Annotated in this window: 40 protein-coding genes and 1 tRNA gene; 17 read left to right on the top strand and 24 right to left on the bottom strand. The window is 40.1% G+C overall.

Annotation, left to right across the window (positions count from 1 at the left end; genetic code table 11):
• The 7 genes from G3O08_RS16405 to yidD form a co-directional block, all read right to left on the bottom strand.
• On the bottom strand, positions 1 to 448 hold a 448-nt coding region (locus G3O08_RS16405; RefSeq protein ID WP_163286540.1), incomplete at its 3' end, for a hypothetical protein.
• Between the two features lie 75 nt (positions 449 to 523).
• Complete coding sequence (locus G3O08_RS16400) at positions 524 to 3,817, bottom strand: GEVED domain-containing protein (RefSeq protein ID WP_163286538.1); 3,294 nt, start codon at positions 3,815 to 3,817, stop codon at positions 524 to 526.
• Between the two features lie 514 nt (positions 3,818 to 4,331).
• Positions 4,332 to 8,207, bottom strand: a complete 3,876-nt coding sequence (locus G3O08_RS16395) for a T9SS type A sorting domain-containing protein (RefSeq protein WP_163286536.1) — start codon at positions 8,205 to 8,207, stop codon at positions 4,332 to 4,334.
• A 297-nt stretch (positions 8,208 to 8,504) separates the two neighbouring features.
• Positions 8,505 to 9,509: an amidohydrolase family protein gene (locus G3O08_RS16390; RefSeq protein WP_163286534.1), complete on the bottom strand. Its 1,005-nt coding sequence runs from the start codon at positions 9,507 to 9,509 to the stop codon at positions 8,505 to 8,507.
• Positions 9,510 to 9,514: 5 nt separating this feature from the next.
• A complete protein-coding gene (gene hemB / locus G3O08_RS16385; protein ID WP_163286532.1) occupies positions 9,515 to 10,483 on the bottom strand; it encodes a porphobilinogen synthase in 969 nt (322 codons plus the stop codon).
• Positions 10,473 to 10,964: a hypothetical protein gene (locus G3O08_RS16380; protein ID WP_163286530.1), complete on the bottom strand. Its 492-nt coding sequence runs from the start codon at positions 10,962 to 10,964 to the stop codon at positions 10,473 to 10,475. The genes hemB and G3O08_RS16380 overlap by 11 nt, the downstream gene beginning before the upstream one ends.
• Positions 10,945 to 11,196 (bottom strand): membrane protein insertion efficiency factor YidD, encoded by a 252-nt coding sequence (yidD, locus tag G3O08_RS16375; RefSeq protein WP_163286528.1) that lies wholly within the window; start codon positions 11,194 to 11,196, stop codon positions 10,945 to 10,947. The genes G3O08_RS16380 and yidD overlap by 20 nt, the downstream gene beginning before the upstream one ends.
• Positions 11,197 to 11,381: 185 nt before the next feature.
• Here yidD and G3O08_RS16370 point away from each other — a divergent pair, with 185 nt between their 5' ends.
• The 3 genes from G3O08_RS16370 to trxA all read left to right on the top strand — a co-directional run bounded on the left by G3O08_RS16370 (position 11,382) and on the right by trxA (position 17,054).
• Positions 11,382 to 12,041, top strand: a complete 660-nt coding sequence (locus G3O08_RS16370) for an HD domain-containing protein (protein WP_163286526.1) — start codon at positions 11,382 to 11,384, stop codon at positions 12,039 to 12,041.
• Positions 12,042 to 12,362: 321 nt separating this feature from the next.
• The gene (gene dnaE, locus G3O08_RS16365) at positions 12,363 to 16,640 is read left to right on the top strand and encodes a DNA polymerase III subunit alpha (protein ID WP_163286524.1); all 4,278 of its coding nucleotides are present in this window, start codon (positions 12,363 to 12,365) and stop codon (positions 16,638 to 16,640) included.
• 96 nt (positions 16,641 to 16,736) lie between these two features.
• On the top strand, positions 16,737 to 17,054 hold the full coding sequence (trxA, locus tag G3O08_RS16360; protein WP_163286522.1) for a thioredoxin: 318 nt from the start codon (positions 16,737 to 16,739) through the stop codon (positions 17,052 to 17,054).
• A 75-nt stretch (positions 17,055 to 17,129) separates the two neighbouring features.
• On the opposite strand, the gene G3O08_RS16355 is transcribed toward trxA, so the two are convergent.
• The 3 genes from G3O08_RS16355 to G3O08_RS16345 form a co-directional block, all read right to left on the bottom strand.
• The gene (locus tag G3O08_RS16355) at positions 17,130 to 17,471 is read right to left on the bottom strand and encodes a single-stranded DNA-binding protein (RefSeq protein ID WP_163286520.1); all 342 of its coding nucleotides are present in this window, start codon (positions 17,469 to 17,471) and stop codon (positions 17,130 to 17,132) included.
• A 103-nt stretch (positions 17,472 to 17,574) separates the two neighbouring features.
• Positions 17,575 to 17,913: a single-stranded DNA-binding protein gene (locus tag G3O08_RS16350; protein ID WP_163286518.1), complete on the bottom strand. Its 339-nt coding sequence runs from the start codon at positions 17,911 to 17,913 to the stop codon at positions 17,575 to 17,577.
• Positions 17,914 to 18,001: 88 nt separating this feature from the next.
• Positions 18,002 to 18,340 (bottom strand): single-stranded DNA-binding protein, encoded by a 339-nt coding sequence (locus tag G3O08_RS16345; RefSeq protein ID WP_163286516.1) that lies wholly within the window; start codon positions 18,338 to 18,340, stop codon positions 18,002 to 18,004.
• Positions 18,341 to 18,895: 555 nt separating this feature from the next.
• On the opposite strand from G3O08_RS16345, the gene G3O08_RS16340 reads away from it, so the two are divergent.
• The 5 genes from G3O08_RS16340 to G3O08_RS16320 all read left to right on the top strand — a co-directional run bounded on the left by G3O08_RS16340 (position 18,896) and on the right by G3O08_RS16320 (position 23,084).
• Entirely contained in the window at positions 18,896 to 19,342 is a 447-nt protein-coding gene (locus G3O08_RS16340; RefSeq protein WP_163286514.1) for a hypothetical protein, read from the top strand.
• A complete protein-coding gene (locus tag G3O08_RS16335) occupies positions 19,329 to 19,634 on the top strand; it encodes a T9SS type A sorting domain-containing protein (protein ID WP_163286512.1) in 306 nt (101 codons plus the stop codon). Before G3O08_RS16340 ends, G3O08_RS16335 begins: the two co-directional genes overlap by 14 nt.
• Entirely contained in the window at positions 19,631 to 21,019 is a 1,389-nt protein-coding gene (locus tag G3O08_RS16330; protein WP_163286510.1) for a T9SS type A sorting domain-containing protein, read from the top strand. The genes G3O08_RS16335 and G3O08_RS16330 overlap by 4 nt, the downstream gene beginning before the upstream one ends.
• The gene (locus G3O08_RS16325; RefSeq protein ID WP_163286508.1) at positions 21,016 to 22,383 is read left to right on the top strand and encodes a T9SS type A sorting domain-containing protein; all 1,368 of its coding nucleotides are present in this window, start codon (positions 21,016 to 21,018) and stop codon (positions 22,381 to 22,383) included. Before G3O08_RS16330 ends, G3O08_RS16325 begins: the two co-directional genes overlap by 4 nt.
• Before the next feature lie 92 nt (positions 22,384 to 22,475).
• Positions 22,476 to 23,084 (top strand): Tll0287-like domain-containing protein, encoded by a 609-nt coding sequence (locus tag G3O08_RS16320; protein WP_163286506.1) that lies wholly within the window; start codon positions 22,476 to 22,478, stop codon positions 23,082 to 23,084.
• 8 nt (positions 23,085 to 23,092) lie between these two features.
• On the opposite strand, the gene G3O08_RS16315 is transcribed toward G3O08_RS16320, so the two are convergent.
• Positions 23,093 to 24,949, bottom strand: a complete 1,857-nt coding sequence (locus G3O08_RS16315; protein ID WP_163286504.1) for a chloride channel protein — start codon at positions 24,947 to 24,949, stop codon at positions 23,093 to 23,095.
• A gap of 258 nt (positions 24,950 to 25,207) precedes the next feature.
• Between G3O08_RS16315 and G3O08_RS16310 the strand changes: the two genes are divergently transcribed.
• Positions 25,208 to 26,671, top strand: coding sequence for an arylsulfatase (locus G3O08_RS16310; protein ID WP_163286503.1), 1,464 nt, complete (start codon positions 25,208 to 25,210; stop codon positions 26,669 to 26,671).
• A gap of 90 nt (positions 26,672 to 26,761) precedes the next feature.
• Entirely contained in the window at positions 26,762 to 27,397 is a 636-nt protein-coding gene (gene trhA, locus G3O08_RS16305) for a PAQR family membrane homeostasis protein TrhA (RefSeq protein ID WP_163286501.1), read from the top strand.
• 29 nt (positions 27,398 to 27,426) lie between these two features.
• On the opposite strand, the gene G3O08_RS16300 is transcribed toward trhA, so the two are convergent.
• The 11 genes from G3O08_RS16300 to G3O08_RS16250 all read right to left on the bottom strand — a co-directional run bounded on the left by G3O08_RS16300 (position 27,427) and on the right by G3O08_RS16250 (position 39,004).
• A complete protein-coding gene (locus G3O08_RS16300; RefSeq protein ID WP_163286499.1) occupies positions 27,427 to 27,960 on the bottom strand; it encodes a hypothetical protein in 534 nt (177 codons plus the stop codon).
• Positions 27,961 to 28,093: 133 nt separating this feature from the next.
• Positions 28,094 to 28,822 (bottom strand): SDR family oxidoreductase, encoded by a 729-nt coding sequence (locus tag G3O08_RS16295; protein WP_163286497.1) that lies wholly within the window; start codon positions 28,820 to 28,822, stop codon positions 28,094 to 28,096.
• Between the two features lie 177 nt (positions 28,823 to 28,999).
• Complete coding sequence (locus G3O08_RS16290; RefSeq protein WP_163286495.1) at positions 29,000 to 32,035, bottom strand: AAA family ATPase; 3,036 nt, start codon at positions 32,033 to 32,035, stop codon at positions 29,000 to 29,002.
• Between the two features lie 4 nt (positions 32,036 to 32,039).
• Positions 32,040 to 33,242: an exonuclease subunit SbcD gene (gene sbcD / locus G3O08_RS16285; protein ID WP_163286493.1), complete on the bottom strand. Its 1,203-nt coding sequence runs from the start codon at positions 33,240 to 33,242 to the stop codon at positions 32,040 to 32,042.
• 378 nt (positions 33,243 to 33,620) lie between these two features.
• Entirely contained in the window at positions 33,621 to 33,980 is a 360-nt protein-coding gene (locus G3O08_RS16280; RefSeq protein ID WP_394352327.1) for a helix-turn-helix domain-containing protein, read from the bottom strand.
• A complete protein-coding gene (locus G3O08_RS16275) occupies positions 33,940 to 34,299 on the bottom strand; it encodes a type II toxin-antitoxin system RelE/ParE family toxin (RefSeq protein WP_163286491.1) in 360 nt (119 codons plus the stop codon). Before G3O08_RS16275 ends, G3O08_RS16280 begins: the two co-directional genes overlap by 41 nt.
• A 498-nt stretch (positions 34,300 to 34,797) precedes the next feature.
• Positions 34,798 to 35,439: a leucine-rich repeat domain-containing protein gene (locus G3O08_RS16270; RefSeq protein ID WP_163286489.1), complete on the bottom strand. Its 642-nt coding sequence runs from the start codon at positions 35,437 to 35,439 to the stop codon at positions 34,798 to 34,800.
• Positions 35,440 to 35,479: 40 nt separating this feature from the next.
• Positions 35,480 to 36,949, bottom strand: a complete 1,470-nt coding sequence (nhaB, locus tag G3O08_RS16265) for a sodium/proton antiporter NhaB (protein ID WP_163286488.1) — start codon at positions 36,947 to 36,949, stop codon at positions 35,480 to 35,482.
• Positions 36,950 to 37,024: 75 nt separating this feature from the next.
• Positions 37,025 to 37,927 carry a prohibitin family protein gene (locus G3O08_RS16260; protein ID WP_239541293.1) on the bottom strand — a complete coding sequence of 301 codons (903 nt, stop codon included), beginning with the start codon at positions 37,925 to 37,927 and terminating at the stop codon, positions 37,025 to 37,027.
• A 588-nt stretch (positions 37,928 to 38,515) separates the two neighbouring features.
• Complete coding sequence (locus G3O08_RS16255; RefSeq protein ID WP_163286486.1) at positions 38,516 to 38,866, bottom strand: GIY-YIG nuclease family protein; 351 nt, start codon at positions 38,864 to 38,866, stop codon at positions 38,516 to 38,518.
• A 64-nt stretch (positions 38,867 to 38,930) separates the two neighbouring features.
• Positions 38,931 to 39,004, bottom strand: a tRNA-Pro gene (locus G3O08_RS16250).
• 336 nt (positions 39,005 to 39,340) lie between these two features.
• Here G3O08_RS16250 and G3O08_RS16245 point away from each other — a divergent pair.
• From G3O08_RS16245 to G3O08_RS16215, 7 genes are all read left to right on the top strand, one after another.
• The gene (locus tag G3O08_RS16245; RefSeq protein WP_163286484.1) at positions 39,341 to 40,525 is read left to right on the top strand and encodes a lamin tail domain-containing protein; all 1,185 of its coding nucleotides are present in this window, start codon (positions 39,341 to 39,343) and stop codon (positions 40,523 to 40,525) included.
• Positions 40,526 to 40,602: 77 nt separating this feature from the next.
• Complete coding sequence (locus G3O08_RS16240; RefSeq protein WP_163286482.1) at positions 40,603 to 43,866, top strand: CotH kinase family protein; 3,264 nt, start codon at positions 40,603 to 40,605, stop codon at positions 43,864 to 43,866.
• Positions 43,867 to 43,955: 89 nt separating this feature from the next.
• Positions 43,956 to 44,342: a hypothetical protein gene (locus tag G3O08_RS16235; RefSeq protein WP_163286481.1), complete on the top strand. Its 387-nt coding sequence runs from the start codon at positions 43,956 to 43,958 to the stop codon at positions 44,340 to 44,342.
• Positions 44,339 to 44,920, top strand: a complete 582-nt coding sequence (locus G3O08_RS16230) for a hypothetical protein (protein WP_163286479.1) — start codon at positions 44,339 to 44,341, stop codon at positions 44,918 to 44,920. The genes G3O08_RS16235 and G3O08_RS16230 overlap by 4 nt, the downstream gene beginning before the upstream one ends.
• Positions 44,913 to 45,695, top strand: coding sequence for a polyphosphate polymerase domain-containing protein (locus tag G3O08_RS16225; protein WP_163286478.1), 783 nt, complete (start codon positions 44,913 to 44,915; stop codon positions 45,693 to 45,695). Before G3O08_RS16230 ends, G3O08_RS16225 begins: the two co-directional genes overlap by 8 nt.
• Positions 45,679 to 46,422, top strand: a complete 744-nt coding sequence (locus tag G3O08_RS16220; RefSeq protein WP_163286476.1) for a DUF4956 domain-containing protein — start codon at positions 45,679 to 45,681, stop codon at positions 46,420 to 46,422. The genes G3O08_RS16225 and G3O08_RS16220 overlap by 17 nt, the downstream gene beginning before the upstream one ends.
• Positions 46,406 to 47,122, top strand: coding sequence for a DUF2490 domain-containing protein (locus tag G3O08_RS16215; RefSeq protein WP_163286474.1), 717 nt, complete (start codon positions 46,406 to 46,408; stop codon positions 47,120 to 47,122). Before G3O08_RS16220 ends, G3O08_RS16215 begins: the two co-directional genes overlap by 17 nt.
• On the opposite strand, the gene G3O08_RS16210 is transcribed toward G3O08_RS16215, so the two are convergent.
• A complete protein-coding gene (locus G3O08_RS16210; protein WP_163286472.1) occupies positions 47,119 to 48,069 on the bottom strand; it encodes an L-threonylcarbamoyladenylate synthase in 951 nt (316 codons plus the stop codon). The genes G3O08_RS16215 and G3O08_RS16210 overlap by 4 nt on opposite strands.
• 633 nt (positions 48,070 to 48,702) lie before the next feature.
• On the bottom strand, positions 48,703 to 48,901 hold a 199-nt coding region (locus G3O08_RS20930; protein WP_204336909.1), incomplete at its 5' end, for a hypothetical protein.

The raw sequence follows: 48,901 nt of genomic DNA, 5'->3' as shown, positions 1-48,901 counted from the left end.
TCAACATATAATCGGTTTCTACATATCCGCCTGCCCCATCAGAGGGAGGAAGAATGAATCCACCAAGAATCGCCTGCGTAAAGCTTAGGTGACCTACGTCTTGTGAAATTACGTTATAAAAGCCGAATGGAAGCAAGCTTCCAATCAAATTGGTAACCTGTGTTCCGGGAACGACTAATTCGTCCTCGTCCCACAGTAGAGTTGCTGTAGCTCCATCACATGGGCCTATCAGCGTAAATCCTACTTTCAGTGTAAAGCTCTCTCCGGGCTCTATAGTGATTTCATTTGTTTTCACATCTCCTACCTTAAAGAAGTACTGCGATGGCATCGGATCAGGCACTTGGGCTTGAACTCCAACAACGCCAAGAGCAAGGAGCATACAAGCTGTAAGGAGAGTGTTTGTAATCTGACTAAAGTGTTTCTTCAGTCCATTTGTTAAATTGTTCATAAGCTTTCTATTTATTGGTTTTTAATTAGTAATTGATTTGGGTATTTAATTGTTATATAAGATGTTTAGATCAATTTATAAAGGGGCAGTTGCTCCAGATTGATTAAATGACGCATTCAAAATTGAGATATCAAAGATATTGATGTTGCCATCACAATTCAGGTCGGCCAGCGAGTTGTAGCTAGGATTACCTACAGATGTATTGAAAGCGGCGTTGATCAATGAAACGTCGAAGATGTTAACTGCTCCATCATTATTGATATTACCGTTTCTAATGGCACCTACTGCGAGGCTGTTATTACCTGCTGCAATCACTACATCCTCAATTCCTTTTGCAAGGTATCCTTGTACTTTTACGATTACATCGTACGTACCTATTGCAACATTAGGAATATTGAATGTGCCATCGGCAGCAATCGTGGTATTGTATGTTGCTATCAATGTAGCAGTACCCGGTGTGTAGAAACGAACAGTAGCATCGCGGTTACCGCAGTTGCTGTTCCAGTTTACGGTACCGTTAAGCACAGCGGGATTTGCAACATTGCAAGTAGGAGTGATTGTGAAAGTTCCAGTGCCAGAGGCAAATCCATATACATAAACGTAATAAGTAACTCCACTTTGCGAAGCTGCAATTGTATATTCAGATTGCAATCCACAAGAGTCATCATTTCCACCTACACATATCAGATCATCACATGTACCTGTATAAACTTGAACTTGGGTGTCGTAAGATGAACCACAAAGGCTCAGGTCAATATCAGCACCATTTCCTACAATTGTGTACCACACACCAGGGGCTCCTGAAAATGTACCACAAAAATCAGTAGGAGCACCAGTACTAGTTGCACCAAGTGTAGTTCCATTGACTGTAACGTCACATTCTAAAGGTATTGCATCACAGGGCTCGTCATTTGATATAGCCGGAAATCCAGAACATTCGCAATCAGCATTGTAAGAATCTCCTGTTGTAAGTGGATCTCCATCATCACAGGCTGTTCCGGGTAGAGCCGGGCCTCCGGCTACGCCATTACAATCAAGATCGCAGGCTGCCGTATTTTGAGCTATAGCAAAATTGAATGGGAAAAGTGGAACCACACCCGTACAGGATGAATCAGAAAGTGTGATAGTAGCACTTATCACTGTTCCCAATGGAATAATATCAGCTAGTGTAACAGAATCTCCAGCTGCGACAAATTCTACGCCACTGTTTCCGCCATCTATACTGTAGGTATAAATAAAGAATTCGCTGCTTCCCGGATCTTCCGGAGTATAGAAAGTAACTTGGTATCCAACAGTATCAACAGCGCAATATGCCACCGTGTTGGCCAAGGTGAAGCCTGCATCTGGAAATACTGGTGGTGAACAATTGCAAGCTTCCGCATCAATTTCGTCAATGGTTATGCCAGCAATGCCTGTTGCGCCAAAATAACCATCTACCTGTAGATAATATGTAACACCTTCTTCAATACATAACTCTATGCCAGATCTAAATAAGCCAAATTCACAAGCTGCGAAAAGTGGGGCTGGTCTGTCATCATTTGCACCAATAAGTGTATAAGTATCATAGTCATTACAATCATCAGCAGTATAAATAGCAAACTGGCTATCGAAAGAAGAACCTGGGTTACATCCATCAATTCGTACACGTCCGGAAGCTGGTCCTACAAAGGTGTACCAGATAGAATTGTTAACTACCGCGCCATCACACCATGACATTGTACCATTACAAGCACCATTAGGTGGAGCAACTTCGTTGGTATCGGCAGTCGCACCAATATTTGATCCTGTAATTAGAGTACCATCGGTTGGAATAGCAATAGCATTACAAGGTAAATCGTTTAAGGCAGCGCATACTTCAGGAGAAGCAGCAGAGCCGCTAGCACCACAAAGCGGAGCATCAGCACCGGTTGCTAGAACGTTTGCAGGAGAGCCAGTTGAAACAGGGCCTAAAATTGCTGACCCACCTGCCGGAATAGAAACAGGAGTTCCACCATTCACAGTTACGTCATAATTCGCATTTCCAGTACCATTACTTAGGCTGGCATTTACATAGTAATCTGCACCTGCTGCAAGGCAACCCTCAATTGGGTCTCCGTTAATGTCAACAACTGAAAGAGCTAAATCTGGTGAAGTGCAAGTAAGCTCTTCGCAAGTTACCGTAAGATTGTATTGGCCTTCTTCACCAGCGAAATACCCTGCGAGAAGAATGTAATAGGTTTCGTCGGCAAATGCAGTAAATGTGCCACCTGCCGAGAAAAATTGACCTGTTAAATTACAGAATGGCGTGCTGCCATCTGTATAACCACCAAAACCAAATCCATCAAAACAGGTTAATTCGCCACAAGTACCGGTAAATACGGTCAAATCAGTATCAAAAGTAGTTTGTGGATCACACGTAGCCAATGTTACAATGGTTTGAGCGGTAGGCGTATAAGTAAACCAAACTCCAGGGGCACCATTTCCGAAAGGAGCACATCCTACGGTGTCAACAGTAGCACCTATATTTGTGCCAAGATAAGAGCCATTGCAAGGTAGAGGAAGTGCATCAGCACATTCGTCATTGGTAACAGGACAAATAAGTTGAGCAAAGTTTGTAGTCAGGTTGCAAATTGGATTTTGGCCTTCAATAGAGGCGCTAACCGTTACTCCAAATGGTACATTGTTTAAAATATTAACCGTTTGACCCTCAAGAGCAACAATTAAAGTAACCGGACTAACGGGTACAGCATCAGACCGGGTAAGATAAACAGTAACAAATGTGTTTGAACCGAAATCTGTGAGAAATGCAGATACATCGTAGTTCTCCGCCTCACAATCGTTTGTTACCGTATAGGTGAAATCAGGAGCCGTACATGCACCTGGCACAACGTTTACTCCATAATCTTCAACCTCGCCATCAAAAGCCGTAATACAGGGTCCTGCTGCTGCAATATTGTAACTGAGAATTACACGCATACGTGTCGCGCCAAGCAACGCACCAGGAGGTACAGGGATCATTTGTGTTCGTGTACAAGGATCTGTACATACCGCAAATTGAGTTCGTTCATTAGGTGAAAAGACTTCATCTTGATTCCAATCAACCCAAACTTGAAGGTGTTCATTATCACCTGAAAAAGATTGAGTGTGAGATGCTGTAAAAGAGAAAGGTATTCCCGGGGATACAGTGCCCACCTGATCGGTAAAATCGGAATATCCTGAGCCTTCAGTGTCGTTATCGACGCCGCCGAAGGTTACGTTGGTGAGCCATTCAAAACCAGAATCGGTTGAAGAACTTGCGCAATATTGCGCTGACGCAATATTTGTCGAGATTAAGGTCAGAAAAACTAGCGAGCAGCATGCTCCGACCAAATTGGTAAACGGTTTTCTCATGAGTTAAAAGATTAGGTTAAAAATATTAAAGTTGCCGTAATCTAAGATGGTTTAAGTCTTAATGCTAATACGACCTGCCAATAGTACAAATAAAATTCGATTAATGCAATAATTTATGCGATGAATTGCGAATTATAAGGAACGTTGTCATCTTTTTTTCAAAATTCATATAAAACTACTTTTGTAAAAATGTTGGTACACTCTCAACTTAATGATAAATCTAATCTTCCCAAACCGGTCGTTGGCTAAATTGTTCATTTTGTACTCTCTTTTAGACGAAAATTTGTCGCCTACTATTAAGATCATGATAAGAATGCGATCACTGTATTATTTTGATGTAAATTTTAGGGGAATAGGTGAACACAATATATAAGCCCGTTAAGATTTTTATAATTGAATAAGTATTTTGAGAGGGGAATAGCCTGTAGGTGAAATCGAAAAATCCCGGCTACCTTTGGGTAACCGGGATTATTATGAGTTATAACGCTCAATTATTCATTGAGCATCGCCATTTTTATTTAGCAATCATAAATTTCTCAATGATTGTTTCATTATTTGTAGTCATTCTGTAAATGTAAACACCATTTGGTAGTGCTGCACCGTCAAAATCCAATCTGTATTCTTTGTTATTTTCTGCTTGGGCATTGAAAAGTGTAGCAATATTACGTCCGCTCATGTCATACACTTCTACAAGAGTACGACCTGTTTCGGCAGTTATAAATATAACCTGCGATTGACCGGCAGTTGGGTTTGGGAAAGATGATAGCTCACTTTCCGTTACTGTAACTAATCCTGGAGTTACTGGCTCTTCTTCACAATTGTGAAGTGCTACAACACCATCCACGTCAAAAGCATCGGGAGTAGTAGAAAGCGTGTCGTTGTTTACGACTCTCACAAAGTTCACATAGGCAAATGGTCCAGCATCACTGATGTCAACGAAACCGTTTGCACGACATACTGTTTTCGCGAAGAAGAAATTAATTCCATCCACAGATACATGTACGTCAGCGTACTCGGCGTAAGAGGCGCAGCTTGAATTCCCGTAAGTAGTTTCAACTACTTCGATATCATCGCCAGGACCATTCGGAATAGCACCATCAAAAGCTAATGTAATGCTACCTCCGTAACCAAGAGATACAAACACGAGTTGATCAACACGCTCTGGAGCATCAAGTGCCTTAGAAGCATCTGTTCTGTTCGCAGCAATCGCACCCCCATTGCTTTTCACACCTTGAATGTATTCCACAACTTCAGTAGCATAGCAGTCACCGTTTTCAATAGCGGGTTCTTCACTACAACCATTAATTGCTTCAACACCATCTAGATCGTAGCCATCAAGTGAACCTGTGCTAGCTGAGTTAGTGATACGAATTGCAGATACATAATCAAGACCAGTACCGGCAATATCAACTCCACCATCACGACAAATAGAACCAACAGATACGAAGTTGATACCATCTTGTGAAAGCGCTATATCAGCTTGCTCATCGTCACTACCACCACATGCGTCACCTGAAAAAGAAGTTTCCCAGATAAGAATGTCGTTTCCTGGAAGGTCATAAATAACACCACCGAAACCAATTGTGATAGAGCCACCAACACCAAGTGAAACAAATCCACCGGCAGCGTTGCTAGCATCTGGTTGTCCAAGAGCAGCAGTTGCATCAGAACGATCGGCTGGAACAGCAGAACCATTGGTTTGAAGTCCTTGATTAAAGCCTAGAATTTCTGAACCGTAACACTGTGTATTCAAACCACCGCTAAGGGTACATCCACCAGCAAGGTCACCATTGAATAGTGGCAATGCGATGTCGTAGGTAGCAACGACTTCCATAGACGCAAGATTAACTTCTTTGAGAAGCGATCCGCCATTTCCATCAGCAAGCAATACGTTTCCGTTGTCAAGAACAGCAGCACCGTTTATTTCATTCACCGGTACGGTAAAAGATGCGCCTGTAAGTACATTGGTAAATGTATTGTTGCTACGAGTAATCAACCAGATTTCTCCGTTTACTTCTATCAAGTCGCCACCATTTACATTTCTTGATGGTCCGTAAGGAGTAGCAATACCTGTAGATGGATCGATTGTGTAAACTTGATTTGCTCCGCTTCTACCTGCGTAAACTGTACCGTCACTTCCAACCACAGCAGCAGGGAAACCTGAAAGGTTAGTGCCGCTTGCAGTAGTAATGTTTAGTGTAGCAATAACAGTTGCAGAAGCTACATCAATGATTTTCAAGTCGCTTCCACCTACATTATATATAAGACTTCCATCAGGCGATAGACCAATGTGGCCACCCAGATTTGGTATTACAGTAGTGTAAGAAGCTGTACCATCACCATTAAGTGTTACCTCAAGAAGTGGCTGTGAGCCGCCGCTTGCTGCTTGGTGTATGTAATACAATTTGTAATCCAGACACTCACCTTCAACTGGTTGATCAAATGTATTACAACCCGACGCCATGTCACCATCGCGAAGTGTGTAAGGTTCGCCATCAAGAGTCAATACATAAGTAGTTCCGGGATTTGTACCGTCAAGGTTTCTTACTTCAAGGCTTGAATTTCCTTGATTAGAAACCAATAGCTGGTCAGAATCTGTAATAGCCAATCCTGTAACTTTTGTGGTTACGCTTCCAATTAAATTATCAGTAACTACATCAGCCGGATATACTTCGTATAGTCCATTACCACTGCGTGTTGCAAGGTAAAGCATTCCATCTGAGGCAAAAGCAAGGTCACCACCTGTAACTGGAGCATAAGTATCGTAAGGTGAGACTACATCAGTGATTACATTCACACTATAAATAGCGTTGTTGTTTTGGCTTCCAATAAGTAGTTTTCCATCAGCGTTAAAAACAGCTGCTGTAAGCTCGCCGTAATCTGCACCCAAAGCAATTGTAGGTCCGAATGTTGGCGCCACAACATGTGGGTTTAGCGTACGGTACGAGTTTTCATGCTTGCTTACGGCGTAGATCAAATTATCAACATGATTGTAAGCAATATGTATTTCGATGTCGCTAGTTGCAATGTATTCCATTGTGGCTACACCACCACTAAGTGTTACTGAATAAATATCAGAGATACCATCAGCAGCAGCGTGATCAGAAATGTAGTAAACAAAATCTTCACATGAAGGAGTGATTACCGGATTACCTTCACAACCACAACCTTCAACAATTACATCGTTTTCAGTAGCGTCGTTTCCATCGTTACATGCGTCGCCAAAGTTAGCTTCAAGATCAGGACAGTCGAACTCAACTACAATAGGAGTTCCTTCACATCCACAGCCTTCATCGATTACATCGTTTTCAGTCATTTCATCATTGTCATCACAAGTATCACCGAAGTTTGCTTCAAGCTGTGGACAATCAAATACGATAATTGGAGTACCTGCACAACCACAGTTAGCATCAATTACATCGTTTTCAGTATCCGCATTTTGATCATCACAAGCATCACCGATATTAGCTTCAAGCTGTGGACAGTCGAAGCTTACAGCACATGATACTTCCAATTGCCACCCGCCTTCATAAGTAGCAGATGATTGGCAGCTCACGCTTTGGTCAGATACTACAGTCAAAAGAATAGCATTACCAGTTGAATTAACATTAATAACAGAAAGGTCTTGGGGACCAGCGCCAGTAGCAACACCCAACGTAGAGTATAGTATTGAATCTTCTGATGAATCACCGTCATAAATAACGATGTCATCCCATCCACCCTCAATATTTCCTGAAAGGAAATTTAAGTTGAGGATTGTTCCCTCAGAAACTGAATATGTTCTTGTAAGCGACTCATTGTTCCCGTAGCAGAAAGATTGAGCCAATGGCTGGTCGCAGCTTATTTCAAAAACAGTAGGTGTGCCAGCACATTCACAATTTTCCATAATAATATCATCAACTGTCGTAGGATCATTGTCATCACAAGCATCGCCGAAGTTACCAATTGGACAATCTGTTTCGCATACAGCTTCTCCGAGTGCAAAATCAGAAGATGAAAAATCTTCTTCTGGTGCCGTAATGGTAAAGGGTCCGGCTACAACAACGGGCGCAAATAAAGTATCACTAGTCTCAATGATTAGCTCATTTCCGTTCCAGCCATCGCCCCAGCTGTCTTCCATATTGAGTGTGTAACAGGCATCAGAAAGGCATACTTCAAGTTGTTGTATAGCTCCACTGCCACTTGCAACAATTGCCCCTTCTGAGTCAAGAATTTCCCAAGAAGTTTCGCTGACATAGCTGCCTCCGCCTACACTGAGATTGTAGCATGTTTGTGCCCAGCTAGTGCCGGACATCATTACGAGCATCATAAGGAAGCAACTTGCCCCGATGTGCTTTTTAATTTCGCTGAAGAAATTTAGCGTTTGGTTTGTTGTAATCATCTTACTCATATTTACTGGTTTTAAATGTTTCAAAACAAAAATATTTTGCAAGGCAAAGCCCGGCAAGGTTATGAAACGGTGAATAAGAATTACAAAAGTTGGATTTCAATAGTTCAATCTCACTCGAACAGTTACAAATTTACGCCAATTTTCGACGAAGTCAATAGTTTCGTCGATAAATATTGAAAAAATCTTTATTAAATTATTTAAAGAACTCACAAATGTTTATCTAAATAAATGAATTACAGGGTTTTAGACTCTAATGGAGGAAATGTAAATTTATTTCAAAAAATACTGGTAGCAGATTTAAAACTGATTTTTATCCAGTTTAAGCCATTCTAAAGCGGCGCCATGAAGTAAATTACTTTTAATGTCAGTGTTGTATTTGCTTCCGCGAATGAGTTTCCCGGGCTCTAACTCGCCTAATGGGAACGGATAGTCAGATCCAAGAGCTACTTTACTAGATCCAAAAAGATCTATAACGTAGTCGAGCACTTTTTCGTCATGAACGAGTGAATCTATCCAGAATTTCCCTAGATATTCTTTTGGGTTTACATTATTATCAATTGCGCAAAGATCAGGTCGCACATTAAACCCATGCTCAATTCGGCTAAGCGTTGCCGGGAATGAACCGCCCCCATGGGCAAAGGCCACACGCAGTTTTGGAAGTCTTTCAAAAACACCACCAAAAATCATAGAGCAGATTGCCAGACTTGTTTCGGCCGGCATCCCTACCAGCCAGGGCAGCCAGTACCGTTCCATTTTTTCTTTTGACATCATATCCCATGGGTGTACAAATACGGCCATATCTAGATCCTGGCAAGCCTCAAAAATGGGGAAAAGATTAGGGTCGTTTAGATTCCAGTCGTTTACGTGCGATCCAATTTCAATCCCTGCAAGCCCAATATTCTTACATCGCTCGAGCTCTGCGATAGCAAGATCGGGCTCCTGCATAGGCACAGTACCTAGGCCTATAAAGCGTTTTGGATATCTTTGTACAATCTCTGCAATGTGATCGTTTAGAAATTTAGAAACTTCCAAACAATCAAGTGGTTTGGCCCAGTAGCTAAACATAACAGGAACGGTGCTCAGTACCTGTACATCTACATGAAAATGACCGCATTCGCGCATGCGCGCTTCTGCATCCCAGCAGTTATCTTCTATTTCACGAAAAAACTTATTGTCCATCATCATCCGTGCGCAACATGGTTTGTGATGATCTAAGTGAATAAAGCCACCGTATCCAAATCGCTCTCTGAAGTTTGGAATATTTTCAGGTAAAATATGCGTGTGGATATCGATTGTAAGCATTTGATTCAGGTTAAAAGTTTTGCGTAATCTTTTGCAAAGTAAGTAAGAATTATGTCAGCACCTGCTCTGGTTATACTTAGCAGCATTTCCTGCATGGCCGCCTCTTCATTAAGCCAGCCGTTTGCCGCAGCGGCTTTGAGCATAGCGTACTCGCCACTCACGTTGTAGGCAGCGATGGGTAATTTACTGTGATTTTTAAGTTGGCTAATAATATCGAGATAGCATAGAGCCGGCTTTACCATTAATATGTCGGCGCCCTCCTCTTCGTCGAGCATCATTTCGCGTAAAGCTTCCCTACTATTTGCCGGATCCATTTGATAACTCTTCTTGTCGCCGCCTTTGGGTGCAGATTCCAGAGCGTCTCTAAACGGGCCGTAAAATGCGCTTGCGTATTTGGCTGTATAGGCCATAATTCCTGTGTTGGGAAATCCTGCATGGTCAAGTTCTCTGCGGATATGCCCCACACGACCATCCATCATATCTGATGGGCCTATTATATCAAACCCCGCCTGGGCTTGAGCTACAGCCATTTTAGAAAGAATAGGTAGCGATTTATCATTGTCAATTTGCCCATTTTCCACAAGGCCGTCATGACCATCAGAGCTGTATGGATCCATTGCCACATCGCTCATTAAAACCGCTTCGGGAAACTTTTCCTTAATCTCTCGTGCCGCGTGCAAATAAAAATTGTCATCGGCATAACTGTATGAAGCGTAAGTGTCTTTTTTTTCTTCGGCAACAGCCGGAAACAGCACAAAACTTCTGAGGCCAAGCTCTAAAGATGTTTCAACTTCGCTAAGCAGTTCTTTTCTACCGAGTTGAAATTGCTCGGGAAGGGATTTTATGGCGTTTTTAGCGGAAGCATCCTGTGTAATAAATAAAGGGGCTATTAGTTGCTCAACGTTAAGTCTGGTTTCGCGAACCAAACCACGAATTCCTTCAGAATATCTATTTCTACGTGGTCTAATTCTCATCTTTGGTATACATATCCATTGTGGTAATCAGCTCTTTTATTTTCAATCCCACTTCATCAAGTCGTGTTTTGTAAGCTTTTTGCAGATCGAGTATTTCCTGATCGCTCATCCCTTTCATCGTTCTTTCCTTCTCAGGGTCGTGCTTATGCGGAGAGTCACTATTGTGTATGTGTTTAGATCCGGGAAAGTCTGCCACGCCCTCCATCCAGCTAGCAAGAAGGTTATAGCTGCGGTTAATACTCCGCATCATGCTTTCGTAAGCCACACGGTCAGGATCATTTGCCGAGAGTTTACCCAGTTTTTTTTCTACCCTTTGTTCCTGTTCCTGCAGCACGCTATAAATAGAGTCGTGTTTGTCAAGAATCTGTTCATGAATAGCAGATGCTTCTACCATTTTTCTGTTTTCGTTGCGTCCGCCGCACGCTGCCAATAAGAGAACAAGACCTAATAAGGATAAAATTTTAAAGTGTTTTTGTTTCATGTGATTTGTTTTTTTTTGGAACCGGATCCCATCCCTGATCTCCCCAGGGATGGCATTTTGAAATTCTTTTTATTCCGAGCCAGGTGCCTTTAAAAGGCCCCCATTCTTTAATTGCATCAATCGCGTAAGACGAGCAGGTGGGAGTAAACCGACAATTTGAACCAAAAAGCGGTGAAATAACGGCCTGATATACCTTTACAAAAAAGATGAATATGTAACTTAGAATTTTCAAGGGTGCAAATTTACACAAAGGTTTATAATCCTGACCCAAAACAGAGAGCTTGTTAAATGGCTTGCTGTTTCTGTGACTATATGTGACTATATACGTGATTTGAAGCCGCACCTCTGGAGGGTTTTGTTAGCAAAAACGCTAATTTGATCATTCTAAAAGCACAATAAATTGCGATATTCGCAGGTATGGATAAGTTAGCAATCGTTTCGAAAATTGAGATAGAGGTTAAATGCCTGTTTGAAGGTGAAGGTACGGGCCACGATTGGTATCATATTGATAGGGTACGCCACAATGCCTTAAAAATTGGCGAATTAGAGAATGCTGATTTATTTCTTGTAGAGCTTGGTGCTCTTTTGCATGATATTGCCGATCATAAATTTCATGGAAATGACTTAAGCGTTGGGCCTGCCCGTTCAAAAGAATTGATTTTAAAAAACGGAGGTGATGAAAATCTGGCTAATCGAGTTTCTAAAATAGTAAGTGAGATAAGTTATAAAGGGGCAGGAGTGGAGACTACTATATCCAGTTTGGAAGCTGCGGTGGTGCAAGATGCCGATAGATTAGATGCTATAGGTGCGATTGGTATAGCGCGGGCGTTTGCTTATGGCGGAAGTAAAAATCGTGAGATTTATAATCCTACAAAAAATCCGCATTTGCACGATACTTTTTTGGCTTACGCCGAAGATGATGGAGCAACGATCAACCATTTCTATGAAAAGTTATTGCTTCTAAAAGATAGAATGCAAACTGCGACCGGGAAAAAGATGTCTATAAAGAGACATTCTTTTATGGAAAAGTTTCTTGAGACCTTTTATGATGAATGGAATTTGGGAGAGTCAAGGTAGTTCGCTAATTTTTACGGTGAGAAGGTTTTTTTCTATTGACTCATTTGGAAAAATAGCCGATCCGAATACTCTTAAAAGCAATTTACCATGAATGCATTTTCTTGATAAATTTCAGAGCCACAGAATATAAAGCCACTAAGTCTTTGGAAGTAAATTTCTTGAGAATTTTGGGGCGTAAAAGTTCTTAACAGTTCCCCTTATTACGGTTTAGAATGGGTAGTTTTGTTGGTCAGCGACAGTGAAGATTACAAACGTAATATGCCTGTGCTTTCGAGTATTTTATATTCCTTTTTTTCATTACAAGCCCCATAGAAAGCATATATGTTCCTGATATTTGATACTGAAACTACCGGACTTCCAAAAGATTGGAATGCACCTTTAACAGATAGCGATAATTGGCCCAGACTGGTGCAGCTTGCCTGGCAGTTGCACGATGAACATGGAAGCTTGCTTTCTGCAAAAAATTACACCGTTAAGCCCGATGGTTTTACAATTCCATTTAATGCTGCAAAAATACATGGAATTACTACTGAACGCGCTCTTGAGGAGGGTACAGAGTTGGCAGAAGTACTTGCGCAATTTGAAGCAGATCGAGCAAAGGCGAAATATGCCGTTGGCCACAATATTGGTTTCGATATTAATATTGTAGGCGCAGAGAATCACCGCCTTGGTCAGGAATTTCTTGTAGCCAAAATGAAGGATTTGGATACCAAGGATTTATCCACCGAATTTTGCGCTCTTCCAGGCGGACGAGGTGGTAAGTTTAAGTGGCCTACTCTAACGGAGCTTCACCAAAAACTTTTCAGTAAACCATTTGCTGATGCACACGACGCGGCATACGATGTAGACGCCACAGCGCGTTGCTTTTTTGGTTTGCTCACACAGAGAGTATTTAAAGTAGAAGAGGCTAAAGATCTTGCAAAGCTTAAATACGAAGCACCACAACTTGCTGATGCCAATTTTGCAAAAGCAGACGATATAGCGCCTGAAACAACTACTGATCTTAAAAAGGTTTCTAAGAAGGATATTGGCGATTTAAAAGATTTGCCTTTTGCGCATTTGCATAATCATACCCAGTATTCCATTTTGCAATCTGCTTCTTCTGTGGCAGGATTGGTTAATAAAGCCAAAGAGCTGGGTATGCCCGCGGTTGCAATGAGCGATCACGGAAATATGATGGGAACATACCATTTTGTGCGCGACGCGCTCAAGGCGGATATTACACCGATCGTTGGATGTGAATTTAACGTCTGCGAAAATCATCTTGATAAATCAAAACAGGATAACGGTTTTCAAACCGTATTGCTCGCGAAAAACAAAAATGGCTATCACAACATTGCCAAGCTTTCTTCAACGGCATTTACAGATGGGTTTTACTACGTTCCACGGATTGATAAGAACCTTCTGACGCAATATAAGGAAGATGTAATTGCAACGACCGGTGGACTTTGGGGTGAAGTTCCATTTTTGATTTTGAACGTTGGCGAAACCCAGGCCGAGGAAGCATTTTTATGGTGGAAGCAAACCTACGGAGATGATTTTTATGTTGAGCTAAACCGTCATGGGATCCCCGAGGAAGATGTTGTAAACGAAACACTTCTGAAATTTGCTGAAAAGCATAATGTAAAATATTTTGCTGCCAACAATACCTATTATATTGATAAGGCCGACGCTAAAACGCACGATTTGTTGCTTTGTGTGCGCGATGCCGAATCAGTACACAAGCCAAAAAAATACATAGGCAAGCGCGGAAGAGAATATCGTTACGGTTTTCCGAATGATGAGTTTTATTTTAAGTCATCTGACGAGATGAAAAAGCTATTCGTTGATTTGCCTGAATCGATAGAAACGGTAGGTGAGATTATCGGAAAGATTGAGCGCTATGAGCTTGCACGTGAAGTGCTTCTTCCAAAATACGATATACCGGAAGAGTTTTTGGACGTGCAAGATGGCGAAGATGGCGGTAAACGTGGAGAAAATGCTTATTTGAGACATTTGACTTATGAAGGAGCCAAACTGCGATACCCAGAACTTACAGATGAGATCAGAGAAAGGCTTGATTTTGAGCTTCAGACCATAGCAAATTCCGGATATCCGGGTTACTTCCTCATCGTTCAGGATTTTTGTAATGTGGCACGTGAGCGAGGCGTTTCAGTAGGCCCCGGTCGTGGTTCTGCAGCTGGGTCGGCGGTGGCGTATTGCATTCGCATTACCAATGTTGACCCTATAAAGTATGATCTGCTTTTTGAGCGTTTCCTTAATCCGGATAGGGTATCGCTTCCCGATATTGATATTGATTTTGATGATGAAGGTCGACAAATTGTAATAGATTATGTAATAGATAAATACGGCTCTAATCAGGTTGCGCAGATCGTTACTTATGGCACTATGGCAGCCAAATCGTCTGTGCGTGATGCAGGAAGGGTTATGGATTTGCCATTGAGCGATACCGACCGCCTGGCGCGACTGGTACCCGCTACAAAGCTCAAAAAGCTTTTTGCCATGGACGATAAGACCATGAAGAGTAGTTTTCGCGATTCGGAGTATGCAGGAGCAGTAGAACTGAGAAAAATTGCGGAAGGAACCGGGCTCGAAGCCGAAGTAGTTAATCAGGCGCGAGCCATGGAAGGCTCTGTGCGCAATACCGGAATACACGCTTGTGGTGTCATTATTACTCCCGACGATATTACCAAATATGTGCCGGTTGCTACTGCTAAAGACAGCAACATGGTATGTACCCAGTTTGACAACTCGGTGGTAGAAGACGCAGGGCTGCTCAAAATGGACTTTCTGGGTTTGAAAACCCTTACTCTGATTAAAGATGCAGTGGCAATCGTTAAGGAGCGCTATGGAGTTGAAATAATTCCGGACGACATTGATCTCACCGACGAAAAGACTTATGCCCTTTTTCAGAGAGGTGAAACAACCGGTGTGTTTCAGTACGAATCTGCAGGAATGCAGGCTCACATGAAGGACTTGAAACCCACTACTTTTGATGACCTTATTGCCATGAATGCGCTCTACCGCCCAGGGCCAATGGAGTACATTCCCAGCTTTATCAAGCGAAAGCACGGGCATGAAGAGATAAGCTATGATCTGGATGCTTCTGAAGAATTTCTGAAAGAAACTTATGGAATAACCGTATATCAGGAGCAGGTAATGCTCTTGTCGCAAAAACTTGCCGGATTTACAAAAGGTGAAGCCGACGTTTTGCGTAAGGCAATGGGTAAAAAGATTTTGTCGTTGCTTGAAACACTGAAACCCAAGTTTCTGGATGGTTGCGAAGCCAACGGGCATGACCGTAAAATAGCCGAGAAAATCTGGAAAGACTGGGAAGCATTTGCATCCTACGCTTTCAATAAATCGCACAGTACCTGTTATGCGCTCGTGGCTTTCCATACCGCTTATTTAAAAGCCAATTACCCTGCTGCGTATATGGCCTCGGTATTGAGCAACAATATGAGCGATATTAAGCAGGTTACTTTCTTTATGGAAGAATGTCGCCGACTTGGTACACCGGTTTTGGGGCCTGATGTAAACGAGTCGAATTTGAAATTTACGGTCAATGATAAAGATGAAATACGGTTTGGACTTGGAGCGATAAAAGGAGTAGGAGAGAATGCAGTTAAATCTATTGTTGAAGAGCGAGAAGAAAATGGTTTTTATACCGATTTGTTTGATTTCGTAATCCGTACAGATAAGCGTCATGTGAATAAGCGCTGTCTTGAGGGGCTTGCTCTTGCCGGAGCTTTAGACAATTTTGAAGAAGTGCACAGGGCACAGTATTTTGCTACTATGCCAAACGGAAGTACATACGCTGAAACATTGGTGAAATTTGGAGGTGCTTTGCAAACGGCCAAAGATGCACCACCAGATCTTTTTGGGAATAGCGTGGCCGTAGAGGTTCAAAAACCCGAGCCACCCATTGTGCCAAAGTGGAGCAATATGGTGCAGCTCAATAAAGAAAAAGAAGTGGTTGGGATTTACATATCTGCACATCCACTCGACGATTTTAAAACTGAAATCGATCATTTTGCGAGAGGCGATATGCGCCACATGAAAAATCTGGAAGGAATTGCAAATGCCGATCTTTCACTGGCAGGTATGGTAACCAATGTGGAACACAGAATGACCAAGACCAATAAACCCTTTGGATCATTTGAATTTGAAGATTACTACGATGTGCACAAGTTCTTTATGTTTTCTGAAGATTACTTGAGAATGAAGCACTTTCTGGTTCAAGGGTCTTTCTTGTTCATTAAGGGAAAAGTTCAGGCGCGGCAGTGGAGCAAGACCGGCGAGCTTGAATTTAAGATTAATTCTATGGAATTGTTGTCTGATTTGCGCGAAAAACTAACTAAAAAAGTCATTCTCGAGCTTCGATTAGATGATTTAACGGAAGGTTTGCTTTCCAACTTAGAATCAGTAATCAGCAAAAAGCAAACTGGTGCAACCTATCCCATCGAGTTTAGAATTGTGGATCCCATTCGTAAATTATCCATCAAAATGCCGTCTCGATCTATGAAAATAGATTTGTCCAATGAAACCATAAAGGATTTAAATGCAATAAGAGATGTGAAATACAAGCTCAATGCGTAACTTTGCATTTCAATTTTGAATCGAATAACTTTCCCAGGTTAGAAATTCGGTAAAAAAGAAATGATAATTTAGCAAAACATTACAAAGCAAATAAAGATGGCATTAGAATTCACAGAAGCAAATTTCGACGAGTTGGCATTACAATCAGATAAGCCTGTATTAGTAGATTTTTGGGCAGAATGGTGTGGCCCATGTCGTATGGTAGGACCGATTGTAGAAGAGATTTCAAAAGATTATGAAGGCAAAGCAATAATCGGAAAAGTAAATGTTGATGAGAATCCCAGTATTTCTTCGAAATATGGAATTCGTAACATTCCCACAATTTTGTTCCTGAAAAATGGAGAAGTGGTGGATAAATCGGTAGGTGCGGTTCCCAAAAACATTCTTACAGATAAGCTTGACGCCCATATGTAATCTTAAAAAGATTTTATTAAAGTAAAAAAGGTGCCTTTTCGGGCACCTTTTTTTATGACTGGTTCATACCTACCACTACTCTTTCTCTTTTTTGTCGAGCATCAGAAATTGGTCTACTCTCACATCTGTCGAGTATCTCTTTACTCCGTCCTTATCCTCGTAACTGTTGTTAATCAGAGAGCCTTCTACCGCTACGTATCTTCCTTTTTTAAAGAGCGTTTCGGCGAGTTCGGCGGTTTTGTTCCAGACTACCAGATTGTGCCAATGTGTTTCTTCAACCTTTTTTCCGTCTTTGTCTTTGTAAGAGGCATCTGTAGCGATGCTTACTTTTACAAGTTTTCCGTTTTCGAAGTTTTTCACTTCAGGATCCATCCCCAGATGACCTATTAACTGTACTCTGTTTACTAAACTTTGCATGTCTTCTACTTTTAAATGCGATTGCTAATTTGATTATTCGCGTTCGCGGGTTTTTAATTTGATTTTTGGAGGCGTTTTATCAAAAACTGCCTGATTTTAATTCTTAATCTTCTTTCTTTCCAAGTAGGAGGAATTGATCGAGTTTTATTTCTGTCACGGTACGTTTTACGCCATCCTTATCTTCGTATGAGCGATTTACCAGTGTGCCTTCTACAGCCACCTGTTTGCCTTTCCTGAGCAGTTTTTCTCCGAGTTCGGCGGTTTTGTTCCAGGCTATCAGTGTGTGCCAATGCGTGTCTTCCACCTTTTTACCTTGCTTGTCTTTGTAAGATGCGTCGGTTGCGATTCTTGTGCGGAGCATTTTGCCGGTTTTGAAGTCTTTCACTTCAGGATCCATCCCCAGATGACCTATTAATTGAACTTTGTTTGCTAGTGTTTGCATGACTTCTACTTTTTTAGTGCGATTATGTGATTATTCGAATCACCTCGCGGTTTGAGATTTGGTTGATTTAAATTTGATTGGTTTGCGATTAATCGTCTTTTTTTCCGAGTAATAAAAAGTGTTCGAGTTTCACCTCAGTTGCGTATCGCTTTACACCTTCTTTGTCTTGATATGAGCGATTTACGAGCATTCCTTCTATGGCAACTTGCTTTCCTTTTTTGAAATATTGCTCACCGAGTTCTGCGATTTTATTCCAGCCTACGAGTGTATGCCAGTTTGTATCCTGCACTTTGTTTCCGTCTTTATCTTTGTAAGATGCGTCGGTAGCAATGCTTATGCGAAGCATTTTTCCATTTTCGAAGTTTTTTACTTCAGGATCCATTCCAAGGTATCCGATTAACTGTACTTTGTTTACGAGCGTTTGCATGTCTTCAACTTTTAAATGCGAGCGGCTTTTGTTTTGCTTTTCGCGGTTAGTGATTTATTGATTTTACTTTTTTGTTCCCGTCAGAACTTATTTGTTTCGATCGACAGGTCAAAGGTGCGGCACGAGTCTAATTTTATTCGGATGCCAAACGGTTACTTCCGTTTATATCCGGTTAGTTTCGTTTAGTTGCTTGAGTGACGGGAAATTTGTGAAAAATAAAATAGTGAAGTTTTTTTACTTTTCTTGAATGACCCAATATGTCGATCAACTTGAACTTAGATGTGCTGCTTTATTAGGCTGCGAATAGGACTGAGATAAACCAGTTAATTGAAACTCAGATGCCGTCAGGAAGCTTTCGCATAATTGCATAATACTTTTCATATTAAAAGTTTTTATTGGTTCAAAGAAGAGGTTTAACCTTGTTTGTAAACGAAGGTTAGGCGCGTTAAAGGTTGAGCTTATCGGGGATTTGAATCAATTGATCGGAATAAAGCTTTGTTTATCTGAATAAAACGTGTACTTTGTGAAATATTAACTATCAAAAACCCCTCAGCCATGAAAAATTTTTACAAACTTATTATTTCAATAATTTTTCTATTTGTATTTCCATCACTTTACGCACAAGATATCTACGAAGACTGGGTGAAATATGGTGGGACTCAAAATTATTTCCTAAGAAGCGCCACTAAAACAGATGCATCAGCTAACATCTATCAAGCGGGGGCAACGATCTCTGACAATGGGGACTATGACGTATTAATCACAAAATATGATCGTGGAGGAAATGAAATTTGGTCTGAAACTTATGATGCCAATGGCTATAATGATGTCGCAATTGATGTTTATATAGATCCAAGCAGCAACGTTTATATTGCGGGCACAACTTACAACCCCAATACAAGTGGTTATAGCTTGCTAATTTTAAAATATAATTCTACTGGAATTTTAATTTGGGATGAAGTATACAATTATTCAGGCTCCTTATATAATGTTGCTACATAGTGCTTTTTGTGAAGAAGAAACTTTATCTATTGAAGATATTGATAGTTCGGGTGAATCAAATTTATTTGATGGTTATCCAAACCCTTTCAACTCAACAGTTACCATAAGGGGTACTTTTGAAGGAATATTAACCTATTACATTTATGACATTTCCGGACGGCTTATTTTAACCAAAAATTTTAATTCAGATAAATCTTTTGATATTGATTTAAAATCAATTGAATCAGGAACATATATTCTTTTGATTGAAACCGATTTTGAAATCTCATCTTCTAAAATTATTAAACTATGATTTTGAGAATATTTTTATTAGTGAGCATATTTAATCTTTTCCCAATCATGGGCTTCAGCCAAGACCCGCATTGGGAACAAGTGGATTTTCCTTATCATTTGGAAAATTGGCGGCTAGGAGCATATAATGATAGCCTTACAGGTGATTATTACCTTTATGGAAAATACGAAAATCTGTCAGGAAGTAATTATTGCCGTTATAAGCTCACCAAATTCGATGGTGAAGTCTTTGATGAAATAGGGAACTTTAATGAAGTTATCAATGAAGTAGTTCGTTTTAATGAAAATATCTATGTGGGAGGAAGTTTTTCTTGCGTTGATAGTATGTGGAATATTCAGTATTTAGCCAAATATGAAAATGAAATCTGGCAACCGGTGGCCGAATTGAACGGAAGTGTTACGGCACTTATTACCGATGACACTTATTTGTATGTCGCTGGTTCTTTTACGGAAATTAATGGTTTACCTATTGCTAATATGGCACGATATGATGGCGAGAATTGGGAGCCGGTTGGCGGAAATGCACTAGGCGATAATACGTGGATATGGTCATTGTGTTTTTTTCAAGGAGAGCTATACGCAGCCGGAGACTTAGATTTAGACAATGCACCTGATACTGAAGGGTTGAGAGTGTTGCGAAATAATGAATGGGTATTAGTTGATGAGTTAAACTTAATAGGTCATGCGCGAGTGGTCGAAATGGTTGTTTGGCAAGAGAAATTATATTTAGCAGGAAGATTTTTCTTCTATAACAACCCGCTACATACGTCTTTAATTGTCTGGGATGGAATAGAGTTTTCCGCACCCTATCCAAAATTTTATGATATATATCACAATATAGGTTACGGGTCACAAGTTCGAAGACTCATAGCCACAAATGATTATTTATATGTTGCGGGAAGCTTGGAATACATAGGTGATCAGGAAGTAAATCAACTTGCCGCATATAATGGTGAAACATGGTGTGCAATGTTTACGGAGGGTTTAGAATATGCCATTCAGGCAATTTTTGAGATTGACAATGAACTTTATGCCTATCTTTATTTGAATCCATACTCCAATACAATTTACCCATCTGCAATGTTTAAATGGATAGGAGGAAATGATTACGAAAATTGTCAAACATATACCGGCGTAAATGAAGTAAGTACGAAAAATCTGAATATTTATCCAATTCCGGCTGTGAGCATAGTTACTGTAAGTGGTGACTTTATAGGAAAAATAGTCTATTCTCTCTTTAACTCCCAGGGGAAAATGGTAGATCAAAAGGAAATGCCTGTAGATGGCAGTTTCAAAATTGATTGTTCCAAGTTTTCTTCCGGAACCTATTTCTTACAAGTTCTCAACAGAGAACGATTTTACAAAACGAAGATCATTATCCTATGAGAAAGATCATACTATTAAGTCTGTTATTTTTTCCTGTTCTGGTTTTTTCTCAAACCAATCAGTGGTGGGAGCATACCAATATTCAGACATTTATTAATCTGTCGAATAATGTTTCTCTTTATAGTTTACCATCAGCTACTGATACTGTAAATGATGTACAATACGTTGTGGGAGTTAGTACTCCTAACTGGGGAGATGTGTTTTATGAGTTTAACGGAGAATTCTGGCTCGCTCGCGGGTTCTATTTTGGCGATATTTTTGATATGTGTTATTATAAGGGATATGTTTATGCGGCTAGCAGTGGCTTTAATTATTCAGACTCCGTTTATACATTCTCTTCCGGCACATTATCGCGATTTGATGGCGAGATTTGGGAAAATATTCCAAATGTAGACGGAGCAGTACGTGGATTAGAGGTAATAGATGACACCTTATATGTTGGCGGAGAATTTACAACTAACGGATTTTTTGACTCTCCGAACGTTGCTAAATTTGATGGAGAAAATTGGCATCCTGTAGCTAACAATCCTTTTGTTGATAGGCCAAACTACGCTTATATCAGCTGTTTTGCAAAGTACAATGGAGAAATTTATATGGGTGGGTTATCGCCGGATGTGAACGATCCTGAACTATTTGTCTATCGTGACAACGAGTGGCAGGAAGTAGGTGAAGGAATACCCGGATTACATACTAAAATTAACTTTCTTGAAGTCTATCAAGGAGAGCTTTATGCAGCTGGAGTAATATGGCAATCGGAAGGAAATGCCGCAAATGCCATTCAAAAATGGGATGGTGAATCGTGGTCATCCGTCGGCGTCGGGTTGAACACCACATTCTTGTACATAATGAGAAAATTTCAGGATGGACTATACGTAGGTGGTCCTTTTAATAGTGCGGGAAGCACTCAACTTGATGGCGTGGCGCGCTGGGATGGTTCGAAATGGTGCGGTTTGCGTACTTACCGCCCTGGACAAATAGTGTCGGGAATGTTTGAGTTCAATAACAGCCTCTACATGCCTCTTTTCTACTCAGAAATAGATCCTTTTTTCTCATCAGATTACGAAATTTATAAATGGATTGGTGGCGATGATTATAATCCCTGTTCAGCCCCTACTGCGGTGGAAGAAAGCAATATAAAATCTTTCTCCATTTTCCCAAATCCAACAACCGGATTCGTAAAGGTTGAATCCATTCATAAAATTGAATCTATTGAAGTTTACAATATCAGAGGACAACGGATTTTAAAGAAGAACTCTAACAATCAAGATATATCATTTGATCTTTCGGAATTTCCGTCAGGCATATATCTTTTTAAAATTAACTACGGAGAATCTTACGAATATCGCAAAATAGTTAAGCATTAAAACTATGCTTAATAAACCATACTACTGTTATTTTTTGTGGCTAAAAAAATTGCGACATAATTCCGTAATTTGAAGTCGTAAAGCCATCGGTAATGAGAAATAAAGTATTTGCCTTATTCGCTATTTTAGTTTCAATTATTCTTTATAGCTGCGCTGGCGGTGGTGAGAATAACAAGAATTCTAATGTTAAACTGTCGCCTGATTTTGATTTAGATCAATACACCAAAGCAGGTAAGCAATACGCAGATTCTGCACAGAAAATGCTTGGTATGAATTTAAAAATGGCTCTTGCCGAAGGTGGCGCAATCGGTGCGCTGAACTTTTGCAGCATACGTGCTATTTCCATTACGGATAGTGCTGCGAAGATGATGAACGTTGATTTGCAACGAGTAAGTGATAAGCCACGAAACCCCATGAATACTGCGGATATTGAAGAACTTAAAATGATTGGAGCAATGAAGAATATGCACGATAGTGGAAAATCTATAGACCCAATAATGGTACGTAAGGGTAACGGCGCTATTGGCTATTATCCAATAATTATTCAGCCTTTTTGTTTGCAATGCCACGGCATTCCCGGAAGGGAAATAAACCCTGAAACGGCCGCTGTGATAGCACAGCTATACCCGGTAGATAAAGCGATCGGCTACGAAGATGGCGACTTACGCGGAATGTGGAAAGTGACGATGAGTGAAAACTAAAACTTTGCTTAGGTTGTAGAGTAGTCTTTTAGCAGCAAGCGGTATTCATTGAGTATATCGGTTTTGCTCACAAAGCCCAAGAAGTGATCATTTACATCTACAACCGGTAGCTGCCAAACATCAGATTCATCGAGCATTTTCATTACAATAAGAATATTTTCTGATGGTTTAACCTTGTAGGAAGGATTTGAAGTTACATCGGCAATGCGTAATTCTTCTACCTCTTTTTCATTACTTAAAAAAGGCAATAAATTTTCTCGTGAAATGGTTCCCCAGTATGTTCCATCTTCTTTTAATACTGCAATAAAATTTTCTGTACTGTTTCTAAATTTGGCGAGCAGTGTTCTTCCCTCAGCATGTATAGTAATACTAAAGTTCTTGTTGCGCACGCAATCGTCTATATTTATGCGCATCAGTAGGTTGCGATCATGCTTTGAGGTAAATATTTTACCCTCATCGGCTAGTCTTTTCAAGTCGGGATTAATTGATGAAAACGATTTATTGATCAGAAATGACATAACCGAGACAATCATTAGCGGGATGAATAAATCGTATCCCGAGCTTGATTCTGCAATGAGGAATATAGCAGTTAGCGGAGCGTAAAGTGCCCCTGCCATTACTCCGGCCATTCCTACCAGCATTAAATTGGTGATGGGTACATTTTCAAAGCCGAGAAAAGAAAGGGTATATCCAAACCAAAAGCCCAAAAGGCCTCCGGCAATAAGCGACGGAGCAAAGTTTCCACCGTTTCCCCCCGAGTGCAGAGTTACACTTGTGGCTATGGCCTTAAACATTACTGCGAGCGCTAGAAAAACTACAACCGCAATTTCGGGAGAAGTAAAATACCGGAATAAACTTTCGTGAACCAGGTGATCTACCTGTCCAAATTCCAAAAGACGAATGCTGCTGTAACCCTCTCCGAAAAGCGGCGGGAAAACGATGCAGAGCACCGAAAGTATTGAGCCGCCAATTAGGGCTTTCACCATAAAATTCTGCTTCATGGTGTGAAAAAATCCGTGAATCCATTGGCTTACAAGCAAAAAATAGCGCGCGTAGAGTCCGGTAAGAATTCCCAGCCCGATGTAGAATAGAATGTTGTAATAATCAAACGAATCGCGTGCCTGAAATCCAAAGAGCACATCTTCATTGAGAATGATTTTGGAGAGTAAGCTTCCGCAAATAGCGGCGATAACGAGTGGTATAAAATCAGTGAAAACAAGCCCTACGAGTAGCAATTCAAAGGCAAACATTACGCCTGCAATCGGCGCATTAAAAGCGGCGGCTATACCAGCAGAAGCGCCGGCAGCGAGCAGTAGCGTACGTTCTTTATAATCAAGACGGTATCGTTTAGAATAATTAGAACCAATAGCAGATCCGGTAACTGCAATAGGGCTCTCTAAACCTGCCGAACCACCAAAACCAATGGTAATTGCGCTCTGAATCATTTCAGAATACATTCGCCTCGCGCCCACATGACTATTGTTTTTTGCAATGTCGTTTAGAATAATGGGTATGCCTTTTTCTTCGTTAACTTGACCTTTAAAAAAGAACTTTGCAACAAATGCTGTTAGGGTTATCCCGATAATCGGGAGCAAGGCATAAACCCACAAGCGCTCTTCGAAGTGGAGATCTTGCTCAATGAACGTATGGATTTTGTGAACGACCGTTTTTAGAAGTACGCCTGCCAACCCTGCAGTTAATCCCACCAGAATACCAGATAACACAAGGAACTGCGAGCGCGAAAAATGACTTTTCAGCCAAAAAACAAGTATCTCTGCGAGGTTAAACTTGTTAAAGTTATATTCCTGAAAAGCTTTCTTGTACTTTAGAAAGTTTACATAGAGCCTCTTGAGTCTGAATTTCATTAAAAGATTATAGCTTTTATAGAATGCGTGTGCAAATGTAATTTAGAAAACGGCCTTCTCAAATATTTAAAGGAATGAGTTTTATTAACTCCGTTTAGTCCAATTCTCAAAAGTTATTTTCGGGTTTCTGATTATCTCATATCCCTTTAGTTAGCCTAAAATTTTCGCGAAAGCGCGATTTAACGCTTCATTATGTGATTAATACTTCTTTTGGTACTATTTTTGACTTTTCGCGTAAATCAAATTACCATCCATATTATGAATAAAGTCATTCTCATTTTTCTCGGTTTATTTGCTGTTTCTCAAATCTCTTGTGCGCAAGCTCAATCGTCTGAAACCAAGCCGCAAGAAGCTCGATCACAGAATGCTAAACCCAATATAGTCTATATTCTTGCAGATGATTTGGGCTATGGTGATTTGAGCAGCTACGGTCAAAAAAAGTTTAACACACCCAATATTGATGCGCTGGCTGAAAAGGGAATTAAATTTACGCAGCATTATTCGGGAAGCACTGTTTGCGCACCTTCGCGCTCGGCGCTTATCACGGGTTTGCATACAGGTCATACCACAGTGCGTGGAAATGAGGAAATACAACCTGAGGGTCAGTATCCCATCAACGACTCTGACTTTACGATTGCCGAATTGCTCAAAGAAGCCGGCTATACTACAGGTGCTTTTGGAAAGTGGGGATTGGGGCCGGTGGGCTCGAGTGGCGATCCGATAAATCAGGGATTTGATGTTTTTTACGGATACAACTGCCAGCGTATGAGCCACAGCTATTACCCGTTTCATTTGTGGGATAATGATCAAAAAGTAGTGTTGGATGAAAACAGCGGCAGTGGCGAGGGAGTTTACGCCCCGAATCTTATTCACCAGAAAGCACTTGCATTTATTGATGCGAATAAGGACAAGCCGTTTTTCCTTTTCTATCCTTCTACAATACCACATGCCGAGCTTGCAGCGCCTGAAGAATACATTGCGAAATACCGTGAAAAGTTTGCGCCCGATAAAGCCTATTTTGGAGTTGACGAAGGTCCGCGATACAAAATGGGTGGTTATTCTTCTCAACCCGAAACCCATGCCACTTTTGCTGCAATGGTTACGCTGCTTGATGATGAGGTAGGAGAGATTGTTGCAAAACTCGAAGAATTGGGAATTGCCAACAACACATTAATTATTTTCACTTCAGATAACGGCCCGCACAAGGAGGGTGGCGCTGACCCTGATTTTTTTAATAGCAACGGCCCTTTAAAAGGCTATAAAAGAGATTTATACGAAGGCGGATTACGTGTGCCCATGGTTGCCCGATGGGACGGTGTGATTAAGCCCAGTACTGAAACTGATCATATTTCGGCCTTTTGGGATTTAATGCCCACTTTTGCAGATATTGCAAATGTAGATGCCCCCGAAACTACCGACGGAATTTCATTTTTGAATGCCTTAAAGGGACAACCCCAAGATGAACATGCATTTTTATATTGGGAGTTTCCAGAGCGAGGTGGAAGTCAGGCAGTGCGCATGGGCAAATGGAAAGGGGTCCGATCGGGTGTAAACAGAGGTTTTGATTCGCCAATTGAATTGTATGATTTGAGTACAGATTTAGGAGAGAAGAAGAATATTGCAAATCAAAATCAGGCAATTGTTGATTCAATAGTCACAATTATGCAAAATGCGCATATGGAATCTGCTGTTTTTCCATTTAAGTTTGAACAAAAGGAGTAGTTTAATACAGTGAAAAATCAGTCAGGGGTCGATAAAAGAATAGGGTATTCCGGTAGGCCTATTCTCAGTTTAGAAAAGTAACTTTGTACCATGTCAGATTATTCACCGAGCCATGAGCGCGCCAATATAGCAACCCATATCATTGGTTTTGTACTTGGAATCGTAGCAATTCCTTTTTTGATTTACCACGCCGTCGATTCTGATTTTTCAAATCAAGTTACAGTGATTGGGCTTCTTATTTATGGTGTGAGTTTTTTAATGGTCTTTGGGTTTTCATCCTTATATCATTATCACCGAGAGCCTAAGCGCCGCCATTTGATGAAAATCTGGGATCATATAAGTATCTACTATTTAATTGCGGGAACTTATACGCCGTTTATTTTGGCTTACGCCAATAAAGCAGATGTTCAACTAATGCTTCTTGTTTTGTGGACACTTGCGCTGGCGGGAACGATCTTTAAATTCTTTTTCGCGGGAAAATTCCGAGTGGTTTCTACAGCCATCTATTTAGCAATGGGCTGGATGATAGTGGGAGCACCTGATTCTTTTAAAGATACCATGACCGATAATAGCGTTTTTTGGATTGGCGTAGGCGGAGTATTCTATACGCTTGGAGTAGTATTTTATTTGGTTAAAAAAATTCCTTATCACCACGCTATCTGGCATGTATTTGTGCTGGGTGGAGCGGTGAGCCATCTTATTGGAGTTTGGGGGATTTATCAATAACTTTTTCGGACAGTTCTTTTTGCTGCCGGTCATAAATTAACTTTTAGACCCAAAACAGCTCTTGCTTGAAGGATTGATGAAATGGATTTATGTCCTTCGTTTTTGATCCTTAAGCTCACTTTTATTTCTTCATAGTTCAGGTAAATTCCAGATGAAATACGTTTGGAAAGCTTTTTATCTTTCACGAGCCAAATCGCTTCTATTTCTGAATGCTCTGTTTCTTCACGAACCAAAATAAAACCATCAAAATCGCTCCACGAATAAGATTTTGTGAGATACATAAAAACTGGATTTCCGAAACTTATTCCTTCTTCATAAAGGGATATGATTTTACAATGGCTAAAAAAGAGGAAAAGCAAAATGGTTTGGATAGAGACCAAACTAATGGCGGCTATTAGAATTGTTACCAAATCTGGTTTGAAGTTACTTCCTATCCAAAGTAAAAGTAATAATGCAAGTGATGCGATAGCAATATTTAAAAAAATAAGAATACCATAAGGTCCTGATTTTTTAAATTTTGATTTTAGAAGGATCATTTTTAAATGGAATGAATATGTATTCATTCTTCAATCGACTTTTAAGAAGGAATGTCAACACCTGAAAGAGGAAAATCGAAAACTTCCTCAAAGGATTACCAATCTAGATTACGAATCGAAATCGCGACTAACCAGACCAAAATTCGCTTTGGATAAGACTTTAAGCCCTTGTTGGTGTAATCAATAGCTCATTCACATTCACACTCTCGGGCTGACTTAGGGCATAGAGAATTCCATCAGCTATTTCTTCCGGTTTGAGTTTTGCTTCATTATCGTCCCAATCCTGGTTTTTCTCAAATTCCTTATCAGAAATATCGCCTCTCAAATCTGTATCAACCGTGCCAGGCTCGATACAGGTTACACGAATGTTGTATTCTGATGATACTTCAAGACGCATAGCTCTTGACAATGCGATTATTGCTGCTTTAGAAGCACTATATACCGCGCCTCCCTTATAAAACTCTTTTCCGTCTATAGATGCAATATTCACTATGTGACCATCTTTTCGGTCGATCATTCCGGGTAAAACTGCTTGCATGCAACGTAAAACGCCTTTTACATTTACATCAATTGTTTTTAGCCATTCTTCCAAATGTTCATTTTTAAGGTAGGTAAGAGGCATTACGCCTGCATTGTTAACAAGGATGTCAACTTTTCCAAATTCGTTGTTTATTTTCTCAAATGCCTTAGAAACACTTTCTGAATCAGTCACATCCAGTTCAACTACCATGGTTTCCCCCTTAAGCCCGGCTTTTATTACTTTCAGTTTATCTAGACTTCTGCTTGCCAGCACAACACGGCATCCTTTTTCTGAAAGCTTTTTAACAATTGCTTTTCCTATTCCGCTGCTTGCGCCTGTTACTACTGCTACTTTATTTTCTAATTGCATAGTTTCGGTTTTGAATTGAACAAATGAAATTCAAGGATTTGAGTTGGAAATCCACTCAAACAAATTGATTTCTCTAAATCCAACCGACCAAAGCTATATTTTGTTTAGTTTGTTGATAATCAGACCAAACTTAAATGCCTATGAAGCCAGTGTTAAACAGGTATGAATTACATGTTTTTATTGAACCACCCGAATCGTAGAGTACCCCAAACTGCTTTTTTCCAATTGAATCTGGGTAGTAATTCGCTCTTTAAGCGCACCCACATGCGAGATTATTCCCACAGATTTATTGCCTTCATTTTGCATTTTTTCGAGAATGGTAATGGCCTGATCGAGGGTTTCGGGATCGAGCGTTCCAAAACCTTCGTCGATAAACAAAGATTCAATTTTTACATTTCGCGAGGCGATATCAGAGAGCGCAAAAGCCATGGCCAAACTCACCAAAAATGTTTCACCGCCCGATAGGGTGCGCACCGAGCGGCGTGCATTTCCCATGTACTTGTCAAACACTTTTAGGGTGTCGCTTTTGTCAGCTTCATCAGCAGTTGGGATGTCTAATAAATACCTGTCGCTGAATTCCTCCAAGCGTTTATTTGCAAATCCTATTAACTGCTCAAGCGTTAAGTCCTGTACAAAGTTTGAGAACTTATTTCCGTTGGAGTCACCGATTAAATCGTTCATCGTTTTCCACAAAGCAAGGTCTTTTTTTAATCGGTTCAATTCATCCAAAACGGTTTGTTGACGCTGTCGGGTTTTTTGATCATCATCCAGACTTTGGGTTATTTTTCCAATGTTCAGCGAGAGATTATTCCATGCCGTTTCAGCGTCTTTAAATAATTCATTCAAAGCTTCATCACTTAGTATATCATCATCTTTTTGCAGAAGATCATCAAGTGTTTTTTTAAGATTTTTCTCTTGTTCAGACAGGCGAGCCTTCCCATCTTCTAATTGCGCATTTCTCTTGCGGTATTTGTCTGCCTCTTCTTCCGGTAGAATGCCTTTTTGCAACTGCTCTATGGTTTCTAAATTCTCTTTTACCAGAATTTCATCTATTTTTTTGAGGCTCTCCGATTTTTGAGTTTGTGACGATTTTAGCTTTTCGCCGAGTTCGTGTAGTTGTTTTTTAGTGGATAAAATACTGGTCGCCGTGCGGGTAAGGTCTGTCGTTAATCGATTGGTAACTTGACTGATATCCGTTCCCGAATACAGCTTTTCCCGTTTCTCTTTCACTTCACGATATTTCTGTAGCGTAAAATCCCAGTTTTTTAAGCTTTCTGTCATGTCACCAATAAGAGATTTGGTTTGAAAAGCCTGCTTCGTATTTTCCAGACTTTTCTGCGAGTTTATTAACTGTGATCGCCTATTCTGCAAATCATCTAAAGATTCTTTAAAATCCCATTTCAACCCTTTCGCAAGGTTTTCCATAATTTCCAGATTTGCTTTCTCTTCTTTTGCCACCCCTTGCATTTCCGATTCAATCCGCGCGATTTCCTCCACAAGAAACTTATTTTTTTCGGTTATCCGAATGCGCAAATCACTCTTGGTTTTTAGCAAATCTCGCTTGTCTTTTAGGAGCTCTTCTTTTGTATCAAACTTTGGATTTTCTAAAGCATACGGATGTTCCAGAGATCCGCACAACGGGCAGGGTTCATCGGGTTTTAATTCGGCGCGGTGATCTTCCAGACTTTGATGTTTCCGTTGGTGCTCAACAGTTTTCGCTAAATGCGCTATTTCTTTTTCAACAACTAAAATCTCCTTTTCCAGTTCCGGCACTTTCTTCAAATCAGTGTCTAAAGTTTCCTGGCCTGATTTTAAGCGTGCACTGTGCGTTTGTATCGCTTTCTGTAAGCGTATTTCCTCTTGTTTTTTGGTAAGTAGATCTCGAGATTTTTCGGTTGCGACTTTGAGCTCTTCCGATTTTTGATTTAAGTCTTCAAGCGATGTCAATCCCGAAGTTTCTATGCGCGCATTAACTTGATGCACTAAGTCTTCAACTTCCGTTGCTAATAGGGCAGGGGTTTCGGCTTCCGCCAATGGGTATCCGGAATCATTGATTTTTCGGATTTGTGTCTTAACCTGATTTTGGTACAAAACGGCTTCTCCTTGCTTGGCTTTTTCCTGCGATTGTAAGCCGGAAATCGTATCTCTAAATCCTTCTAGTTTTTCATGAGCCGAATCAATATCTATTCTTGTAGCGAGGAGTTTTGATGCTTTTTCAATCAAGGAAATTTGCTTCGTTTCCTCTTCTGATTTTGTCTTATTGATGCTTTCTAGCTCTTCCTTCGTTCTATTTAAATCTTTTAAAATCGAATTGTGATCACGCAGATCGTCACTGTATTTTACAAGCTTTTCATGTCTATCAAGTTTTTCTTTTTGAGGTTTGAAATTTGCATAAAGTTCTTTAAGCTTTATCTGATTTATCTCTAATTGTTTTTGTTCTTCTTTCTTGTTAGTGAGTTCTTTCCGTGTGGCGATTTTCGCTAAATACTCCTGATGTGATTTTTGAACTTCTGGTTTTAAATCGGTTAGTGTTTTTAATTCAGATTTTTTCTGGTCAACTATTTCAGGAGTGAGTAATTCAATGCTTTCAAGGCCGGCTTCTTTTAATTCCACCTTCTTTTTGAGGCCGGCATATCGCATAAATACCGCTCTTCCAATTTCACGATAAGATCTTGCTCCTGTTATGTCTTCCAAAAGTTTATTGCGCTCGTTTCGCGGCGCCTGAAGCAGCTTGCTAAACTCTCCCTGCGAAAGCACCATAGCCTTCACAAATTGGTCATAGCTCAAGCCAATTATTTCCTCGTTTTTGTCAGGAGTTTTTGTGCCGGTGTCTATAATGGTTCCGGTGGCCACTTCTACAATCTCTTGTTTGCGCGCATTTAAATTGTTGTTCCGGTTGCGCTCTATCGACCAATGACTGCGGTAGTCTTTTCCTTTTACCCGGTATTCCACCTCGGCAAAACAGCTCTTCATATTGCGCGTCATTATGCCACCATCATCTTCCAAAACAGTGTTGGAAATGCTTTTATCTACGCGCGCTATTCGGTTGTAAATCGCCAATGTAATCACGTCAAGCAGCGTCGATTTTCCAGAGCCTGTTGGGCCAATTATGGCAAATAAACCGGCTTCACCCAATATGCCATCTCCAAAATCAATTTCGTGGGCACCTTTGAGAGAGTGAATGTTTTCAAAACGTATTTTTCTAATCTGCATGGGTTTAAAGATTCAGTTCTTGCAATATTTCCCGAAAGGCAAGCTTTAACTCATCGGTATTTTCCAAACCGCTTTGCAGTTCGAGCTTCTTCTCAAACATCTGCATGGGGGTTACGTCAGCCACATCAGTTCCTACCGCAAAGGCATCTGAGGCACCGCGGATTTTACTCTTAAAATTGAGACGCGACTTCACAATTTCAAGATGCGCATTGGGCTGCGAATTAATCAGTTCTTCAAAAGTCTGACGTCTTTCGATGCTTTCAACTTCTTCGTTTACCATAATTTCAGCCAAAGACTTTAAGGTGGTTTCCTCGGAGTATTCTTCCAATTTACCAACTACCTCTTGCAAGTTTCCTTCAAAAGTGATGAGATTTCGGTGTTTTGGAATAGGGACAATTTCAACATCTGTAATCGCTTGATCTTTAATCGTAATAACATTGATTTGCTTATGATCTTTCCTTTCTGAAAAACTAAGCGGAATAGGAGATCCGCAATAGTGAATTTTCTGCGTTTGCGAAATAAGCTGCGGTTTGTGAATATGGCCTAGGGCAACATAATCCGGAATTTCTTCAAACATATACGCCTCAACTCCAGCCTGATTTCCAATTTGAATATCACGTTCGCTATCAGACATGGTACTTCCCTGAACATATAAATGACCCATTACGATAAACGGTTCGCCTGAAAAATGCTCTTGGTAATAACGATTGATGTTTGAAAAATAGGTTTCCAGTCCAGATTTAATCTGTTCGATTTTGGTTGCGTAGGTTTCGCCCGCCACCGATTTGCGGATATCGCGATCTTTCAAAAATGGGACAGCGGCTACGACCAGCTTCTCCCCATTTTTATCAATCTCCACAAACATTTCACTCACATTATCGGTAGCTCCGCCTATCACCGTAATGTCAAATGACCTGAGCAATTCTTTCGGCGCATTTAGCACTGCCGCAGAATCGTGATTTCCACCGGTAAGAATTATTTTGCAATCCAGGTTGATTAGATTTTTCAATAAATCATAATACTGTTTGTAAGCTGCTTGAGATGGATTGGCCTGATCAAAAATATCGCCGGAAATAAGGAGTACATCAATGTTTGCCGATTTGATGTAATTGATCATCCATTCAAAAAACAAGTCTAAATCTGGACTTAGATCATATTTGTGTAGCTGCTTTCCGATATGCCAATCGGAGGTGTGGAGTATTTTCATTGGTGAGAATTAGTTAGAGCTGTAAATTTATAATAATACGGTGGTCGGTCTTTAGCATTTGTCCCACTGTGCTGTATTTATTTGCCAAAATGACGCGATCAAAAGGATCAATAGATTCATTAAACTGACCCTGATGTCAAAATTATATTGCATCACTACATCTTTGTAGCTATCAGTATCTGCCTCATAGTACATAGTGCGCTTTGTGAAAAGTCATTCCATCGTTTTCACTTATTTCTATAGAATCTGACTTCTTCATTTTAATTGTACCAATAGAGAAAAATCGGCTGTTGAAATGAAAAGCCGAGCAATTTTTACAATATTTCTAAGAGCGTAAGCTGTTGAAATTTGATCACACTAAATAGGTTGTAATTTGTTCTACCCCGCGCTTTGAATTTTGGTATTCATAAGCTCAACGTTAAAGTTCACTTTTGCTTTCAATGCTCCAAAGACTTTCAATATAGTTTCCATTGTCACGTTTGTGGTATTGTTTTCCAACTTCGAAATTTGCGCACGTTGCACACCAATTAATTTCCCCAAATCTGTTTGGGTCATTTTTCTCTCAAGTCGAACTTTACGAATCATTTCGCCCACAACCACAAGCTGTAATTCTTGTTCATATTGTATTCTTTTTTCGGTTCCAATTTCGCCAATAAATTCATCCTTAATTTGGTCAAAAGTGAACATTTCTAATTCATTATTTTGTGGTGCCATTTTTATTTTTGTTTTTAAGTTCAAAGTATCTCAATCTGATTCGCTCTGCTTTATCAATCTCTTTTTGGGGAGTTTTGTCCGATTTTTTAATAATCCCGTGCGTTGCCAGAACTAACGTTTGCACCTTGTCTTCTTTGTCCCAAAAAGCAAAAATTCTGTAATGAGTCTTGTTATACAACGTTCTGAACTCCCAGATTGCACCTATAAGTTTTTTAAACAGCTCTTTGTCATTCTTAATTTTTGCCTTGTCAATATTGAAGATTACTTTGTGACGACTTTTTTCATCTAATTTCAAAAGAAATTCTTTAGCTTCAGTCAAAAATATTACTTCAAATTTATTCATTCGTAATCATTGAATGTTTCCATGCGAAGATACACGGATTATATTAGAAATGGGAAAATTTAGGAGTTTTCTTTGTTGCAGATAATTTTTGTTCTATTTCTGTCAACAGTCGGTTAAACGAAGCGGATTTTATCAAAAAAAAATTGTTATTGAAGCTGTTTTAATAGACTTTCCCGAAGATTGGCAGCCTACGTTTATGACGGATTGGAGCGGTGGTTTTTGGAAACGGATTGAAAAAAAGTATAGCCACTTAGAATGGATAATGTAAAGAAACTGCCGACACCTTAAAACCACACATGCTTTCAAACCGCACAGGCCGACCCAAAAGTCGAAAATTGCAAAAGAATATGACTTTGCCAATGCTATTAGCACCTCGGAAAAATCTATCCTTGATTTTAGAAGCTAATCACCAACTACTAATGAGCTCCGAAGAAATCATTTTAATGGATACCACATCTGAAATAATTCCAAAATTAATTCGAATTAAACCTGATCCCTTTAAAATTTAATAATCATGTTTCCTTTCGGATCATTATTCAGCCGAAGAGATGGCTTGATGCGGTTGTGATAAATTTCCAAGTACTTTAACCGATCCATTTGCTCAACGATTGAGGGAATGGTTTCTATTTCATTTCCATTTAAGTATAAAGCTTCTAATGTTTTAAGCTTAGAAATATCAATCGGAATTTCTTTCAATGCATCATTTTCTAAATGGAGTGCTCTTAAATTGGGGAGTTTGCTAAGGGTATTTAATGTCTTAGGTAGATTCATGTTTTTTTCATCATTCAAATAAAGCTCTTCCAAATTTTTAAGTTTGAAAAAGTTTTCGGGTAATTCAGTAAAGTCATTGCCACTCAAATCTAAGATTCTAAGACTTTCTAATTCTAAAATCTCTTTAGGGAGCTCATCAAAATGGTCATTCTTTAAACTTAAATATTGCAGATTGACGAATTTTTTGAAAAGAACAGGTGAAAAATCTAACTCTTGATTGCTTAGATCTAAACGAAGAACCTTTTCGGGAAATTTTAAGGCTTCTTGTAAGTTGTCGTATTGAAATTTGTACTGGGTGCTGTCCTGGGCCCAATTGAAATTCGTAAATCCAAATATGAGGCTAATCAAGACTATTATTTTACTTTTCATATTAGTACTATTTATATCTACAATGTTATTTACAGTTGAATTATAGAAAGTGCATAACTCCTAACAATCCTGCAATTCCAAGCACAATGGTATATGGAAAGGCCATTTTGACCATCTTTCCATAGGATAAGCCAATAAGAGGAGCAATAGAGGAAGTAAGTAAGAACAAAAATGCAGCCTGCCCGTTTGGGGTAGCAATGCTTGGTAAATTTGTTCCGGTATTGATAGCGATGGCTAATTTTTCAAAATGCATTCTGTCAATTGCACCACCTTGAAAAGCCTTATTAATTTCGCTGATGTAAATGGTCGCTACAAAAACGTTGTCACTGATTGCTGATAATATTCCGTTGGCAGCATAAAACAAAACTGGTTGATTATCGAGTTCTTGCTGTAACGCCCATTGTATAATTGGAGAGAACAGATGCTGATCGTGAATCATTGCAACAATTACAAAGAAAACAACTAACAGTCCTGTAAAGGGCAAAGCCTCTTTAAAAGCATGTCCTAAAGCATGTTCATCGGTAATGCCAATGAATGCAGTTTGAAATATGATCAATCCTAAGCCAATAAATCCAACAGGAGCAATGTGTAATGCCAGACTAGTGATAAGTAAAACGGCCGCCACTCCTTGCACCCATAAAGCATAATTCTCTTTTTGATTTCTTTCACTATCTTCTTTTGCAATATATTCTTGAATAATTTGCCGTGCTACGGTTGGTAGTTTTGCTCCGAAACCAAACCATCCTGTTAGTTCCAAAATTACAGTCGTTATTAAGCCACAAAAAAATACGGGAATAGTAATGGGTGCCATGCGAAAGAAAAACTCCGCAAAATCCCAACCCATCCGCTCTCCGATCAGTAAATTCTGAGGTTCTCCAACAAGTGTGCAAACTCCCCCAAGAGCTGTTCCAACCGCCCCATGCATGATTAAGCTCCTTAAAAAGCTTCTGAATTGTGCTAACGTTTTTCCGCTTAGTTCATCTTTGTCGGGAATTTCATTTTTATTGTAATCTTCTAATCCGGAATGAATTTTATGATAGACTCCGTAAAAGCCAACTGATACACTTATTAAAACAGCCATTACTGTAAGTGCATCCAAAAAAGCGGATAAAATAGCTGATAAGGAAATGAAGAGAACTGAAAGAAGAAGTTTGGATTTTATTTTAGTGAAAATCTTACTAAACATAAACATGAGTAAGGGCTTCATAAAGTAAATTCCTGCTACCATAAAAACCAGAAGTAAAATTACTTCTAAGTTCTGATTTACTTCATAGTAGGCCGTATCAGCCGTTGTAAGACCTAAGAGCAAGGCTTGAATGGCTAATAAACCGCCTGACTGAAGCGGATAACATTTTAGAGCCATTGCAAGCGTAAAAATGAATTCTCCTATAAAAAGCCATGCGGTTATTACCGGTCCTAAAACATAGTAGGAAACCACATTTATAATCAGAAAACAGACCATTGTAACCTTAAACCATATTGGGCTATTCCCTAGAAAATTTCTTAACATATCTTCGTGATAAATACTCTATTCAATTGATGCAACTCTAATCTACCTGTATCATTTATTTCATGGAGGATAGGATCAAGGTTCTAATAAAATAGGCTGCTGGCCATTGCCAATGATCAATTTTGCATTGGGCGATTTTGAAAGCTCCCTGTATGCTTCAATGGTTTGGTATTGAATAATCTGAGGCGTTAATCCTTCAGAAATAATTTGGTTTGCATCTCTTATTCCTTCCGCTTCTATAGTTCTCCTCAATGCTTCCTGCTTTTCTTTGAGTAGAATAAACTCCATGCGCTGAGCATCTTGTTCCGCCTCTAATTTTTCTTCGATAGCTTTATATAATCCTTGAGGTAGTTGAATGCTTTTCATCAATACAGCTTCAATTTCAAATCCGCGGCTACCGATAATTTTCATCATTTGTTCCTTAATCGCTGTTTCAATTTCAAATCGATTGCCAGTATGCATATCTTTTGCCATGTACTTGGCGGTCACATCAGCAGCAGAGGCTCGAAACACCGGAAGTATTATGGTTGATTCATAATCCATTCCTATTTCGCCTACAATTTCTGTTGCCTTGCTTTTTTCAATATGGTAGAGAATGGAGATGTCCGCTTTTACATTTAAACCTTCTTTTGAGGGAAGTTCTAAGGTTACTTCTATGTTTTCAGTACGAACAGGAACGGTAATTATCTTGGTAGCGAATATATTGTATAAACGAGCTCCCGGTTCCATGAAATCCGGATCAATCTTTCCTAGCGTTCGTTTTACGCCCACATTTCCTTGTCGAATTGTAACACAACTTAGGGTAGATGCCGCCAATAAAATAATACATGCATTTCTTAATATCGTTTTCATCGCTTTAGTTTTTTTGCAAAAATACATAAGCATGAGTATATCAATACTAATAAATACATAAAACATATTAATGATTTGTATTAAATATTTTTGGCTTGAGTTGACTTTACCCACTTGATTGAGCATAATCTCTCACGAAAGTCTTGATAATCTGTATCTGATAGTTTGGGATCTAAATTGAAGGTCGAGGAGGCTTTGAGAGGGAGTAGGCTTATTCGTTAATTTTTTCATTAAAAGAGGGGCATTGGTCTGATCTCTCAGCAACTCTATGGATTTAGCTGCGCTAATGCGATCAGAATTTGGGATACGCAGGTCTTGCTATTAACTTGTTAAATCTACCTCCCGTGAAGATGCGGACTAGTTTTTTGGTGGTCGTATGTTTCTGTCGTCGCTTCGCGTCTTCGTTTTTGATTTCGAAGAAATCGGGACGAGGGACTTTTTCTTTGGGCTTCTCGCCCGGGTTTATTCATTGTTTTTGCCTTTGAATTCGGCGTTTTGAACATGTAAAATGTAAGGCAGGATTAGCTCCTTCGTCGCTGATCCTAGTCTCGGGATTTGGAGACAACCTTTAAAACCTATGTCGTGCGAAAATGCACGACTAGTTTTTTGTTTCAAATATCAACTTGAAAGCAAGCTTTCGTGGATATTTGAAACAAAAAACCCAACGTTGAAAACGTTGGGTTTTAATGGTTGTCGGGGTGGCAGGATTACTCCCTAGCGGTCGTGAAAACGCTTTGCTAAGTTCGAACCTACGACCTTCCCCCTTCGGCGGGACGCATTTAAAATACAATATAGATTGAGATATGATATTTCTCTATTCTCTCGGAATTCGCTCATATTATCTAATAACCACCTTTGTATTCCCCGTTTCTTAATTTTTATTTCTGGTATAACAGCTTCCGATCGAGATTTACAATGTATAATTCTAACTACATGCCAAGGAATCCCTTTTTTGGTTGATTTTGATCTACCGGCGTTATGTCGAATTAGCCTATTATCAAAATCAGCACTGGATCCGGCGTAGAATTGCTGGATGGAATTGCTGTAAAGGATATATACCACCATGGCATGAAATTACGAAAAACACGACAAAAAAAAGAGCTGCCTCAATGAGACAGCTCTTATAAAGTCGGGGTGGCAGGATTCGAACCTACGACCTCCTGCTCCCAAAGCAGGCGCGATACCGGGCTACGCTACACCCCGAAGGTGTTTCTTTTTCGGTAGTCAATTTGCATTGATATCCCGAATTGGGAGCGCAAATATAGAATTTATTCATCTATCAACAAACTATCAGTAAAAATATATTTCTGATTGTTTTGAAAGCTTTGTTTAGCAAGTATTTGCAACAAATCAATCAGTTATTTCATTCTTAATCTTAAGCTGCAAGATCAGGTATTGGATGTTCATGGATGGATTGACAATCAAAACCCTGAAACCGAAGAAACAAGTTGAAAGACTTTGGGAATTGAACTTTCCTGATATTTAAGACTTTTTTTGATCGGTCGAATTAATTATCATTGTATTTTATATCTTTCAACCATGAAACCACTCTACAAATTGCTTACATTGGCTGTAGCCATAACTTTTTTATGTACAAATGCCTTTTCGCAATGCGAGCCTTTTTTCGGTAAGCTCGTAATTAACGAATTTATGCCTGCAAATACTTCAACAGCTGCAGATCCAAATGGTGAATTTGACGACTGGGTAGAAATTTACAATAGCAGCGATCAAGCCATCAATATGGAAGGTTATTTCCTTTCTGATAATCATGGTGATAGAACAAAGTATGTATTTCCCGATGTGGTAATTGATGCAGATGGTTTTCTCATTGTTTGGTGCGACGGAGAGATAGAGCAGGAAGGTTTGCATACCTCCTTTAGGCTAGGCGCTTCGGGCGAGGAGCTCGGCCTTTATAATCCCGACTCTACTTCGCTTGATTATGTGCGTTTCGGACCTACACCCGATGATATTACGGTTGGTCGGTATCCCAGTGGGCATGGGCCTTTTGTACGATTGATTCCAAGCTTTAACGACCACAATACCAATTCGGTAAATTTAGGACTGGTTATAAATGAATATCAGGCAATTAACGAGTCAACAGCTCAAGACCAATGGGGCGGTTACGAAGATTGGGTAGAGATTTACAATAATAGCGATGAGCCGATCGACATGACGGGTTATTTTTTAAGTGATAAAATTGGCGATCCTACGCTGTTCGTTTTTCCGGATACCATTATCGAACCAGATTCTTACCTGATTGTGTGGTGCGACATGGGTCTGCAAGAGCCGGGTCTCCATACTTTTTTCAAGCTTGGGTCTGACGGAGATGATCTTTTGCTTTCAAATTCCGATACACTTACAGTTGATTACGTGCGATTTGGTACTCAAATTCCGGACGATTCGGAAGGCCGTTTTGACAATGGCACAGGCCCCATCGTCTGCATGATTCCTACTTTTTCTGAATACAATGGAGACGCTACTTTTGTAAGTGAAATAAATGCTGTGGCCGACTTTAAGTTGTACCCAAATCCGGCACGTAATTTTGTCCGTATTGAATTAGTGGAAAAAGATGTTCAGGATATCCAAATTTACGGCATAGATGGGAGATTGGTTAATACGCTAAAGGTCAATGGGGGGTCTGCTGATCTTAATCTGTCAGGATTTGATCCGGGCATTTACATTCTTCGTTCAGAAACTTATAGCACGAAGCTAATTGTGTATTGATTTCCATACAACTTTTTGCTAGATTTCGACGTCAATAACCCGAAACCTGCAATTTTATTTTTTACCGAAGCCTGCTTATGAAAACCAAAATTTTGATTCTCGCCTTTTTTCTGGGCTTTATATCTTTCGAATCGTATGCTCAAGTAGTTATCAATGAGGTGAGTGCCGCAAATTTTGCCGGTGGCGGTACAGTAGATAATTACGGTGATTACGAAGATTGGATTGAGTTGTATAATACCTCTGCCACCGCATTTAGCCTTGATGGTTATTTTCTTAGCGACAATGAGCTTGAACCCATGAAGTGGTCGATTCCTGCAGGTGTTTCTGTGCCGGCTAATGGATATTTGTTGATTTATGCATCAGGCCGTGGCGAGTTTGTTGGCGGGAATGTTCACGCAGACTTTAAAATTACGCAGGCAAAACAAGAAGGGGCGGTGCTCTCTGATGCGGGTGGTACTATTGTAGATTCCTACCTTCTTCTTACGCCAAATCAAACAAATCATTCGCGTGGCAGAACTACAGATGGAGCAAATACATGGAGTGTTTTCACAACGCCGACTCCAGGAGCTGCGAATGCGGATGCCCGAAATGAATATCCCGAAGTATCAATAGATACAGATCCAGGCTATTATACTGGTTCGGTGTCAGTTACGATTACAGGCGCTTCTGCTCTGGTTGATATTCACTACACAACTAATGGGAGTGTGCCGATTGCTGCTTCGCCTCTTTATACAGGCCCTATTGATATTAGTGCTACTACTGTATTAAGAGCAAGAGCAATAAGCAATGACCCCAATACACCTCCGGGATTTGTTGAAACAAATACCTATTTCGTGAATAATACGCACCAAATTCCCATTGTTTCCATAAGTGGCAATCAAGTGGAGGTATTGGTGAATGGAACCCAGATAGAGCCGGTAGGGCACTTTGAATTGTTTGATAAAAACGGAGTTTTATTGGCGGAAGCCGGAGGAGAATACAATGAGCACGGAAATGACTCATGGGCTTACGATCAAAGAGGAGTTGATTACATTACTCAAGACGAATTCGGATATGGAAACGAGTTAGACTACCCTATTTTTCCTTCAAAAGATCGAAATGGATATCAACGTCTGATTTTAAAAGCTGCAGCGAGTGACAATTACCCATTCGAAGATGGGGGTGCACATATTCGCGATGCATACGTTCAATCACTCTCGCAAGTGGCAGACTTACGCATGGATGAGCGTACGTATGAACCCTGCGTAATGTATGTAAATGGGCAGTACTGGGGGGTGTATGAAATTAGAGAAAAGGTTGATGATCTGGATTTTACAGATCATTATTACGATCAGGGAACTGGCGATGTTGATTTCCTTAAAACCTGGGGAGGTACTTGGGAAGAGTATGGATCTGCCGATGATTGGAACGATTTACGCGATTATATTTTGGCCAACGATATGTCTGATCAGACTAATTATCAATACGTAAAAGGTTTGTATAATACAGGTAGCCTAATAGATTATTTTATTTTAAATTCATATACTGTTTGTTCTGACTGGCTTAACTGGAATACCGGTTGGTGGCGTGGAAGAAATCCGGATGGCGATAAGAAAAAATGGCGCTACATTCTTTGGGATATGGATGCCACTTTTGGGCATTATGTAAATTTTACCGGAATTCCAGATCAGTCGGCAAATGCCGATCCGTGCAATCCCGAATCTTTGGGAAATCCCGGAGGTCAGGGACATGTACCTATTTGGAATGCACTTTTGACTAATGAAGAATTTTTTGCCGATTATATCAATCGCTACTCTGATTTGTCGGGCAATTTTTTTACTTGCGAATTTATGCACAGCCATCTCGATAGTTTGGTGGCATTAATTGAACCCGAAATGCCAGCTCATATAGCTCGCTGGGGAGGCAATATGGCCGAATGGCAGCAGAATGTTCAGGATATTCACGATTTTATTGAGGAAAGGTGCGCGGTGATAAACGATGGCTTTCTGGATTGTTATCCCGAGCTGGATGGCCCTTATGAAATTACGCTAATGGCCGATCCGCCCGAAGGAGGAATTATTCAAACCTCGTCAATGGATATTTCAGACTTTCCTTTTACGGCAACGTATTTTGGTGGTATTAACGCGCCATTTGATGCGGACGAAAATGACGGGTTTACTTTTTCGCACTGGACATCGAACGGAACGGCTTTTACACCCGATGAGCTCAACGAGGAAATTGTAGTAACCTTTACAGCAAACGATACCCTGGTGGCTCACTTTGTGCCAGATGTTGAATATACGCTTTCGCTGAATGTTGCCCCTCCTAATTCAGGAACGATCACGCTTAACGGTACCCTATACGACACCTTTCCGGCAACGGTAACTATTGCAGGAGGTGCGCTTAATGAGGCATCGGGCCAAGCTATTGATGGCTGGGGATTTGAAAACTGGACAGCAGATTTTGTCCTTAATGGAACTTCAAATTCTAATCCGGTAGAATTTAGTCTCGATGAAAATGGCACGCTTACAGCTCACTTCTTCGAAATTATATACGACGTAACTTTTGACGTGAGCCCACCCGATGTGGCACAAATAAAGGTAGGTGATGAAACCCTCGAAGAACTCGAACAAACACTCGTTTTGCAAGGAAATACTCCTATAAAAATTTCAACAGCGCCTATTAAAGAATTCTACGAGTTTAGCCATTGGTATACGCTCTCTGCTGTTCCTGATCCCGATGAGAATACAGCCAATGTGGAAATGACTTTCTCGGGTCCTGATTTAGTAATTGCCAACTATGTGGAGCTGCCAAACTATCCCTTGATAATTGATACCGAACCGCGTAATGTGGGTTGGGTAAAGTTGCCAGATACAATTGTTACCGCCTTTCCATATCAACGACAGCAACTTGGCCATAAAAAATTTATTATAGAAGCAATAGATCGTGGCAAGTACGCTTTCGATCGTTGGGAGGTAGTTTATGGTTTCCCAATAACTGACGAAGATGTGCCTTATCAGAATTATACAATGGCATCATCTACCAAGCTTGTCGCCCATTTTAAAGAGCGGTTGCACGCGGTGTGGGTTCCTACAAGCTTTACGCCAAATGGCGATGGGGTAAACGATCTTTTTAAGGCATATGCACGCGAAATCGATGTAGACGATTTTCGGTTGTCGATAATGAGCCGCTGGGGTCAGGAAATGTTTTATACCGAAGACATTACCAAAGGATGGAATGGAAGTAAAGATGGCGGAGGCTACTACGCACCTCCCGGTATTTACGCGTATTTTATAAGATATGTAGATACTGTAACAAAAGAAATTACAGAAAAAGCCGGTACAATTGTCCTTGTCCGCTAATTTTAACGAATTATTAATTTCGTGTTAAGTATTCTTTACCTATTCCTTTAACTTTACGATATTTGCCCAAACTGCAATTAATCTTTAATTTGAAAAATATTTATTTCACACTAGTGATTTGTCTGACTCTTATGGGTTGCTCTAAGGAACCCGGAGAAGGCGGTCAAGCATCTATTACAGGCAAGGTTTACGTTTTAGAATACAATGGCAACTGCTCTGAATTGCGCGACGAATATTACGGCATAGATGAGGAAGTTTATATCATAGCCGGCGATGATCCTTCCTATTTCGAGCGGGTGCGAACGGGGCCAGATGGAACTTTCTGGTTTCCATATTTACGCAAAGGTAAGTATCAGGTATATGCACTTTCTGAAAATTGCGATGTGCCGGGACAAAACGAAGCAATTATTAAAAATTTGGAAATCACAGAAAAGAAACAAAATGTGATAACCGAAACTATCGAAGTTATCAGATGAAAAAAGGATCAATTTTATGCATTCTTTTTTTGAGTTTTGGGATTGTGTCTTTCGCACAGTCAAAGAAAAAATTGCGCACCTACGGCATTACCAAAAAAATTGAAACACTTATAAAATATGAAGGCGGTGTAGCCAGCGAATCGTACATTTCTGAAACAGAATCGTATAACAGTGATGGTGAATGGATAGAGCGTCTTGATTTTCAAAAAAGTGGCGATATTAAAAAACGTGAGATACGCCGATATGAAAATGGAATACTTGTAGAGGAATTGAAAGACGAACCGCAAGAAAAGGAGTGGATTGAAAAAACGCCGGCCTATAAACACCACGTATATGTTTTTGAAAAAGATATTTTGATGGAAGATAGCGAGTTAAACCGCAAAGGCGAAGTGAAAGAAAAGAAGGTTTACGAATACAATAAGTACGGAGACGAAATGGCTGAAACAACGACCGATAAAAACGGAGAATTGGTTCAAACCGAAACTTATTCGTACGACAATAAGGGATTTAAAAAAGAAAAGCGCACTGTAAATGCCGCAGGTGAATTGATTGAAATCAAAACATATTCCTATGAATGATTCGGCACTGATTTCATCTGAATTAATGGCAGCGCTCCAAGGTTTTGAACGAGTGCCTCTTGAAGACCTTTTAGAGGGCGCACAAATGGATCGTGTTGATAGAAAATTTCCATTTCATATTTCCCAAGTGCCCCAAGTATTAAAAGCTTTAGAGGGTGATTATAAAATTGTTAAGGCTGCCGGATCAGTTATATCGCCTTATGATTCGCTTTATTTTGATACTGCAGACTACTTATTTTTCAGAAAGCACCACAGCGGATTTTTAAACCGTGATAAGATCAGATACCGATCGTATCCGCGCACCCACACCACATTTTTAGAAGTAAAGCGCAAAAGCAATAAAGGGCGTACTGCCAAGTCGCGTATTCTATGTGCTGATTTGAATTTTCCACTAAAAATGGAGAGAATGGAATTTCTTTCGGAGAATATTACGAATATAGATCCCAAAAGTCTGGTTCCATCAGTATTCATTAAATACCACCGAATTGCTTTTATTGCCGAAGACGGAGATGAGCGGTTTTCTCTTGACTTTAATATAAGAGCAAAATTAGATGATAAAGAAACCGACTTCGGGAGCGCAGTGATTCTAGAAGTAAAACAAGATCATAAATTCACATCTCCCATTATAGCCAGACTGAGAGAATTGCGTATGGGCGAAGCTTCCATGAGCAAATATTGCCTGGCCCTTACCATGTTGAAACCAAGCTTAAAATCAAATCGCTTTAAGATGGCTTTAAGACGATTAGAAAAAATTATACATGAAGAAAATCATTGAAATGGTTGCCATTAAAAAAGTGACGACTGTGATCGTATTATTACTCACCGCGATTGGTGCAATTGGGCAACTCCCACCAGTAGATGTACTACAGGAAGCCACAATTAATTCGACGTCTACCGACTTCTTTGCATTTCGACTCGATGTTTTTACGCTCGACTTTTTTGTGCGTATGGTTATTGACTTGCTAAGTATGATTTTGCTTATCAGGTTTATATATTATAGAATCTATGCCCAACGCGATTATTTCTTCACCTTTTTCATGTTCAATTTATTGATCTTTATAATCGCCACTCTTCTTACTTCCAATTCCGGTTTTAGCATTGGTGCCGCTTTTGGGTTGTTTGCCATCTTTGCCATGCTTAGGTATCGTACCGAAGACATATCGGCCAGAGATATGACTTATCTTTTTATCTCGATAACTTTCGGTCTTATCACTTCCATTAATATGGGAACCTGGATTGAAATAGCCCTTATCAATTCTATAATTTTACTTCTTGCATTCTTAATTGAAGGGAATCTCCTTTTCAAACCTGAGTTTGTCAAAGTGGTTGAATATGAGAAGATTGAATTGATAAAGCCCGGAAGTAATATCGAGTTGATAAATGATTTAAAACAACGTACCGGTCTCGATATCCACAAAGTTTATGTAAAGCGAATCGACTTTTTGCGCGATACTGCCGTCTTAAAAATATATTACCGCGGCATAGATGGAAAAGACAAATAAACTCAAGCTTGTAATATCAGTAGTGGTATTTTTCTTCGCATCGCTTGCCTATGGACAACTTACCAATGATTTTGGGGTTTGGATTGCAGGAACATTCAATAAAGATGTATCAAAAGATATTGATTTTTCGATAGAACAGGAGTTTAGACTTGAAGAAAATGCCACGCAGGTAGGTAAATCTTATACCACATTTTCACTCGACTATGAATTAAGACAATGGCTTCGTTTTGGTTTGAATTATCGCTTTATATTGAACAAGACAGGGGATGGAGTTTTTGGTCATCGCCACAGGGTTATGGGCGATTTGGTTTTGCGCGGATATCAACAACGATTTACATTTACCAACAGATCCAGAATACAAAGTGAGGTAAGAACCATCAACTATTCTGCAGAATATGGATTTTCTCCCGCTTGGGATCTTCGAAACACATCTAAAGTGAATTATAAGATTAATAGAAAATTCGAGCCATATGTATCCTTAGATATTCGTTTTTTGATTCGCGATGCACGCGAGCCTGCTTACCAGGGTTTTGACCGACATAGAATTAAGTTGGGAGTAGATGTATTGCTTGCGCGAAACAGAGTGCTGGATTTATACCTGATGACTAGCAGGCACTGGAATGTTTTGGAGCTTACCCAACTCTTTGTGGTAGGAATGGACTTTAATTTTGGAAGTCAAGGCTTACTGCTCGGTTTTTAATTCCGCTGTTCTGCACGACGTAGCCTGTCGTTTATAGCTACACCCAAACCGGTTTCGGGCATAGACTCGGCGAGAATGAGTTCGTAATTTTCAGTATCCAGCCTTCGCAATGAGGAAAATAAATTTTGCGCTGCTTCTCTCAAATCACCTGCTTTGCTCAGGGCCTCTCCGGGTTGTCCATGTGTTTCAGAAAAACCCAAAACTGCAAAATTTCTATTTTTATTTTCGGCCATAAGCGATTTAATATCACCGAATAGGAGCGGTGTTCGGGGAGCGTAATGCGAGACCAACATGCCCGGTGCAGCGGGGTTTGAGCTGCCTGTGGTTTGCACAGCTACCTCGCCAATTACCGACTCAATATCTTCAATGGGTATGCCTCCTTTTCTCAATATTACGGCTTCACCTTCCGGGAATGAAACAATCGTAGATTCCAATCCTACCGAGCACTCTCCTCCATCTAAAATGTAATCGATTTTACCGCTCAATTGATCCATCACATGCCCGGCACTGGTTGGGCTTATATACCCGAAAGGATTAGCACTGGGTGCCGCCAAGGGGAAGTCGATAGACTTTAATAGATCCAAGGTCATTTCGTGTCGCGGCATTCGTATTCCAACAGTTGACAATCCGGAAGAAACGAGATCGGGAACTAAGTCTGATTTGGGAAGAATAAGCGTTAAGGGTCCAGGCCAGAAAACTTCTGCCAGTTTTTTAGCCTTTTCAGGAAAACTAAGGGTAAGAGAATCCAGTTGGGCGATATCACCAATATGCAGAATAAGCGGATCGAAATGCGGACGACCTTTCGCTTCAAAAATACCCGTAACGGCTTTAGAGTCGTAACCATTGGCTGCAAGTCCGTAGACCGTTTCAGTGGGAATAGCTACCAACTTTCCGCTTTTGAGAAGTTTGGCGCTTAGGTTGAGGTCGGTCCCTATTTCTGTTTGCATTTGTTTTTTTAGTGAATGCAAAGATAGATTTGATTGGGCAATTTGCAATTATGCGTTGAGCTTATAAAGTCTATCACTACTCTCCTAAAGTGCTGCTCCGTCGAACATCGGGAATGCATACGTAAGCGGTATCTACAATGCGGATAGATATTTCACTTGGCCTCTCAATATATTGTCTTTTTTATATTTTCAGATTGCAGATTTACTTTTTTTAAATTCAAAAAATGTAATTCTTGGAATTAACCTAAAAACATTCTCATTGTCGAGGTTAGTGGCTTGCAGCTTTCGGCTTGGAGCAAAAAAGGATTATTCTCCCTCTGGTCGAATGATCCTTCATTATCCGATAAGGGAATCAAGCTTTAAATCTGCTTCGCAGCTTTGGGCTTTTTTCATTTTAAAACTTATTTCGTGCAGTGAATTTTGTATTTGGAAATAGGAATGTTGCAGCTAGCGGCTAGCGGCTAGCGGCTAGCGGCTAAAAAGGATTATTCTCCCTTCGGTCGAATGATCCTTCCTTATCCGATAAGGGAATCAAGCTATAAATCTGCTTCGCAGCTTTAGGCTTTTTTCATTTTAAAACTTATTTCGTGCAGTGAATTTTGTATTTGGAAATAGGAATGTTGCAGCTAGCGGCTAAAAAGGATTATTCTCCCTTCGGTCGAATGATCCTTCCTTATCCGATAAGGGAATCAAGCTATAAATCTGCTTCGCAGCTTTAGGCTTTTTTATTTCAATCAACCTTTTAGGATTATTCTCCCTTCGGTCGAATGATCCTTCCTTATCCGATAAGGGAATCAAGCTATAAATCTGCTTCGCAGCTTTAGGCTTTTTT

It is taken from the genome of Cryomorpha ignava (genome assembly GCF_010686655.1).
Taxonomy (GTDB): Bacteria; Bacteroidota; Bacteroidia; order Flavobacteriales_D; family Cryomorphaceae; genus Cryomorpha; species Cryomorpha ignava.
This window is presented reverse-complemented; position numbering and strand designations above follow the sequence as displayed.

Coding starts and splice junctions, on each gene's coding strand:
- trhA (WP_163286501.1), top strand. CDS start 26,762: ATGTCAGATTATTCACCGAGCCATGAGCGCGCCAATATAGCAACCCAT.
- G3O08_RS16340 (WP_163286514.1), top strand. CDS start 18,896: ATGAAAAATTTTTACAAACTTATTATTTCAATAATTTTTCTATTTGTA.
- G3O08_RS16400 (WP_163286538.1), bottom strand. CDS start 3,817: ATGAGAAAACCGTTTACCAATTTGGTCGGAGCATGCTGCTCGCTAGTT.
- G3O08_RS16335 (WP_163286512.1), top strand. CDS start 19,329: ATGTTGCTACATAGTGCTTTTTGTGAAGAAGAAACTTTATCTATTGAA.
- G3O08_RS16215 (WP_163286474.1), top strand. CDS start 46,406: ATGGAAAAGACAAATAAACTCAAGCTTGTAATATCAGTAGTGGTATTT.
- G3O08_RS16325 (WP_163286508.1), top strand. CDS start 21,016: ATGAGAAAGATCATACTATTAAGTCTGTTATTTTTTCCTGTTCTGGTT.
- G3O08_RS16350 (WP_163286518.1), bottom strand. CDS start 17,913: ATGCAAACACTAGCAAACAAAGTTCAATTAATAGGTCATCTGGGGATG.
- G3O08_RS16390 (WP_163286534.1), bottom strand. CDS start 9,509: ATGCTTACAATCGATATCCACACGCATATTTTACCTGAAAATATTCCA.
- G3O08_RS16290 (WP_163286495.1), bottom strand. CDS start 32,035: ATGCAGATTAGAAAAATACGTTTTGAAAACATTCACTCTCTCAAAGGT.
- G3O08_RS16380 (WP_163286530.1), bottom strand. CDS start 10,964: ATGAAACAAAAACACTTTAAAATTTTATCCTTATTAGGTCTTGTTCTC.
- G3O08_RS16225 (WP_163286478.1), top strand. CDS start 44,913: ATGAATGATTCGGCACTGATTTCATCTGAATTAATGGCAGCGCTCCAA.
- G3O08_RS16220 (WP_163286476.1), top strand. CDS start 45,679: ATGAAGAAAATCATTGAAATGGTTGCCATTAAAAAAGTGACGACTGTG.
- G3O08_RS16255 (WP_163286486.1), bottom strand. CDS start 38,866: ATGGTGGTATATATCCTTTACAGCAATTCCATCCAGCAATTCTACGCC.
- hemB (WP_163286532.1), bottom strand. CDS start 10,483: ATGAGAATTAGACCACGTAGAAATAGATATTCTGAAGGAATTCGTGGT.
- G3O08_RS16245 (WP_163286484.1), top strand. CDS start 39,341: ATGAAACCACTCTACAAATTGCTTACATTGGCTGTAGCCATAACTTTT.
- G3O08_RS16260 (WP_239541293.1), bottom strand. CDS start 37,927: ATGCTCAATCAAGTGGGTAAAGTCAACTCAAGCCAAAAATATTTAATA.
- G3O08_RS16395 (WP_163286536.1), bottom strand. CDS start 8,207: ATGAGTAAGATGATTACAACAAACCAAACGCTAAATTTCTTCAGCGAA.
- G3O08_RS16315 (WP_163286504.1), bottom strand. CDS start 24,949: ATGAAATTCAGACTCAAGAGGCTCTATGTAAACTTTCTAAAGTACAAG.
- G3O08_RS16320 (WP_163286506.1), top strand. CDS start 22,476: ATGAGAAATAAAGTATTTGCCTTATTCGCTATTTTAGTTTCAATTATT.
- G3O08_RS16300 (WP_163286499.1), bottom strand. CDS start 27,960: ATGAATACATATTCATTCCATTTAAAAATGATCCTTCTAAAATCAAAA.
- nhaB (WP_163286488.1), bottom strand. CDS start 36,949: ATGTTAAGAAATTTTCTAGGGAATAGCCCAATATGGTTTAAGGTTACA.
- G3O08_RS16355 (WP_163286520.1), bottom strand. CDS start 17,471: ATGCAAAGTTTAGTAAACAGAGTACAGTTAATAGGTCATCTGGGGATG.
- sbcD (WP_163286493.1), bottom strand. CDS start 33,242: ATGAAAATACTCCACACCTCCGATTGGCATATCGGAAAGCAGCTACAC.
- trxA (WP_163286522.1), top strand. CDS start 16,737: ATGGCATTAGAATTCACAGAAGCAAATTTCGACGAGTTGGCATTACAA.
- G3O08_RS16210 (WP_163286472.1), bottom strand. CDS start 48,069: ATGCAAACAGAAATAGGGACCGACCTCAACCTAAGCGCCAAACTTCTC.
- G3O08_RS16240 (WP_163286482.1), top strand. CDS start 40,603: ATGAAAACCAAAATTTTGATTCTCGCCTTTTTTCTGGGCTTTATATCT.
- G3O08_RS16330 (WP_163286510.1), top strand. CDS start 19,631: ATGATTTTGAGAATATTTTTATTAGTGAGCATATTTAATCTTTTCCCA.
- dnaE (WP_163286524.1), top strand. CDS start 12,363: ATGTTCCTGATATTTGATACTGAAACTACCGGACTTCCAAAAGATTGG.
- G3O08_RS16370 (WP_163286526.1), top strand. CDS start 11,382: ATGGATAAGTTAGCAATCGTTTCGAAAATTGAGATAGAGGTTAAATGC.
- G3O08_RS16270 (WP_163286489.1), bottom strand. CDS start 35,439: ATGAAAAGTAAAATAATAGTCTTGATTAGCCTCATATTTGGATTTACG.
- G3O08_RS16230 (WP_163286479.1), top strand. CDS start 44,339: ATGAAAAAAGGATCAATTTTATGCATTCTTTTTTTGAGTTTTGGGATT.
- G3O08_RS16295 (WP_163286497.1), bottom strand. CDS start 28,822: ATGCAATTAGAAAATAAAGTAGCAGTAGTAACAGGCGCAAGCAGCGGA.
- G3O08_RS16275 (WP_163286491.1), bottom strand. CDS start 34,299: ATGAATAAATTTGAAGTAATATTTTTGACTGAAGCTAAAGAATTTCTT.
- G3O08_RS16345 (WP_163286516.1), bottom strand. CDS start 18,340: ATGCAAACGCTCGTAAACAAAGTACAGTTAATCGGATACCTTGGAATG.
- G3O08_RS16310 (WP_163286503.1), top strand. CDS start 25,208: ATGAATAAAGTCATTCTCATTTTTCTCGGTTTATTTGCTGTTTCTCAA.